Origin of the sequence: Aestuariivirga sp., from assembly GCF_047602625.1 — a bacterium.
Lineage (GTDB): Bacteria > Pseudomonadota > Alphaproteobacteria > Rhizobiales > Aestuariivirgaceae > Aestuariivirga.
The window spans coordinates 1,732,371-1,789,825 of sequence record NZ_JASGGV010000002.1 but is presented as its reverse complement, the minus strand read 5'-3'; the positions used below and the strand labels follow the sequence as shown (position 1 = coordinate 1,789,825).

General features: G+C 62.1%; 50 protein-coding genes, 1 pseudogene and 1 riboswitch (2 of these 52 cut by a window edge). Of the genes and pseudogenes, 14 read left to right on the top strand and 37 right to left on the bottom strand.

Annotation, left to right across the window (positions count from 1 at the left end; genetic code table 11):
* Window positions 1–1,802: the 3' portion of an NADP-dependent malic enzyme gene (locus tag QM694_RS13870; RefSeq protein ID WP_415007519.1), read on the top strand. The gene continues 478 nt to the left of window position 1, outside the view; 1,802 of the gene's 2,280 nt are visible here — the last part of the coding sequence; its start codon lies off the left edge, out of view; its stop codon occupies window positions 1,800–1,802.
* On the opposite strand, the gene QM694_RS13865 is transcribed toward QM694_RS13870, so the two are convergent.
* From QM694_RS13865 to QM694_RS13855, 3 genes and pseudogenes are all read right to left on the bottom strand, one after another.
* A complete protein-coding gene (locus QM694_RS13865) occupies window positions 1,792–2,619 on the bottom strand; it encodes a GNAT family N-acetyltransferase (RefSeq protein WP_415007518.1) in 828 nt (275 codons plus the stop codon). The genes QM694_RS13870 and QM694_RS13865 overlap by 11 nt on opposite strands.
* A 113-nt stretch (window positions 2,620–2,732) precedes the next feature.
* The gene (locus tag QM694_RS13860; protein WP_415007517.1) at window positions 2,733–4,589 is read right to left on the bottom strand and encodes an ATP-binding protein; all 1,857 of its coding nucleotides are present in this window, start codon (window positions 4,587–4,589) and stop codon (window positions 2,733–2,735) included.
* 95 nt (window positions 4,590–4,684) lie between these two features.
* Window positions 4,685–5,611: pseudogene (locus QM694_RS13855) on the bottom strand (YifB family Mg chelatase-like AAA ATPase); the annotation flags it as partial.
* Window positions 5,612–5,621: 10 nt separating this feature from the next.
* Here QM694_RS13855 and QM694_RS13850 point away from each other — a divergent pair.
* On the top strand, window positions 5,622–7,232 hold the full coding sequence (locus QM694_RS13850; RefSeq protein WP_415007516.1) for a recombinase family protein: 1,611 nt from the start codon (window positions 5,622–5,624) through the stop codon (window positions 7,230–7,232).
* Between the two features lie 389 nt (window positions 7,233–7,621).
* Window positions 7,622–7,846: a hypothetical protein gene (locus QM694_RS13845; RefSeq protein WP_415007515.1), complete on the top strand. Its 225-nt coding sequence runs from the start codon at window positions 7,622–7,624 to the stop codon at window positions 7,844–7,846.
* A 431-nt stretch (window positions 7,847–8,277) separates the two neighbouring features.
* Here QM694_RS13845 and QM694_RS13840 read toward each other — a convergent pair whose 3' ends face one another.
* Window positions 8,278–8,727 (bottom strand): hypothetical protein, encoded by a 450-nt coding sequence (locus QM694_RS13840; RefSeq protein ID WP_415008672.1) that lies wholly within the window; start codon window positions 8,725–8,727, stop codon window positions 8,278–8,280.
* Here QM694_RS13840 and QM694_RS13835 point away from each other — a divergent pair.
* Both QM694_RS13835 and QM694_RS13830 read left to right on the top strand, forming a co-directional pair.
* A complete protein-coding gene (locus QM694_RS13835; RefSeq protein ID WP_415008634.1) occupies window positions 8,612–8,902 on the top strand; it encodes a TIR domain-containing protein in 291 nt (96 codons plus the stop codon). The genes QM694_RS13840 and QM694_RS13835 overlap by 116 nt on opposite strands.
* 417 nt (window positions 8,903–9,319) lie before the next feature.
* A complete protein-coding gene (locus tag QM694_RS13830; protein WP_415007514.1) occupies window positions 9,320–9,829 on the top strand; it encodes a TIR domain-containing protein in 510 nt (169 codons plus the stop codon).
* A 307-nt stretch (window positions 9,830–10,136) separates the two neighbouring features.
* Here the strand turns inward: QM694_RS13830 and QM694_RS13825 are convergent, their stop codons facing one another.
* From QM694_RS13825 to QM694_RS13755, 15 genes are all read right to left on the bottom strand, one after another.
* Window positions 10,137–10,826: a magnesium chelatase domain-containing protein gene (locus QM694_RS13825; protein WP_415007513.1), complete on the bottom strand. Its 690-nt coding sequence runs from the start codon at window positions 10,824–10,826 to the stop codon at window positions 10,137–10,139.
* A gap of 117 nt (window positions 10,827–10,943) precedes the next feature.
* Window positions 10,944–11,264: a thioredoxin gene (gene trxA / locus QM694_RS13820; RefSeq protein ID WP_415007512.1), complete on the bottom strand. Its 321-nt coding sequence runs from the start codon at window positions 11,262–11,264 to the stop codon at window positions 10,944–10,946.
* Window positions 11,265–11,329: 65 nt separating this feature from the next.
* Window positions 11,330–14,686, bottom strand: coding sequence for a double-strand break repair helicase AddA (addA, locus tag QM694_RS13815; protein WP_415007511.1), 3,357 nt, complete (start codon window positions 14,684–14,686; stop codon window positions 11,330–11,332).
* Window positions 14,683–17,700, bottom strand: coding sequence for a double-strand break repair protein AddB (addB, locus tag QM694_RS13810; RefSeq protein WP_415007510.1), 3,018 nt, complete (start codon window positions 17,698–17,700; stop codon window positions 14,683–14,685). Before addB ends, addA begins: the two co-directional genes overlap by 4 nt.
* Window positions 17,697–18,407, bottom strand: coding sequence for a nucleotidyltransferase family protein (locus tag QM694_RS13805; protein WP_415007509.1), 711 nt, complete (start codon window positions 18,405–18,407; stop codon window positions 17,697–17,699). Before QM694_RS13805 ends, addB begins: the two co-directional genes overlap by 4 nt.
* Complete coding sequence (tsaE, locus tag QM694_RS13800; RefSeq protein ID WP_415007508.1) at window positions 18,404–19,936, bottom strand: tRNA (adenosine(37)-N6)-threonylcarbamoyltransferase complex ATPase subunit type 1 TsaE; 1,533 nt, start codon at window positions 19,934–19,936, stop codon at window positions 18,404–18,406. Before tsaE ends, QM694_RS13805 begins: the two co-directional genes overlap by 4 nt.
* A complete protein-coding gene (locus QM694_RS13795) occupies window positions 19,917–22,295 on the bottom strand; it encodes an ATP-binding protein (protein ID WP_415007507.1) in 2,379 nt (792 codons plus the stop codon). Before QM694_RS13795 ends, tsaE begins: the two co-directional genes overlap by 20 nt.
* Window positions 22,296–22,389: 94 nt before the next feature.
* Window positions 22,390–23,796 carry an adenosylhomocysteinase gene (ahcY, locus tag QM694_RS13790; RefSeq protein ID WP_415007506.1) on the bottom strand — a complete coding sequence of 469 codons (1,407 nt, stop codon included), beginning with the start codon at window positions 23,794–23,796 and terminating at the stop codon, window positions 22,390–22,392.
* A 108-nt stretch (window positions 23,797–23,904) separates the two neighbouring features.
* Entirely contained in the window at window positions 23,905–24,447 is a 543-nt protein-coding gene (locus QM694_RS13785; RefSeq protein WP_415007505.1) for a L,D-transpeptidase, read from the bottom strand.
* Window positions 24,448–24,523: 76 nt separating this feature from the next.
* The gene (locus tag QM694_RS13780) at window positions 24,524–24,796 is read right to left on the bottom strand and encodes an HPr family phosphocarrier protein (protein WP_415007504.1); all 273 of its coding nucleotides are present in this window, start codon (window positions 24,794–24,796) and stop codon (window positions 24,524–24,526) included.
* Window positions 24,797–24,799: 3 nt separating this feature from the next.
* On the bottom strand, window positions 24,800–25,198 hold the full coding sequence (locus QM694_RS13775) for a PTS sugar transporter subunit IIA (RefSeq protein ID WP_415007503.1): 399 nt from the start codon (window positions 25,196–25,198) through the stop codon (window positions 24,800–24,802).
* Between the two features lie 109 nt (window positions 25,199–25,307).
* Window positions 25,308–25,766: an HPr kinase/phosphorylase gene (locus QM694_RS13770; protein WP_415007502.1), complete on the bottom strand. Its 459-nt coding sequence runs from the start codon at window positions 25,764–25,766 to the stop codon at window positions 25,308–25,310.
* Window positions 25,759–27,351, bottom strand: coding sequence for a stimulus-sensing domain-containing protein (locus tag QM694_RS13765; RefSeq protein WP_415007501.1), 1,593 nt, complete (start codon window positions 27,349–27,351; stop codon window positions 25,759–25,761). Before QM694_RS13765 ends, QM694_RS13770 begins: the two co-directional genes overlap by 8 nt.
* Complete coding sequence (locus QM694_RS13760; RefSeq protein WP_415007500.1) at window positions 27,248–27,580, bottom strand: sensor N-terminal transmembrane domain-containing protein; 333 nt, start codon at window positions 27,578–27,580, stop codon at window positions 27,248–27,250. Before QM694_RS13760 ends, QM694_RS13765 begins: the two co-directional genes overlap by 104 nt.
* A gap of 20 nt (window positions 27,581–27,600) precedes the next feature.
* The gene (locus QM694_RS13755; protein ID WP_415007499.1) at window positions 27,601–28,299 is read right to left on the bottom strand and encodes a response regulator transcription factor; all 699 of its coding nucleotides are present in this window, start codon (window positions 28,297–28,299) and stop codon (window positions 27,601–27,603) included.
* Between the two features lie 109 nt (window positions 28,300–28,408).
* Here QM694_RS13755 and QM694_RS13750 point away from each other — a divergent pair, with 109 nt between their 5' ends.
* A complete protein-coding gene (locus QM694_RS13750) occupies window positions 28,409–29,110 on the top strand; it encodes a HugZ family protein (RefSeq protein ID WP_415007498.1) in 702 nt (233 codons plus the stop codon).
* Between the two features lie 118 nt (window positions 29,111–29,228).
* Window positions 29,229–30,836, top strand: a complete 1,608-nt coding sequence (locus QM694_RS13745; RefSeq protein WP_415007497.1) for a phosphoenolpyruvate carboxykinase — start codon at window positions 29,229–29,231, stop codon at window positions 30,834–30,836.
* Window positions 30,837–30,839: 3 nt separating this feature from the next.
* Here the strand turns inward: QM694_RS13745 and QM694_RS13740 are convergent, their stop codons facing one another.
* Genes QM694_RS13740 through QM694_RS13725 form a run of 4 tightly spaced genes read right to left on the bottom strand, consistent with a single transcriptional unit; the run spans window position 30,840 to window position 33,834 of the window.
* Window positions 30,840–31,433, bottom strand: coding sequence for a MarR family winged helix-turn-helix transcriptional regulator (locus QM694_RS13740; protein ID WP_415007496.1), 594 nt, complete (start codon window positions 31,431–31,433; stop codon window positions 30,840–30,842).
* Between the two features lie 9 nt (window positions 31,434–31,442).
* Window positions 31,443–32,333 carry an NAD(P)-dependent oxidoreductase gene (locus QM694_RS13735; RefSeq protein ID WP_415007495.1) on the bottom strand — a complete coding sequence of 297 codons (891 nt, stop codon included), beginning with the start codon at window positions 32,331–32,333 and terminating at the stop codon, window positions 31,443–31,445.
* A complete protein-coding gene (locus QM694_RS13730; protein WP_415007494.1) occupies window positions 32,330–32,806 on the bottom strand; it encodes a GNAT family N-acetyltransferase in 477 nt (158 codons plus the stop codon). The genes QM694_RS13735 and QM694_RS13730 overlap by 4 nt, the downstream gene beginning before the upstream one ends.
* Window positions 32,803–33,834 carry a histone deacetylase family protein gene (locus tag QM694_RS13725; RefSeq protein ID WP_415007493.1) on the bottom strand — a complete coding sequence of 344 codons (1,032 nt, stop codon included), beginning with the start codon at window positions 33,832–33,834 and terminating at the stop codon, window positions 32,803–32,805. The genes QM694_RS13730 and QM694_RS13725 overlap by 4 nt, the downstream gene beginning before the upstream one ends.
* 75 nt (window positions 33,835–33,909) lie before the next feature.
* Between QM694_RS13725 and QM694_RS13720 the strand changes: the two genes are divergently transcribed.
* Window positions 33,910–35,256, top strand: a complete 1,347-nt coding sequence (locus QM694_RS13720; protein WP_415007492.1) for an aspartate aminotransferase family protein — start codon at window positions 33,910–33,912, stop codon at window positions 35,254–35,256.
* 3 nt (window positions 35,257–35,259) lie between these two features.
* Here QM694_RS13720 and QM694_RS13715 read toward each other — a convergent pair whose 3' ends face one another.
* The 5 genes from QM694_RS13715 to QM694_RS13695 are packed head-to-tail and all read right to left on the bottom strand — an operon-like array spanning window position 35,260 to window position 41,565.
* Window positions 35,260–36,051, bottom strand: coding sequence for a phosphodiesterase (locus QM694_RS13715; RefSeq protein WP_415007491.1), 792 nt, complete (start codon window positions 36,049–36,051; stop codon window positions 35,260–35,262).
* Window positions 36,048–37,730 carry a Na/Pi cotransporter family protein gene (locus QM694_RS13710; protein WP_415007490.1) on the bottom strand — a complete coding sequence of 561 codons (1,683 nt, stop codon included), beginning with the start codon at window positions 37,728–37,730 and terminating at the stop codon, window positions 36,048–36,050. Before QM694_RS13710 ends, QM694_RS13715 begins: the two co-directional genes overlap by 4 nt.
* A gap of 13 nt (window positions 37,731–37,743) precedes the next feature.
* On the bottom strand, window positions 37,744–39,204 hold the full coding sequence (gene phnY, locus QM694_RS13705; RefSeq protein WP_415007489.1) for a phosphonoacetaldehyde dehydrogenase: 1,461 nt from the start codon (window positions 39,202–39,204) through the stop codon (window positions 37,744–37,746).
* 1 nt (window position 39,205) lies between these two features.
* Window positions 39,206–40,444, bottom strand: a complete 1,239-nt coding sequence (phnA, locus tag QM694_RS13700) for a phosphonoacetate hydrolase (protein ID WP_415007488.1) — start codon at window positions 40,442–40,444, stop codon at window positions 39,206–39,208.
* Window positions 40,445–40,449: 5 nt separating this feature from the next.
* Window positions 40,450–41,565, bottom strand: a complete 1,116-nt coding sequence (locus tag QM694_RS13695) for a 2-aminoethylphosphonate--pyruvate transaminase (protein WP_415008633.1) — start codon at window positions 41,563–41,565, stop codon at window positions 40,450–40,452.
* Window positions 41,566–41,715: 150 nt separating this feature from the next.
* On the opposite strand from QM694_RS13695, the gene QM694_RS13690 reads away from it, so the two are divergent.
* A complete protein-coding gene (locus QM694_RS13690; protein ID WP_415007487.1) occupies window positions 41,716–42,591 on the top strand; it encodes a LysR substrate-binding domain-containing protein in 876 nt (291 codons plus the stop codon).
* Here QM694_RS13690 and epmA read toward each other — a convergent pair.
* Window positions 42,564–43,598, bottom strand: coding sequence for an EF-P lysine aminoacylase EpmA (gene epmA, locus QM694_RS13685; protein WP_415007486.1), 1,035 nt, complete (start codon window positions 43,596–43,598; stop codon window positions 42,564–42,566). The genes QM694_RS13690 and epmA overlap by 28 nt on opposite strands.
* Window positions 43,599–43,687: 89 nt before the next feature.
* Between epmA and efp the strand changes: the two genes are divergently transcribed.
* Complete coding sequence (gene efp, locus QM694_RS13680; RefSeq protein WP_415007485.1) at window positions 43,688–44,260, top strand: elongation factor P; 573 nt, start codon at window positions 43,688–43,690, stop codon at window positions 44,258–44,260.
* Here efp and QM694_RS13675 read toward each other — a convergent pair.
* Together QM694_RS13675 and QM694_RS13670 are read right to left on the bottom strand one after the other, a co-directional pair.
* The gene (locus QM694_RS13675) at window positions 44,257–45,471 is read right to left on the bottom strand and encodes a class I SAM-dependent RNA methyltransferase (protein WP_415007484.1); all 1,215 of its coding nucleotides are present in this window, start codon (window positions 45,469–45,471) and stop codon (window positions 44,257–44,259) included. The genes efp and QM694_RS13675 overlap by 4 nt on opposite strands.
* Window positions 45,464–46,102 carry a thiamine diphosphokinase gene (locus tag QM694_RS13670; protein WP_415007483.1) on the bottom strand — a complete coding sequence of 213 codons (639 nt, stop codon included), beginning with the start codon at window positions 46,100–46,102 and terminating at the stop codon, window positions 45,464–45,466. The genes QM694_RS13675 and QM694_RS13670 overlap by 8 nt, the downstream gene beginning before the upstream one ends.
* Before the next feature lie 57 nt (window positions 46,103–46,159).
* Window positions 46,160–46,264, top strand: a riboswitch (TPP riboswitch).
* 40 nt (window positions 46,265–46,304) lie between these two features.
* Between QM694_RS13670 and thiB the strand changes: the two genes are divergently transcribed.
* Genes thiB through QM694_RS13650 form a run of 4 tightly spaced genes read left to right on the top strand, consistent with a single transcriptional unit; the run spans window position 46,305 to window position 51,347 of the window.
* Complete coding sequence (thiB, locus tag QM694_RS13665) at window positions 46,305–47,300, top strand: thiamine ABC transporter substrate binding subunit (RefSeq protein WP_415007482.1); 996 nt, start codon at window positions 46,305–46,307, stop codon at window positions 47,298–47,300.
* The gene (locus QM694_RS13660; protein WP_415007481.1) at window positions 47,276–48,811 is read left to right on the top strand and encodes a thiamine/thiamine pyrophosphate ABC transporter permease ThiP; all 1,536 of its coding nucleotides are present in this window, start codon (window positions 47,276–47,278) and stop codon (window positions 48,809–48,811) included. Before thiB ends, QM694_RS13660 begins: the two co-directional genes overlap by 25 nt.
* Before the next feature lie 31 nt (window positions 48,812–48,842).
* Window positions 48,843–49,520, top strand: coding sequence for an ATP-binding cassette domain-containing protein (locus QM694_RS13655; protein ID WP_415008632.1), 678 nt, complete (start codon window positions 48,843–48,845; stop codon window positions 49,518–49,520).
* Window positions 49,521–49,565: 45 nt separating this feature from the next.
* Window positions 49,566–51,347, top strand: coding sequence for an ATP-binding cassette domain-containing protein (locus QM694_RS13650; RefSeq protein WP_415008631.1), 1,782 nt, complete (start codon window positions 49,566–49,568; stop codon window positions 51,345–51,347).
* Window position 51,348: 1 nt separating this feature from the next.
* Here QM694_RS13650 and QM694_RS13645 read toward each other — a convergent pair whose 3' ends face one another.
* From QM694_RS13645 to QM694_RS13620, 6 genes are all read right to left on the bottom strand, one after another.
* Window positions 51,349–53,247: a DUF2207 domain-containing protein gene (locus QM694_RS13645; RefSeq protein ID WP_415007480.1), complete on the bottom strand. Its 1,899-nt coding sequence runs from the start codon at window positions 53,245–53,247 to the stop codon at window positions 51,349–51,351.
* Window positions 53,248–53,252: 5 nt separating this feature from the next.
* The gene (locus QM694_RS13640) at window positions 53,253–53,819 is read right to left on the bottom strand and encodes a LemA family protein (protein ID WP_415007479.1); all 567 of its coding nucleotides are present in this window, start codon (window positions 53,817–53,819) and stop codon (window positions 53,253–53,255) included.
* A gap of 63 nt (window positions 53,820–53,882) precedes the next feature.
* Entirely contained in the window at window positions 53,883–54,764 is an 882-nt protein-coding gene (locus tag QM694_RS13635) for an ABC transporter permease (RefSeq protein WP_415007478.1), read from the bottom strand.
* On the bottom strand, window positions 54,761–55,765 hold the full coding sequence (locus QM694_RS13630) for an ABC transporter permease (RefSeq protein ID WP_415007477.1): 1,005 nt from the start codon (window positions 55,763–55,765) through the stop codon (window positions 54,761–54,763). Before QM694_RS13630 ends, QM694_RS13635 begins: the two co-directional genes overlap by 4 nt.
* Window positions 55,758–56,843, bottom strand: coding sequence for an ABC transporter ATP-binding protein (locus QM694_RS13625; RefSeq protein WP_415007476.1), 1,086 nt, complete (start codon window positions 56,841–56,843; stop codon window positions 55,758–55,760). The genes QM694_RS13630 and QM694_RS13625 overlap by 8 nt, the downstream gene beginning before the upstream one ends.
* Before the next feature lie 157 nt (window positions 56,844–57,000).
* Window positions 57,001–57,455, bottom strand: the 3' end of a protein-coding gene (locus tag QM694_RS13620; RefSeq protein ID WP_415007475.1) for an extracellular solute-binding protein. 715 nt of this gene lie beyond the right edge of the window; 455 of the gene's 1,170 nt are visible here — the last part of the coding sequence; its start codon lies off the right edge, out of view — the gene reads right to left on this strand; its stop codon occupies window positions 57,001–57,003.

Sequence of the window (57,455 nt, the reverse complement as noted above, 5' to 3'; positions counted from 1 at the left end):
GCGAACTGATGGATATTCCGGTGTTCCATGATGACCAGCATGGCACCGCCATCATCGCCACCGCCGGACTCATCAACGCGCTGCACCTGACGGGGCGCGATTTCAAGACGGTGAAGATCGTCTGCAATGGCGCGGGTGCTGCCGCCATCGCCTGCATCGAACTCATCAAATCTCTCGGCGTTCCCAACCAGAATGTGACGCTCGCCGACAGCAAGGGCGTTGTCTACAAGGGCCGCACCGACGGCATGAACCAGTGGAAATCCGCCCATGCGGTGGAAACCAAGGCGAGGAGCCTGGCCGACGCGCTGGTGGGCGCGGATGTGTTCTTCGGCCTTTCGGTGGCAGGCGCGCTGACGCCAGACATGGTGAAGAGCATGGCGGCCAATCCCATCATCTTCGCCATGGCCAATCCCGATCCAGAGATCAATCCGGAAGAGGTGGCGAAGGTCAGGTCCGATGCCATCATGGCCACCGGGCGCTCCGACTATGCCAACCAGGTGAACAATGTTCTGGGCTTCCCCTATATTTTCCGGGGAGCGCTGGATGTGCGTGCGCGCACCATCAATGACGAGATGAAGCTTGCCGCCGCCAATGCGCTGGCAGGCCTTGCACGCGAGGATGTGCCCGATGAGGTGGCCGCCGCCTATCACGGGTCGCGGCTGACTTTCGGGCGTGAATATCTGATCCCGGTGCCCTTCGATCCGCGGCTGATCTCCACCATTCCCGTTGCGGTGGCGAAGGCCGCGATGGACTCCGGCGTGGCGCGCCGCCATATCGCCGATCTCGATGCCTACCGGCACGAGCTCTCGGCCAGGCTCGATCCGATTGCCGGCACCTTGCAGAGCGTGTTCGGCAAGGTGCGCGTATCGCCGAAGCGCGTGGTTTTCGCGGAAGGCGAGGAAGACCGCATGATCCGCGCCGCCAATGCCTTTGCCGCCGCAGGGCTTGGCAAGGCGGTTCTGGTGGGGCGCGAAAGCAAGATCGAGGAAACGCTGGCGGCCAGCGGGCTTGAACTGAACGAGGCGGTGGAAGTGCACAATGCCAGGCTTTCCGAGCGCAACACAGACTACGCCAATTATCTCTACGAGCGCCTGCAGCGCGACGGATTCCTGTTCCGCGACTGCCAGCGCATGGCAAACCAGGACCGCAACATCTTCGCCGCCTGCATGGTGGCGCTGGGCGATGCCGACGCCGTGGTGACGGGGCTGACGCGCAATTTCTCGGTGGCGCTGGACAATGTGCGCCGCGCCATCGACCACCGCCCCGGCCACCGGCCGATCGGGGTTTCCATGGCGCTCGTCCGTGGACGGACGGTTTTCATCGCCGACACGTCGATCCACGAATTGCCTTCGCCCGAGGAACTGGCCGACATCGCGCAGGAAGCGGCAGGCGTGGCGCGGCGCTTCGGCTATGAGCCGCGGGTGGCGTTTCTTTCCTATTCCACCTTCGGTTACCCAAGGGGCGAACGGGCGGAATATGTGCGCAATGCCGTTGCGGTGCTGGACAAGCGGAATGTGGATTTCGAATATGATGGCGAGATGGCGGCTGACGTGGCGCTGTCACGCGAGGCGATGGCGCTTTATCCCTTCTGCCGCCTGACCGGCCCCGCCAATGTGCTGGTGATGCCCGCCGCGCATTCAGCCTCGATCTCCACCAAGATGCTACAGCAACTGGGCGGCGTGACTGTCGTCGGGCCTCTGCTCACCGGCCTCGACAAGCCGGTGCAGATCGCCTCGATGTCGGCCACGACGAGCGACATCGTGAATCTGGCGGTGATCGCGGCCTATGACATCAACCGCTGAGCGGCTGTCCGAAATGCGCGAAGTAGCGCGGATCGATGGCTGAGACCGGCAGGACGATCAGGATATCCGTCGTGTTGAACTGGTGATCGACCACGGCGCCCTGACCGAAATAGCAGCCGAGTCGCATATAGCCCTTCACCAGCGGCGGCAGGGACCGGAGCGCGGCCTTTGTGTCCAGCTTCCCACGCGGCGCCATGGTAACGGCATGGGCGGGCTGCGCCTTCACACGCCATTCGTCAGGCACGGGGATCGAGGCCAGAAAGCTCAACGCATCGGCATGCTGCGCCGGATCGGTACCTTCGAGGCTGGCGCAGCCGAACATCACGTCCAGCCCATGGGCGCGGACATAATTCCAGATGCCCTGCCACAAGAGTTCAACCACCGGCTTGGTGCGGTAGGGGCTGAGGACGCAGGAACGGCCAAGCTCGAGAAAATTCAACTCAGGGTGCGCGGCGATCATCGGCGCCACGTCGAATTCGTTCTGCGTATAGAAGCCGCCGTTGCGCTCCGCCACGCTCTGGCGGAGCAGGCGGTAGGTGCCGACCAGTTCACCATCTTCGAGCAGGATCGGCTCATCGCCGGTGGGTGTGCCCTGGCGCACCACAACGAGATGATCGCAGATCGCATCGAAACGGTCACTATCGCGGCGGGACGCGCGCGCCGCCGCATCGGGCTTCGCCGCCAGTTCCTCGTAGAAGACCCGGTAGCGTAGCCGCTGGCAGGCTTCGATCTCGTCCGGGCCTGACGCCAGCCTGAGCGTCAGGTCGGCCCTGTCGACGCGCAGTGCCGAAGGAGCAGGCGCAAAATGTTGTTCCATACGCATATCTTTGTCACAGACCGGAGAATTGCGAAAGTTATGTGACTCCCGGAGCCCTTTAATTCTGGCGCATCTTTTCGCTCGCAAGCGGAATCGCTTGCTCGCCCGATGCGCTATGCCGCAGGGCGCCGTTCAACAAGGCGGGCAATGGCCTCATCGAGATCGAGCCGGTCAAAAGGCTTGGACAGGTGCCAATCCATGCCTGCGCCCAAGCATTCCTGATAATCCTCGCGGCGCGAATTGGCGGTGAGCGCCAGGATCGGCACATGCTGTCCCAGCCCTGCTTCCTCTTCCGAGGCCCGGATGTGGCGGGTGGTGGCCAGCCCGTCGAGCTCCGGCATTTCGACATCCATGATGATCAGGGCGGGGCGCAGGCCTTCGGCGAGCAACTCCAGAGCCTTGCGCCCATTCACGGCATGTGTGACCCGGCAGCCCGCCTTCTCCAGCATGGTGCGGGCGAGCAGTGCGTTGACGGGATTGTCCTCGGCGAGGAGCACGTCGAGATGACGGCGGCGGCGGGCCTTGCGCACGATGCCGCGGAGATCGGAAATGGCGCGGTCGAGGTCCGGCGTTTCCATTCCACCCAACTGGCGCACCAGCGTGGCCTGCCGGAAGGGCTTGAGCAGATAGCCCGCGAATGGATGCGAAAGGAGATCCTTGTTCTGGCGGCGGTCTTCGGCGCGCAGCATCACGAACACGGCGTTGCGGGTCCCTGATTGCCGCCGCCTGCTCCACACGCGAAGCAGCGGGGCATGGCTGGTGTCGGCGATGATCGCCGTCAGCGGCCCGCCTGCGCGGTCCTTGAGCGCCTTGCGCAGGGCGTCTTCATCCGGCAGGCGCTCGACAGCGGCGCCCAGATCGGACAGGGTTGCCGCGAGATGCCGCAGCACCGGGCCTTCCTGCATGGCAAGGCGGAAGGTGCGCCCGGACAATGGAAGTTCACGATCCCGCGGCTCATCGGCCTGGAGCGGCAGTGTTACGGTAAACAGCGTTCCTTCGCCGGGGGAGCTCGTGACCGTGATATCACCGCCCATGGCCATCGCCAGTTTCCGCGCGATGGACAATCCCAGTCCGGTGCCGCCGAACAGGCGGCGCGTCTCGGCATTGGCCTGCACATATTCGTCAAAGACGCGCGATGCCTCTTCGGCTGTCATGCCGATGCCGGTGTCGCTCACTTCGATGCGCAGGGTCTTTTCGCCATCGCGCGTGAAGGCCAGCGCGACACCGCCGCTCGGCGTGAACTTGATGGCGTTGCCGCAGAGATTGAACAGGATCTGGCGCAGGCGCTGTTCGTCAAGCCGGATGCCGGTTGGCAGATCGGCGGCGACATAGCAGGAGAGCTCGATGTTCTTGGCATGGGCGCGCGGCGCCAGCAGCTCGGCCACGCTCTCGGCCAGCGACACCAGATCAACCGGAGTTTCGCGGATATCGAGATGGCCGTCCTCGATCTTCGTCACGTCAAGCAGTTCATCGACGATGGAGAGCAGCGAGCGCCCCGATGCTTCAACAGTCTGGGCGTAATTGCGCTGTTCCGGCGTGAGATCGGTTTCAAGGAGAAGGCCGACCATGCCGAGCACGCCGTTCATGGGCGTCCTGATTTCGTGGCTGGTGGTGGCAAGAAAGCGCGACTTGGCGCGGTTCGAGGCTTCGGCCTCCTGGCGGGCGTTTTGAAGCGCCGCGATTGCGGTGGAGAGCGCCTGCAATCGCCGCCGCGCGCCGCGCTGCCACAGGATTTGGCCCGTCAGCACGCCGATGGTGAGGATGAGGCCCGCCAGCGTGAGCGTGAACATCGGCTGCGAGGTGCGGGGATCAAGGGAAAGAAACACGCAGATGCCGGCCAGCACCAGCACCACGGCCCCACCCAGCACGACTGTGCCGTAGCCCAGTTCGGGGCGCGCCAGATCGCGCAGCGCGCCATCCAGCGTCTGGCTGTCATCCTTGCCGTGGCGCATCTTGGTCTCATCGAACATGGCGCAACGGTTGCCATGGAGTGCTTGCAAAAGCCTTACGCGCCTTGAACAGGATGAACCGAGGGTTACGGCAATCGTTCAAATTTTAACGAGGTTCAGGCGGCAATACGGAAGGAGGCAAGACGCTGGCGATAGCTCAAGGCCTCGGCCACGTGGATGCGCGCAACATGCTCGGCGTGATCCAGATCAGCCAGCGTGCGGGCCACACGGAGGACGCGGTGATAGCCGCGCGCCGAAAGGTTCATGGCATCCGCCGCCTCGCGCAGCAATTTGAGGCCGGAGGCTTCCGGTGTGGCGATTTCTTCCAGCAGCGCGCCATCGGCTTCGGCGTTGGTGCGGAGATTGGGCTTGCCCAGCGCGGCAAAACGCTTGGCCTGAATGGCGCGGGCGGCGGCGACACGGAGCGCTACATCGGCGCTCGATTCCTTGGGCGGCGGAAGGGCGAGATCGGATGCCTTGACGGCGGGCAGTTCAATCTGGATGTCCATGCGATCAAGCAGAGGCCCCGAGATGCGCGCCTGATAGTCGGCGGCGCAGCGGGGGCCGGTGCGGCAGACATGGCCGGGTTCACCCGCACTGCCGCATTTGCAGGGGTTCATAGCTGAGACGAGCTGAAAGCGGGCGGGATAGGTGATGTGATAGTTGACGCGCGCCACCACCGTCTCGCCCGTTTCGAGCGGCTGGCGCAGGCTCTCCAGCACACGCGGCTGAAACTCCGGCAATTCATCGAGAAACAGAACACCGTGATGGGCCAGCGCCATTTCACCGGGCCTGGCCTTGAGGCCGCCGCCGACCAGAGCCGCCATGCTGGCGGAATGATGTGGCGCGCGGAATGGCCTGCGGCGCGACAGCTTGCCGCCCGCCAGTTCACCCGCCACCGAGGCGATCATGCTGACGTCCAGCATTTCGCGCGCATCCATGGGCGGCAGCACCGACGGCAGGCGCTGGGCCAGCATGGACTTGCCCGCACCCGGGGGGCCAACCATCAACCTATGCTGTACATTGGACCCTACATAGGATAGAGGGAACCCGATGACCAAGGCTTATAGCTACCTCCGTTTCTCCACCCCCGAGCAAATCAAGGGTGACTCGCATCGCCGCCAAGCACAGATGGCAAACGACTATGCGGACAGGCATGGGCTTGAGCTTCAGGACGCGAGCTATGAGGACCTGGGGGTCTCAGCCTACCGGAGCGCCAACGCGGAGACGGGACGCCTTGGCGAGTTCATGGAAGCGGTGAAGATTGGTGCGGTCCCGCAAGGCTCGTGGCTCCTCATCGAAAGCATGGACCGGCTCTCCCGCGCCAAGCCCCGGAAGGCGGTGCGGCTCCTAGAGCAAATATGCGAGGCGGGCATTGTGGTGGTGACGCTCGCGGATGGGCGCGTTTATGATGAGAGGACGCTGGACGATGACCCGATGGCCTTCATGTATGCCTTCATGGTGGCCATCCGCGCAAACGAGGAGAGCGCCACAAAGGCCCGCCGTCTCCGCGCGGTGTGGCAGCAGAAGCGCATCAATGCTCCCAAGCGCATCCTCACGAAGCGGGCTCCAAGCTGGCTCCGCGTGATGGGCGATGGCCCGGAGCGCCGCTTTGAGGTCATCGAAGAGAAGGCCGCGATTGTGCGCCGCGTGTTTGCCATGGCAGCGGGTGGCATCGGGCAGCACAAGATTGCGGAGACGCTCAACCGTGAGGGACTGCCCACCGCCGATGGCGCGAAGCATTGGCACAAGAGCATCATCGCCAAGTGGCTCCGCTCGCCGTCCGTCATAGGCACCTATGTCCCGCACACGATAGACCCGACTGCTAAGCACAAGCTCAGGCATCCCGAGAGCCCGGTGGACAATTACTATCCCGCCATCGTCTCCCGAGAGCTCTATGAGGCGGTCAATGCGCTGCATGGTGGCGAGCGCAAGAGCCGTTCCGTGCATGATGGACGGCGCGGAGTTGTCAGCCTGCTTGCCGGGCTCGCGCGGTGTGCATCATGCGGGGGCACCATGACCCGCGTTAACAAGGCGAGCCCTAAGAAGGGTGGCCGAGCCTATCTCGTGTGCGCTGCCGCCAAGGTGGGAGCAGGGTGCGAATACCGCGCGGTGGACCAAGAGGCCATTGAGAAGGCGCTCCGGGGCTTGAGCTCCACAATCCGCGCCAAGGCGTCTAAAACGATTGCCATTGATGAGGACCTGAAGCAGCAGGCGGCCAAGCTCCGGGCTCAAGTGGATGAGGCCACCTTGCACCTATCCCGCGTCACGGATGAGATGCTCCGCCAGCCATCACCGCAAATCCGCGCGGAGTTCGATAATCAGGCAGCGGTGAAGGAACACTCGGAGCACCGGCTCATTGAGATTAACCGGCAGCTTGCATCAGGCGGCGCGTCAATCGTGATGGGCAACGCGGGTGCTGCCGCCGATGCGCTTGAAGCGGAGCCTCTCGACATCGCTAAAGCCAATGCGGGATTGCGCCGCGCCTTTGACAAGGCGGTCATTAGCTGGCGCATGGGCCAGGTGGAGTTGCACTGGCGGCACACGGGTGACTGGGGCCTGAAGGCGAGCTTCGACATGGCCGCGAGAAGGCGCGCTCCCACTAAGGCCAAGGCACCGCTTCCCTCTTCATCCACTACCGAGAGCGCGGAGCCCGTAGCATGAGCTCTTTGCTGGCCGCCTTGCGGGCTCTTCGCCGCGCGATCTTCCCAAAGCCCCTCACTGAGTGGGAACGCTTTGAGCGCCTGCCTATCGTGAAGTCTCGGGGGTGGATGGATGATGACTGCATTTTCTTCAAGCAAGAGACGCGATACGCCCGCGATGAGGGCTGCTTCTATGAGGGCGTGTTCCCGTGCGCTCCCTCAATGTTACCGGCGTTTGGCTACAGCATCCGCAAGGGCAAGACGAAGCGGGGCGATTGGCCGGTGCGCCTGAAGGCAGGCCCTAGGCCGGTCTATAGGACTGGCGAGCGCCTCTGACATAGGGCCTTGACTCTCCGGGTACGCGGTGAGAACATTTAGAGAACGTTCATTGCGCCGCAGTAAGCCACAGTCATGCCCGCCAATCTCCCCATGTCGTTTTCTGATCGGCAGTATTTCGTGGATGAGCTGGCCACGGTGCGGAACCTCGCCTCCGAGTGTGGCAGGGGCGAGCATCCCAAAGGCTCACCGCTTCAGGACCGCTGCTTCGCCCTGATCACCGCCGTTGATGGCGTGATGGCCGAGCTTTTGGGCGACCACAGTTTTTCAAACGTGCGCACCGCCAATCCCCAGCAGTAAGGAGTAACCCGGCAATGACTTAGCCCGCCGCCCCGTCTTTCCTGAGCAAGCTCTCCACCCTTGAGGAAACCGATGAGAAGTTCGCAAGGGCAGCGCGACTGCTGGAACCCCATGCTTGGAGCGAGCCCGTTGCAGAGCTTCGGGAACGGGCGCTCAGCCATCGCTTTGCGAATTTCAGGTGGAAGTGTGACACGAGGCTGAGCGTTGACAAGGTGGCCGCCGAGCTGGGCGCGGACCATCCAGCCCTTGTTATCATCAAGGCACTCCTGAATGAGCCTTGGCCAATCTTCATGGACGAAAGCCCAGATGATCCCGAGGACGATGAGCTTGAGGACGACAATCAGCACGAAGAAAGCGAGAAGTCGGAAGAGCCGGTTTATGGAATGGATGACCTCTTCGGCAAGCACTAGCCTTGCGCATCTACCGAGAGCTCACCCGTGCCAGAGGATCGCCCCATTGCCGTCCCGAGAGGCAGCATCAAGATACATTGCTTCACCTGTCACCGTGTTGATAGCGTTCTGCCGCAGCACTTCAACACCGGCAAGAAAGGCAAGTTCGTCTTTTGGCATGTCGGCAGCGACAGGGCCGACCGGCACTTCTGCCGCCACCAATGCTGGGCAGGCCACGAGGAACACAAGCGCATCCGCGATCCACTCGCCATCGCCACGCCGCTCCGGGGGAACTATGCCTTCAAGCTGGGGTTCTGGGCGGCAGTGCAGGGATATGACATGCTCAACCGCTATGACAGCGACTATCAGCGCGGCTATGCCGAAGCGATGGAGTTGCGGTACCGATATTACACGCGGCGAGACCAAGGCCGGGCAGTCGGAACCCAGGTCACGAGCGAGGCAAAATGTCGTTTTCGAGTTGGGCTTTTTCATCGGGGCATTAGGCCCGTCTCATGTTGCCGCGCTTGTGAAGGGAGACATTGAAAAGCCTTCCGACTATGACGGTGTAGCCTATATCGCTCTTGGGGATGGCGCTTGGAGGATTCTTCTTGCAAAGGAACTTAAGGCCGCAGGTTACGTAATTGACTTGAACGACGCACTTGCTTGAATGTGGGCGCTCAACAGGCTTTCATTTGTTCAAGGATCAAGATGGCAAAACGACCTCACGCTAGCCTTCCTACAAGGTCATCCAATTTGTCAGTGCCTGAGATACTTTCAGGAATAGAGCGCCTTGAACGGCGGCGAAATGAGGTAGAGCAGTTTGATCCTACCACTGTAACTGACCAACATTCCGCACCGGCCCTGGAAGCCCTTCAAGCGGCTATAGAGGAGAGTTCTCATCAGGACGTTTGGTGCCGATACCTACGATTACGGACTGTATAGGACCGCTGCCATAATTGATCGGGGGCCATATTTCTATAATCGGGACGTACACCCGCATGAGTTCCAACCGACAGTCGCCCGCGATCTGAAGCGGTCTCACGCTTTGCTTTCCCAAGCAATTAGAGGTCTTCAAGAGCAATTGGTGGAGAAGCAAGCCGAACAGGCAGAAGAGGGAGCGGTGCGCCCAGCGGCCAACACTCGCTCAAATAGCCGCAAAGTATTCATCGTGCACGGCCATGACGATGGGGCCAAGGAGTCTGTCGCACGGTTTATTGAGAACTTGGGGTTTGAAGCAATTGTCTTACACGAGCGTCCTAATAAAGGGCGAACAATCATCACCAAATTCCGGGAGGAAGCAGCGGACGTAGGCTTTGCCGTTGTCTTGATGACCCCTGATGACCATGGAGCCCGCTTTGGGCTAGTTGAGACTAAACCTCGTGCGAGGCAGAACGTGGTTTTTGAGCTAGGGTTCTTTATAGGTGAGCTGGGGCCTGCACATGTTGCAGCACTCGTTAAGGGAGATATAGAAGCGCCTTCGGACTTTGACGGAGTGGTTTACATACGCCTTGACGGCGCGGACTGGAAAACAAGCTTGGCACGCGAGTTACAGTCGGCGGGCTACGTGATTGATTGGAACATAGTGATGCGTTGATTCACTCCTCCTGCCTAAGGGCCGTAGTGGGAATGCACCGGAAGGTCCCCCGCGCATCGAAAACGCGAGAGGCCACCCTTACGTGGCAACGGCGGCGCTTCCCCCCGTGCCCCTTATCGCTCCCGCATTTCACCGGCCATGAGGCCCGGCCTACCAGAGCCCGAAGCCCCGCCCTATGCCCGCCACGCTAAGCGCCATGATGACCGCCGATGCTACCAGTGCAAAGGCGGTCATAGGCTTGTCCATCCAGTCCACCCGCGCTAGGTGGCGCTTGGCTCGCCGCCATCTCCCCATCCTCGCCGCCACGCTATGCCGCCTCCAAGAGGCCCGCTTTGGGGTCTAGGGTTGACAACAGGAACAGGTGATGGCCGCCAGCGGCTGCCACCTCCAGCGCCCGCTTGCCCGATTCCTGGCCTTTGATATCCCGCAGGTCTGGCATGGCCTGCGGTTCATCGGCAATGGCCGGTTTGGGGGCGCGTATGACCTGCGCGCCCTTCACGTGATTGATGAGCTGGATGAGATTTTCGGGCGCCAGGATATCCACATCCTCACCCGCCCATGCGGCCTCGGCGCCCGAGGCCTTCGGGCAGATCAGCCCCATGCCGCGGGCATTGGCAGCCATGGCGGCGGGGAGTGCCCCGGCCACACCCAGAATGCCGCTATCGAGCGACAGTTCACCCATCACCACATAGCGCTGCAGGAAATCGGGCGGGATGACCCCCAGCGCGGCCAGCAGCGCCAGGGCGATGGGGAGATCGAAATGGCTGCCTTCCTTCGGCAGGTCGGCGGGCGAGAGATTGACGATGAGCCGTTTGCCTGGAAGGGCCAGGCCAATGGCATGGAGGGCCGCGCGCACCCGTTCGCGGCTTTCGGCCACCGCCTTGTCGGGAAGGCCCACGACATGAAACAGAACCTGCCCCGACACAAACTGCGCCTGCACATCGACGGGGACAGCCTCAATGCCCTGAAACGCAACCGTTGATACCCGAGACGTCATCGCCAGCCCCATTACCGTAACGCAACGGTATCAGAGCTTTCCGGAATCAACAAGAACATTTATGGAACAAAGGCCGCCCGGAGAGCGGCCTTCATTGGTGCGGGATGTGCGGGGGCGTCAGATCGACTGTTCGATCCAGGACTGAAGCTGGTTCTTGGGGGCGGCGCCGACCTTGGTGGCGGCAACCTTGCCGCCCTTGAACACCATGAGGGTGGGAATGCCGCGCACGCCATATTTGGACGGGGTGGAGGGATTTTCGTCAATGTTGATCTTGACGATCTTGGCCTTGGGGCCAAGCGTGGCGGCGATTTCTTCCAGCGCCGGACCGATCATCTTGCAGGGGCCGCACCATTCGGCCCAGAAATCGACGATGACCGGCGTTTCGGACTTCAGGACATCGGCGTCGAAGGACTGATCGGAAACCTTGTGGGTGGACATGCTGAACCTCTTGGGGGGAATCGAAAGTCTGCTGGATTGAAAGGTAGGAGCCGGTCCGGGGTGGGTCAAGGCCGGTTGCCGGGAATGTGAAGCAGCGCATCGGCCAGCACGGAGCCGGGAAGTTCCATGAGGCCGAGGGTTTCCGTCCACAGGATGAAGCAGCGCACCGCCTGGCCGGGATGGATGGCCTGAAGCGCCTCCCGATAGGCGGCCATTTGCAGCCGGTAGGCAGGGCTTACGGCATCGGGCCGGGCGGGTGGCGCGCGGTCGGTCTTGTAATCGAAGGCAAGCACCTCGCCATCACGGAACAGCAGGCGGTCGAGACGGCCGGAGATGGGCTGATCGAGGGCTGCGATTTTCACGCGGATCGGGACTTCCGACATTCCTCCGGGCGCAAGAATGGCGCGCACATCTTCCCGCTGCACAAGATCGGAAAGCTGAACGGCGTCATTTTCATCCAGCCCGGATTTGATGAGCGTGCGGCGGATGAAGGCGGGCCAGTTTTCCGCTTTCACATCCGGCAGAAGCTGCAGGACGCGGTGGATGATGAGGCCGCGTGCGACAGCAGGCCGATTAACAGCGCCGGATTTTCCCAGTGACGAGGGCGTGGCATGAGCTTCGGTTTCAGGTTCAGGCGGCGGTGGCGTGTTGAGCCATGCGGGGAGTTCTGTGACTTGTGTGGCGGCGACAGGTTTTGCTGCCGCAAGAACCGGATCATCCCCCATGCGTCGCACGCCATCGCCCGCCTCGCGCATGAGAGGCTGAAGCGCATCTTCTACCATGCTGTACCAGCATTTGTCCGATGCCTCATGCTGGCCGCGATAGCCGCAGACATATAATTCGTCGCGCGCCCGCGTCATCGCCACATACAGCAGGCGGCGGTATTCATGCGCGCGGTCTTCCTCGCCCGCCAGCTTGTGGCGGGTGAGCGCCTGCGAAACATATCGCCCTGGCAACCGCCAGAACGGCAAGTCCTGCCCGCCATTGTCCGTCTCCAGCATCATCAGCGGGCTGGCCGTCTTGTGATCGGGCATGCTCACGGTATCCGGCAGAATGACGATGGGCGCTTCGAGGCCCTTGGCGCCATGGACGGTCATGATGCGGACTTCATCGGCGCCCTGCTCCATGTTGCGCTTGATCTCGACATCGCCGCTGGTGAACCACTGCACAAAGCCCTGCAGCGACGCACCATGGTCGCGCTCATGCGCCAGTGTTGCGTCGAGGAAGGCGTCCAGCGCATCGCGGGCCTCGCTGCCCAGGCGCGCATAAATGGCAGCGCGCGTTTCGGTGAGCACGGCGCCGAAAAATTCAAACGGCCTGAGACTATGCGCTAGGCCGCGCCAGCGCATCAGGCGGGCGGCGATTAGCTGGCAATCATTATCCGCGCTGTCCTGCAGGCGCTGCCACAGAGACTGCCCCCCCCGCTCCGCCGCCAGATCGAAAATCTGGGCTTCAGACAGGGGACGCGGCGCCAGCGGGCTTTTGAGCAGGCAGGCCAGCGCATAATCATCGCCCGGCATCAAGCAGAAGCGCGCCAGCGCCATGAGATCGAGGACGGCCAGGTTTTCACCCAGCTTCAAACGGTCAGCGCCGGCGACGGGAATGCCCGCCAGACGCAATTCGCGGATCAGCGCATCGAAAAAGGCATTCCGTACACGGACGAGAATGAGAATGTCGGAGGCCGTGACCGCCCGCCCGGCGGCCAGCAGCTGCCGATGGCCGATCCATGATTTGACCCTGGCTGCAACAGCGCGCGCCAGACGCCTGGCGGGCGAATTGGCGGGTTCCTGATCCACCGGAGCCTGCCAGGGCTGGTCTTCGCCACGATCCTCCGGCTCCACCAAAGGCCAGAGTTCGACAAGGCCCCGCTGTCCGACGCGTTGCGCCTGATGCAGGAAATCGCGGGGCATTGGCCCTTCGAGGCCTTGCCTGGCTAGGCGGCCGGGCGCGAACACCGCATCCACAGCCTGCAACACCGCTGGCAGCGAGCGGTAGGAAACCGTGAAATCCAAGGGATAGAAATTCTCCCCGGCGGCACGGATGCGCTCCCCGAAACCGGCGAAAACCTCCTCGAACACATCGGGATCGGCGCCCTGAAAGGAATAGATCGACTGCTTGCGGTCTCCCACCACGAACAAGGTGCGGGGCTTCGGGCGCTCCACGCCAATTCCGGAAAAGAACTCCTCGGTGAGGGCACGGATGATGTTCCACTGCGCGGGGCTGGTGTCCTGCGCCTCGTCCACCAGCACATGGTCAATGCCGCCATCGAGCTTGAACAGCACCCAGGCCGCATCGGGCTGCGCCGCCAAAAGACCTGACGTGCGCAAGATCAGATCGTCGAAGTCATAAGCGCCGCCGCGGCGCTTCTCGCGCTCGAAGGCCAGCGTGATGGCGCTTGCAACGGTGAGCAGCGCCAGCGTGGCGCGCAGATGCTCGAGATCGGCCAGCTTGCCAAGGGCCGTTGCAAGGCGCGCCTGTTCGGCCGTTGCAAAACCAGCGGCATCCGGCCATGCGGCGAGAATTTGGGCAGATGCCATGGTGCGGAGGCTTCGCGGCTTCTTCTCGCCGGTCAAATACACATCTTGCAGATCAAACAGCGTTGCGTTGGCACGCAGCAGAACACCGGCGATCTGGGATGCGACCGCTTTCGCGGCGTCAGAGCCTGTATTCAGTGCCGCGATGAACCGCTGGCAGAGGGGGCGATCCAGACTCAATGTGGCATGAACTGCCGCTTCATCTTCTCCCGGCTGAAGATCAAGCGCGGTGCGAAGAAGGGAACTGGCTTCCGCCACTCCACCTGTATTTTCCAGAATATCTGCGAGATCGGCACGCTGGCGGAGGATCGCCGTCAGCAGTTCGTCAAACTGTTCCGCCTGCGCATGACGCACAACTTCCGCGAAGGCGGTGCTGATGGCGCTTTGCGGGTCCCGCTGTATGCCCTGCAGCACATGGCGGCGCGCGGCGGACAAGGCTTCCGCCGAGGCCCTGTCGTCCATGACGGTGAAATCGGGAACAATTCCCGCTTCGACGGGAAAAAGCTGCAGCAGGCGTTCGCAGAAGGCATGGATGGTTTGGATCTTGAGGCCGCCCGGCGTTTCCAGCGCGGCGGTGAAAAGCTGCCGGGCGCGGCGCAGACGCTCTGGCGAGACATCCTCAGCGCCAAGCTCACGCAATTTACCCTGCAGATCCTCGTCCCCGAGCGTGATCCAGCCGCCCACGCGATCATAGAGCCGGGACGCCATTTCAGACGCGGCGGCGCGGGTGAAGGTGAGGCAGAGAATTTTCGACGGCTCGGTGCCGTCGAGCATCAAGCGGATCAGCCGGTTGATCAACACATGCGTCTTGCCGGAGCCCGCATTGGCATTAACCCAGGCGGAGGCTTTGGGATCGGATGCCTTGCCCTGCTGCGCATTGCCGCTCATGCCTTGCCACCTGACAAGGCCCATTCGCGGTAGCGCGAGAAATGATCATAGGGGAGCGCGTCGTCTTCCTTTTCCGCCATAACGCGTGGCAGGTAGGGCCGGGCCGGATCGGCATACACAGCAAGAAGATTTAGGAGCCCGGACAAATCGCGGTTGGCCGTGGCTTCAACCGTGTCATCGAGCCTGATCGGATTTTCCTTCACCGGCGGATCGCCCGCGCCCAATTTTACATAAGCGAGGTGACCCGCAAGCGCAGCACCAATGGCCGCGAAGGCGCCGCGCTTCAGCATGGCGGCTTCCAACGTCAACTGCGGCGCCAGGCCCGCATTGACCTGTTTGCTGCTTTTCACGCTGCCGGTCTTGTAATCGATGATGCGCGCCGTGCCATTGTTCAGAAGGTCAATACGGTCGGCGCGGCAGGTGAGCCTGAATTGCCCGGCGGCCGTCTCAAGGATCAGCTTGCCATCGATCTCGGCAAAGACCTGCCTGGCATCGGCGCGCAGCTTTTCTTCCTCAAGCAGAAAGGCCCTGGCAATGCGTTCGAACTGCGGCCACCAGAAAGGCCCGGTTTCAGGGTCTGTCAGGACCTCACCAAAGCTTGCACGCCCGAAGCGCAGCAATTCCCGCTCACCGTCCGGCGGAAGCGCCTGGGGATAGAGTTTCAGGAAATTTCCGATGGCTTCATGGAAGATCATGCCGCGGCGCGAGAAGGCGGCGGCGTCTCCCATCTCTTCGAGCGGTTTCAGATTCAAGACGCGCTCGGCATAGATCGCATAGGGATCGCGGATCAGCACCTCGACGCGGGTGACGCCCAGGCTCTTCGGGCGCGCGGCCACGGGAGGGGATGGCTTAGGCTTGCCGCAGGGCGTTACGGTTGCGGGCTCCTGGATCGCGGCAGAGAGCGCCTGCCATGGGGCTTCGGGAATGATGACGGACGCCGCCTTGAGGAGCATGCGAAGGCGGAGAATCCAGCGGGAGGGAATGACCGGCGCATCGCCAACACGGCGCGACCAGGTGAGCAGCACCTCCCGGCACCCGAAGGCCTGCGCGAAATCATGCGCGGTCTGGCCGATGGCGCGTTCCGGCTGCTGCATGTTGAGGCGTTCACGCATCGGGCGGTTGAGCCAGGGACCGCTGCTGGCCAAGGCCGGCCAGCGGCCCTCATTGAGGCCACCCAGAATCATCAGGTCAGGCTGTACAAGGCGCGCCTCAAGCAGGCCCAGAATGGCAAGACGGGCATGCGCAGCGCGCCTCGGACGAAGCGCCGTGACCGCCAGCACATGGCGGAGGTACAGCGCCGACTCGACAAAACCCGCCTCCGGGAGGGAAGACGCATCGCGCAGAAGATCGTCAATCAGCGTACGGAGCGCCTCGCCGCTTTCGCCGGGCCAATCCGCGCCCGCAATCACCGCGACGGCGTCCAGCACCGACATGACATGGCCGCCGAATGCGCCGGGCGGCCGGGATGACAGGGGACAAAGCGTATCGGCAAGCTTTTGCGCCACGGCGACGGCATCGGCCCACGTTCTATCATCGTGGCGCGCCAAAGCGGCTGGAACATGCGAATCCCTTCGCATCGACTCATGGCGGCGCAGAAGCTCTTTTGAAAGACCGGCCAAGGCAGGCGGCGTTGACCCGGCGCGGTAAGCTGCGAGTTCAATGACGTCTGCTGCTGCGTCGAGATTGGTTTTCTCCAGGCCGAAGCGCGCCTCGCCATGACGCAGCAACGCCATGACGCTCTCCGGCGCCAACCCGCCCAGCACGGCATCGATCGCCGCCGCCATGAGCGAGGCGATGCCAAAGCCGATCAGCGGCTCGCCCGCCGAGTCATCGATGGCGATGCCTAAGCCTTGCAGCTCCAGCTTCACGCGGCGCGCCAGTTCGCGGTCAGGCGTAACGAGGCAGGCAGTGCGCTCGGGCGCTTCCAATGCCTCACGGAGCGCCAGCGCGATGGCATGGGCTTCCTCCGGCACATGGCGGGTTTCCAGTGTTGACACGCCGGATACGCCGGCAGCGATTTTAGCCCGGCAATCAGCGGCAGTTTTCTGCCAGTCCTCCGAAGTCTCCGTGGGCCGCATGATTTCACTGACAAGCCATGCGCGCGGCGTTTCGGTGGTGCCGGGCAATGGCGCGACATCGCTGCGGCTGATGCCCAGATGCGCCACAAGGGATTTCAGAAGATATTGCGGATGCTGCGGCCCGGCTGCGGCCCAGCTTGCCTCATCCATCGCCATATCGAGGCCGGGAAGAACAATCGCCCCCTTGGGCAGGCGGGCGATGACACCCAAGAGATCGCGGGTTGCCGGAATTGAGCCGGTAGACCCTGCGGCAATGACGGGGCCATCGGGGGGATCGTCAGCCAGCCGCCGGGCCTCCCGGCGGAGCAGCGCGGCGCGGCGCTGCATGGGGCCGAGCAATCCCAGCGCGATGAGCCGGGCAGGCAGCTGCACCTGCACCAGAGCGAGGAAACCCAGAATGGCTTCACGGTGGCGGGCCGCTTCGACACCAAACAAATCACCCATCTGCCGGGCATCGATCTCTTCCGTCTCAAGCGTATCGAGGAATTCGCCCAGCGATACGGCAAGAGCGACGGACTGTTGCGGCGCGGCGGCCAATTCCTGGGCCAGCCGCTGCTGCGGATTGTCCCGCGCCCAAGCGGCAATGAGATCCATGAGGATCAGCTCACGCGCCTGCTGCGTCACGGCTTCGGGCAGGACTCCCTCATGATCGATCAGGCTGGCCGGGTCATCGAAAAGCTCTTCGTCGATATCACCGATGGGTCGGATGCGCGGCAGCAGCAGGCCAGCGCCGCCATTCCGCTCATAGAGGCGCTGCTCCAGGTCGCGGGCGGCGCGGCGGTTGGGCACCAGAATGGTGGTGCGGGCAAGTTCAAGGGCTGAGGGTGCGCGCGGGCCGGGAAATCCTGCCAGAACGGCCGCAGCCAGCGCATCGAGAAAGGGCTGGCCCACGGCCACATTGAAAACGCGCGGGCTGCGCAGGGGCGCCCCGCTCATGCGCGTAACGCCGCTTCGGCAAGGCCGATGGCATCCGGCGTTCCCACATGCAGCCAAAGACCGTCATGGATGATGCCATGCAGCCGCCCCCCGGCAATGGCGCGGTTCCACAAGAGGTTCATCGAAAACGGCCCCTGCGGCGCTTGCGCGAACAGGCGCGGATGAACGAGATAGACGCCCATATAGGCAAGCGCTGAGTGTTCATCAGCCGGCCTGCGCCTGAGTCTGCCTGTCTGTTCGCGGATAAAATCACCCTGTCCGTCATAGCCCACGGCGGCGTCACGACGTGACAGCAGTAGCAGGCAATCCATCGCATCGGCATTCCACGCCGTGCGCAGGCGCTCAAGCGCGGGCCGTCCCCGGTCACGCCAGAAACTGTCACTGTTGAGAACGAAGAATGGTTCGCCTCCCAGCAACGGCAGCGCATGCACGATGCCGCCGCCGGTATCGAGGATTTCCGCGCGTTCATCAGAGACGATCACCGGCGGGTCCGTCTTTTGCGCCGCCCATGTTTCGATCTGGCCCGCGAGATAATGCGCGTTCACCACGATGCAGGTCACATTTGCCGCGCGGAGTGCGTCATAGTCATGATCGATGATCGGTTTGCCGGCCACCTCGATCAGTGGCTTGGGCCTTGTATCGGTGAGCGGGCGCATGCGGGTGCCGAAGCCTGCCGCGAGGATCATGGCCGCCTGCCCCACGCTCATCCCCCGAGGCTCCCGTCCAGCACCTGCGGCAAATGGGTTTCAAACCATGCCCGGAGCGGCTTAAGCACGGGATGTTCGAGATTGCGCGCGAGGTAACGCGCCACACGCGGCATGTGGCGGAGATAGCCAGGCTTGCCGTCGCGCTTTGCGAGCCTTGCAAAAATGCCAAGAATCTTGGTGGCGCGCTGGGCCCCGAGCACGGCATAGGCGGTGGCGAAATTTTCGTGGTCAAAGTTAGCGCCGCGCAGGCGGCAATACTGCGCGAACAATGCGTCCGCCATCGCAAAATCAATATCGACACGCGCATCCTCCAGCAGGGAAGCGAGATCATAGGCAGGGTGGCCCAGAACGCAGTCCTGCGTGTCGATCAAGCCAACGCGCTTTATGCCATGGCGCTCCGGCAGCCAGAGCAGGTTTGGCGAATGGTAGTCACGCAGCGTCCATACGGGATGCTGGGGCGCTGCATGCGGAAGAATGGCGCGCCACAGCGCCGTAAATTCATGATGCAGCGCCGCCGGAATGTGTTCGTTGCGCAGGAAGGGCCAGAACCATGAGGGGAGCAGATCAACCTCGATCAGCTGGGCGCGCAAATCATAAGGCGGAACATCGTGCAGCAGAGACCCTGTGACGGGAACCCGCGACGGCCATTCCTGACCGGCGATCTCCGCCAGAACGCCCACCGCAGCGCGCAAAGGTTCGTCCATGCCATCGCCTGCCAGCATCATGCGGCCATAGACGTTGCGGCCAAGGTCTTCGATAATCGCAAGGCCTTTATCAACGTCGCAGGCAAGAATGTGCGGGGCGGAAAATTCGCGCTTGGCCAGTTCCGTGTTGATGGCGATGACGGCGCGGATATCCTCGGCCAGATGGGCGATGGCGCTGTATGGCAAGCCATCCTGCACCGGCGGGCCGTCGGGCCTGGCCTGCATGTCCATCAAAATCGCGTGCGTGCCATCCTGCTGCACCGTTTCATAGCGGCGGAAGGAGGCATCTCCTTCGAGGAAGCGGCGCTTTGCCTTGCCCCAGCCGTTTTGCAGCAGAAACGCTCCGATGACGTTATGCCGCTTCAGCGCCGCGGCGCACCGGCCCCATGCCGTGATGCTGAGTGTGCGTGTGGCGCCCGATCCTGAAATGACAATCCGCGCCCTGTCCTCCCAACCCACCGCGCCGAGGCGGTCCGGCCATTCAATCAGGAGAACATGGCGCGCCAGAAGATCGTCGAGCCCCAGTTCCATGCATTCCTGTTGCGAGGCGGTGCGGTAGAGATCGGCGTGAGCCACAGGCACGCGCGTTTCATCGTAGGATTGCACGAGCGTGAAAGTGGGGCTTGGAATGTCAAACTCCGCACCCTCCGCCAATGCACGGATGAAGGCGCGGGCAAAGGTTGATTTTCCCGCACCCAGATCGCCCTCCAGCAGCAGCGCCATGCCGGGACTGGCGAACAGCGACAGATCGGCGGCCAGCCGCTCCATCCGGTCGAGGGTGAGTTCGGGAAACTCCGCCGAAGCGTCAGGCAATCTTGCGGGCATGGCCTGCCATCTGGCCCAGCAGGCGCGGACCTTCAAGGGGGAAGGAACACAGCACGGTGGTGCCCTGGTTCACCTTCGACAGCAAGGACACCTGGCCCTCGTGGAGATCGACAAAGCTCTTGACGATCGCCAGGCCCAACCCGGGCCCACGATGGCCGCCAGGCACATGGCGGGCCTGGAACCGGTCAAAGGCGCGTTTCTGGAAATCCGGATCGATGCCGCGCCCCATGTCGGAAACCCAGAGCTGCATCATGCCGCCGGTCTTTCGCGCGCCCATGCGAATGGCGCCGCCATTTTGCGAAAAGCCCACGGCGTTCGACAGAAGATTGATAAGCACCTGCTCGATGCGCTTGGCATCGGCGATGAACGTGCCGGCATCTTCTGCGACTTCAATGTTGAGCGTGAGATCGCGCTGCTCGATGGCAGGCGCCAGGCGCGAGGCTGCCGCCTGAAGCACCTCCGTAACCTCGACAGGCTCCAACTTCAGCTCCATCGCGCCCGCATCGATGGCGGAAAGGTCGATGATGGCGTCGATGATGTTTTTGAGCTCTTCCGAGGATCTGCGGATGTCGAGCACATATTCCCGTTGCTTCGGGGAGAGCGGCCCGGCGATGCCGAGCTGCAGGCTTTCGGCAAAGCCCAGCACGCTGGTGAGGGGCGTGCGGATTTCATAGGAGACGTTGGACAAGAACATGTTCTTGAGCCGGTCGGCCGCTTCCAGCGCCTCGGCGCGGTCACGCAGTACGCGCTCCATGCGGGCCGAGTCGGAAATATCGGAAAAGGTCAGCAGTGAATTGCCATCGGGCAGCGGCACGGTTGCATAGTGCAGAACGCGGTCATGGATGGTCAGCTTGCCGTTGACAGGCTCGCGCGCCGTTTCAAGCCGGGTGATGCCCAACTTCACCTCATCCCATGCCGCCGCTGCCGCTTCATTCTGACCGCCGCGCGCCGCTAGGTCATCGATATGCGGTTCCTTTGACAGCATGTCGGCATGGAAACCCCAATACTGGCCGAAGGCGGGATTGAACAGCTTGAGGCGTCCGTCCGAACCGAACAGCGCCACGCCTTCCTCCAGATTGTCCAGCGTTTCGCGCTGCACGGTGATCAGTTCATTGTAACGGCTTTCGAGGCGGATTTCGTCGGTGGCATTCTCGTAGAGATAGGTGACGCCGCCAAAGGGGTGCTGCTCGCACACCACATGAAGCGAGCGGCCATCCGGCAGGTACCACCAGCTTTCGCGCATCTCGAGCGTGGTATAGGCCTGCAATTGCCTGGCCCGCCATTCGCGGTAATTGGCCTGCTCGGGGATAGAACGGAGCGAGCGCAGGCGGTCAAGAATCTCGCCGTCTGTCGGATGGCTGTCTAGCCATTTCGGGTCCAATGGCCAGAGCGCCGCATAGGCAGCATTGTGAAAGCGCAGCCTCTGGTCCGGGCCGAAAATGGCAATCGCCGTATCCAGCTTGTCGAGGGTGGAGGCATGGGCGCGGATGTGGCGGTCCAGTTCCTTCTCCGCCTCTTCCAGCGCCGTCATGTCAACGGCAAATCCGGCGCGGCCATCGGCCAGGGCAATTTCGTAAATGCTCAAGGCGCGCATGGCGCCAGCGATCACGGCATGGACACGGCCGGCATAGCCGGTTGCCGCGTTGGCGCCGCTGCGGTCCATCTTCGCATCGCTGGCAAGCTCGATTGCCGCCGTGATGACGGCCCCGCTGTCCGGCGCTTCGACAGCCTTCACATAGGCCTGATTGACCCAGGCCAGCCTGCCATTGCCGTCCCTGAGCCAAACCGGCAGAGGAGATGCGTCGAGGACGGCGGAGAGGCGCTCCACCTGCTTGCCGAGCTTTCGCGCATCATAAGCCAGTTCGTTGATCTGGCGGCGCTCGCCCGCCAGCGGGCGGAACCGCAAGGTGGCAAAGCCGCCGGCCGTTCGGCCATCTGCTTCCAGCAATTCATGCGAGCCGGTGCGGACGGCAAGATTGAAGGGCGTGCCGGTTTCGCGCATCTGCGCCACGGCATTTGCGAGGGCATCGGCTGAGTCATGTTCAAGCCAGGCAGGAAAATCGAGGAGCGTGGGCAGGTCTTCCGGAACCCGCGCCGCGCTATGCATGGAGCCCAGCATGCGCTCGGGCGCATCGTCCCTGCCGCGCCAGATCACCAGCACATGGGCTTCGGCGGCAATCGCCGATTCCGCTTCGTTGAGGCTCAATTCAAGCTCTGCAATGCGGCGGCGGGCCTGCGCGTCGTCCCGGGTCAGCCTGCGCACCACCGCGAGCGCCCAAAGGAACACGGCGACCGCGGCAAACACCGCGGCCAGCACGATCGGATCGCTGCCGATGATCTTGCCGAAGCCGGCGTTCATTCTGTCTCCGGTCATATTACCGGATGCGCCCGAATCAGCACGCACCCGCCCCGGCCAAGCTATAGCCAGAAAGGGTGCGCGCCGGAATCCTCGATCAGTAGCGGTAGTAATCCGGCTTGAACGGCCCCTGGGCGGGAACGCCGATATAGGCCGCCTGATCGTCCTTGAGGGTGGTGAGCTTCACGCCGAGCTTGGCCAAGTGGAGCATCGCCACCTTCTCATCGAGATGCTTGGGCAGCACATAGACCTGGTTCTTGTATTTGCCGGTGCCGGCATTGGTGAAGAGTTCGATCTGCGCCAGCGTCTGGTTGGTGAAAGACGCGGACATCACGAAACTTGGATGGCCGGTGGCGTTGCCCAGGTTCACGAGGCGGCCCTGCGACAGCAGGATGACGCGCGCCCCCGAGGGCATGTGGATCATGTCCACCTGCGGCTTGATGTTGGTGGACTTGAAGTTGCGCAGTTCCGCCACCTGGATCTCATTGTCGAAATGGCCGATGTTGCAGACGATGGCCATGTCCTTCATCTGCTTCATGTGGTCGACGGTGATCACGTCCTTGTTGCCGGTGGCCGTCACGAAGATATCCGCCGTCGCCACCGCATCTTCCAGCGTCTGCACAGCAAAGCCGTCCATCGCCGCCTGAAGGGCGCAGATCGGATCAATCTCGGTGACGACAACGCGGGCGCCCGAGCCTTTCAGCGACTGCGCCGAGCCCTTGCCCACATCGCCATAGCCGCAGACGACGGCCACCTTGCCAGCCATCATCACGTCAGTGCCGCGGCGGATGGCGTCCACCAGCGATTCCCGGCAACCGTATTTGTTGTCGAACTTGGATTTGGTGACGCTGTCGTTGACGTTGATGGCCGGGAAAGGAAGTTCGCCCTTCTTCTGCATTTCGTAAAGACGGTGAACGCCGGTGGTCGTTTCTTCCGACACGCCGATGATCGAAGCCTTCACCTTGTCGAACCAGCCGGGGCTGGACTTGATGCGCTTCTTGATTTCGGCGAACAGGCATTCTTCCTCCTCGCTCTTGGGATGGGCGATGAGGGAAGGGTCCTTCTCGGCCTTTGAACCCAGCAGGATATAGAGCGTGGCGTCGCCGCCGTCGTCGAGGATCATGTTGGTGAGCTGGCCGTTGGGCCATTCGAAAATCTTTGCCGTATATTCCCAGTATTCCTTGAGCGATTCACCCTTGAAGGCGAAGACAGGGATACCGGCGGCGGCAATGGCGGCGGCGGCGTGATCCTGGGTCGAATAGATGTTGCAGGAGGCCCAGCGCACATCGGCCCCCAGGGCGGCCAGCGTTTCGATCAGCACCGCCGTCTGGATGGTCATGTGGAGGGAGCCGGAAATGCGGGCGCCACGCAGGGGCTGCAGCGCCTTGAATTCCTGCCGGGTTGACATGAGGCCAGGCATTTCCACCTCGGCCATGTCGATCTCCTTGCGGCCCCAACCGGCCAGCTTGATGTCGGCTACGTGATAATCATGGGCGTGTGCCATGGAGAACCCTCTGTCCTGCGGAAATGAAATCGCCGCCGCCTATAGCAGGCAGCGGCGAGAGCGGCAATGGATATATAAGGACTTCTTTATGTCTCCTGAAAGCCCGGATCAGTCATTGCGAAGCTGCCAGACTGGGATCTTCTTGCCGTTCCCCGACGGCTTCTTGCCGAAAAACGAGAGTCCGGGTGCGCTCGGCGAATAGAAACCGTCCAGAAAACCACCCGAGATGGTGATGGTGGTGTTCTTCATGCCCGCCTTCTGGACCATGGCGAAAAGCTTGGCGGCGTTATCGGGAGCCAGACGCACGCAGCCATGCGAGGCGCGGCGGCCAAGGCTCTTGATGTGATAGCTGCCATGGATGGCATGGCCGGCACCCGTGAAAAACATCGAGAACGGCATCGGCGCATCATCCCATTCCTTGGAGAAATGGTCCTTTTCCATGCGGAAGGGGTGAAAGGTGCCACTCGGCGTGTCATAGCCGGGGGCGCCCGTCGACACCGGCCATACATATTCCTGATCGCCATCGACGGTCACGGTCATCTTCTGGCTGACCTTGCTGATGGTAATGTCGATCTTGCTGGCGATCGCACCGGTTGCGCCTGAAAACGCGACCATCGCGCATGCCAGTGCGGCGAGAATGAAACGCTTCATATCTACCTCTGAACGAATCTGAGCCCCTTTGCCCTCTTAGGACATCAACAGGCAGTGGTCGAGATGCAGGGATGCATCACTCCTCATCGAATTTGCTGGCCACCAGCTGTTCCAAGGCAACGATTGCCGCTTCCGCCTGAGGCCCTGAGGCTTCGACGGTGATTGAGGTTCCCATGGCGGCGGCCAGCATCATCAGGCCCATAATGGAGGTGGCGGGTACGCTCTGGCCATCGCGGCTGACCGAAATATCGGCGTCAAAGCCTTCAGCGCATTTGACGAATTTGGCCGAAGCGCGCGCGTGCAAGCCGCGCTGGTTGATGATGGCCATTTCCCGGGTGACCGCACTCATGGGTCAATCCCCCAAAATCTGGCTGGCGATGTTGATGTATTTCCGGCCGGCATCCTGCGCCGTGATGGCCGCCTTTTCGAGATTGGCGTCCTTGCGGATGCGCGCCAGCTTGACGAGCATTGGAAGATTAAGACCTGCGACGACTTCCACCCGGCCCAGTTCCATCAGTGAAATGGCAAGGTTGGACGGAGTACCGCCAAACATGTCGGTGAGAATGATGACGCCCGCGCCACGATCAACCCTGGATATGGCATTGGCGATGTCAACCCGGCGCGCATCCATCTTGTCGTCGGCGCCGATGCAGACAGACTCGATATGCTCCTGCGGCCCGACGATATGGACGAGGGCGTGCACGAATTCCTCGGCGAGCCTTCCATGGGTGACCAGAACGAGACCGATCATCGCAACATTCCGGCTGCCGGCAAAGGCAAGCTCCCTCGGTTTTTTAACGGCCGCTCAGGCCAATGGGAGGCGCACAATGCCCCGATCATTGTGCGGTTGCAATATTGATTCATAGGCCGGAATTGACGCGAAGCGCCGCGCGGACGCGGGCAGGAGCCGAGAGGGCCCACGGGTCGATCTCATGCACTGGCAGGTGCTGGCCCAGGATTTCTGTCTGCTGCGGCACCGGCAGGCGCTCGATCTCCGCCGCCGGTTTGAGGCGCACCACCATCCGCAACACCGCGTCGAGTTTGCACGGCACGCGCACCACGCCAAGACCGCGAATTTCGAGAAGCCCCGCAATCGCCTGCGGCGCCTGGGCGCGGAGGCTTTCCTCTTCAACAGTGATGGTGACCTGATCGTCCGACACCAGCATCGCGCGCATGTCATCCAATCCGGTACCCAGACCCGGTTGATCGATCAGCCTGAGCGCCAGATCGGACTTGCCGCTGCCCGGAGGGCCGAGCAGCAGTACGCCCTGCCCTTCAATCGACACGCATGTGCCGTGCAGCGTAATGCGCTCAGGCATCCGGCGGTGTCCAGTCGTCCGGCACGGCGGGAATGCGAACAATGAAGCGCGCGCCCAGCACCGGACGCTCCCCGTCGGCAGCGATCTTACCCAGGCGGTTTTCGGCCCAGATGCGACCCTTGTGGGCCTCGACGATCTGCTTGGAGATCGACAGGCCAAGCCCCGAGTTGGAGCCGAAACTATATTCGGGCCGGTCGGTATAAAAACGCTCGAAGATGCGCTCGAGATTATCCGGCCTGATACCCGGCCCCTGATCATCGACCCTTACTTCGACATCGCCGCCAACCCGCCGGATGCGGACGGTGATCTTCGTGCCGGGGGACGTGAAAGACCGCGCATTGTCGATGAGATTGCGGATGACCTGTCCTAGGCGTGAATCATGGCCGAGCACGATATAGCCGCGCACCGGATCAACACCTGTAGGCAGGCGCGCTGTTTCGAAACTGATCTCGGCCTGTCCGTCTTTCCGCGTTTCATTGGCGAGCGAAACGATGGCCTGCAGCAGCTTCACCATATCGACGGGGCGCTGTTCGCTGCGCGCCAGTTCGGCATCAAGGCGCGAGGCATCGGAAATATCGGTGATGAGCCGGTCGAGCCGTTTCACATCATGCTTCACGATGTCGATGAGGCGGGTGCGCTGCTCATCGGTCTTGACATAGGCCAGGGTCTCGACGGCGCTCCGGAGCGAGGTGAGCGGATTCTTGAGCTCATGGCTCACATCGGCGGCAAAAGCCTCTATGGCATCGATGCGATTGTAGAGCGCGTTGGTCATGTCGCGGATGGCGCCGGACAAATGGCCGATCTCGTCGCGCCGGGCGGTGAAATCGGGAATTTCCACCCGGCGATTGATGCCGCGCCTCACTTGTTCAGCCGCAGCCGCGAGACGGCGAATGGGTTCGGCGATGGTGCCGGCGAGAAACACGGACAGAAGTGCTGTCACCAGCGCCACGAAGCCGAACGTGAACAGCACCACGCGGCGTTCGGCCTTAAGCACGTCATCGATTTCGCCACCAGTGGTGGAAAGAACAAGCGCGCCCAGCACGGCCTTGAAACGCTGCACCGGCACCGACACCAGCACGATGATCTGGCGCTTGTCATTCAGCCGCACGAGGCTGACGGATGCACCATTCAAGGCCGCAGCGACTTCGGGAAAATTCTTGCCATTGTCGAGGCCATATTCCTTCTGCACGGGATAATCATAGGCGAGCAGCCAGTTCACGAAACGGTTCCACTGGCGCGTAACCATGTTCGGTTCGGCGTCTCCGCCGATGGGCGGCAGATCGCTTTGCACGATGTCGCTGCGGCCATAGAGAAAGCGGCTGTCCACCACCATGTTGCCGTCGGGATCGATGATACGGGCGCGCACCGTGGTGTTGGTGAGCAGGCGCTTGAGGATGGGGGCGGCGGTTTCCGGATTGATGGGAAAATCGAGCGAGCTCAACTGGCTTGAATCGGACGCGCTGTCATCGGTGGTCGTATCATCAAGCGAATCGGGATCGATAACGATCGATCCGGTGTCGATGGTGGCCGAGCCTGCCACGGCGGCCGAAATGATGTGCGCCTGCGTCGTGAGAACTCTGCACACGGGCATCGATCAGGCCCTGGCGGAACTGGTTGAAATAGAGAATGCCCGCCACGAGAATGGCAAGGCCCAGCAGGTTGAGGAGAACGATGCGGCTGGTGAGGCGCTGCGGCGCCAGACGCTGGATGAGGCTGATATGCTCCGTATGCGGAACGGCCGGTTCAGACTGTTCGCCAGCCTCCTCGGCATCGTTCCGCTCGGCCGCTTCAACAGCCTTCACCTTGTCCAGCATCAGGCGCGCCCGTTCAGGCTCTATTGCTCCTTGAAGCGGTAGCCCACGCCATAGAGCGTTTCAATGGCGTCGAAGTCCGCATCGACCTGGTTGAACTTCTTGCGCAGGCGCTTGATGTGACTGTCGATGGTGCGGTCATCGACATAGACCTGGTCATCATAGGCGGCGTCCATCAGCGCGTCGCGGCTTTTGACGATGCCGGGCCGCTGGGCCAGCGACTGCAGGATCAGAAATTCGGTGACCGTCAGCGTCACGGGCTTGCCGTCCCACGTACAGGAATGGCGATCCGGGTCCATGGCCAGCTTGCCACGCTCGATCACCTTGGCGGCTTCCGTGGGGGCTGCCGCTGCATCGCGCGTGCCGGCACGGCGCATCACGGCCTTCACACGCTCGACCAGCAGGCGCTGGGAGAACGGTTTCTTGATGAAATCATCAGCACCCATCTTGAGGCCGAAGAGCTCATCGATCTCGTCGTCCTTGGAGGTCAGGAAGATGACGGGAAGATCGGTCTTCTGGCGAATGCGGCGCAACAGCTCCATGCCATCCATGCGCGGCATCTTGATATCGAAGATGGCCATATCGGGCGGCGTATCCTGCAGACCCTGGAGGGCGGCGGCGCCATCATTGTATTTCTGCACGCTGTAGCCTTCGGCTTCGAGGGTCATGCCCACGGAGGTCAGGATGTTACGGTCGTCGTCGACAAGTGCGATCGTCGGCATTGCTTGGTTCCTTGACTGGGCCCCCAATGGGGCTGGCTGTAGGGGCGGAACTGGAACAAAATGTGGCAGGCATGATAAAGCCTCTGCCCGGATATAGCGAGGACTGATCATGGTAAACCCCAGAACTTTCACCGGAACAGAGGCCCGTCAGCTTCTGCGGCGGGCCCGCACCGGCACGCTGGCGACGCTGAACAGGGAGGGTGGTATTCCCTATGCGTCGCTTGCCAATGTTGCAACAGACTTGGCGGGCTGGCCAATCCTGCTGATTTCGACCCTTGCCTGGCACACGCAAAACCTTCTCGCCGATCCCCGCGCCAGCCTGATGGTGGCGGAGCTTCCGGCGCAAGGCGATGCGCTGACTGGGGCACGGATGACAGTGATGGGACGATTCGAGAAGGTGGACGATCAGGCCCTCAAGCGGCGTTATCTGGCCCGCCACCCCACCGCCGGGTTCTATGCGGAGTTCAAGGATTTCGCCTTCTGGCGCATGCAGCCCGAACTTGTTCACGCTGTCGCTGGGTTTGGGCGGATTGAAACCCTTCAGGCCGATGAGGTGTTTCCGCAGGCCAGGGAGATGGCGGAACTGGAAGCGGGCGCCATTGCCCACATGGCTGAGGACCATGCCAATGCCGCCGGCCGCTATGCGGTGGAGTTGCTGGGCGCTGAGCCCGGGCCGTGGAAAATCCTCGGGATTGACCCTGATGGCTGCGATCTGGGGCATGGAGAATTGAGTCTGCGGCTGCCGTTTGAAGAGCCGGTTTTCACAGGCGGCGCGTTACGAGCCAAGCTGGCCAAGATGCTGAAGAATTGATTGTTTCAAATCATTTTTCTGATGTTCGTTACCGCATATTATTGATTTTAAACCATCTTTTTTCTTGAGCAGGATGGTTCCCGCAGCTAGTGTCCGGCCTTCCCAAGGAGGGCCGGGCATGGATACCGCTGTCGACAGTCTCATTCGTTCGCAATTGAGCACGCTGGGTCTGCGCTGGATCGGTCCGGTGTCCTGGAATGCCTCTGCCCCTGCACTTTATCAGGAGGCGCTGGCGCGCGGCGAGGCGCAGGTGGCGGATGGCGGGGCGCTGGTTGTTTCAACCGGAACCCACACAGGCCGCAGCCCCCAGGACAAATACATCGTCCGTGATGCCGAAACCGAAAATACCATCTGGTGGGACAACAACCGGGCGATGAGCCCGGCGCAGTTCGAAACCCTAAAACAGGACTTCATGGCGCATGCGCGGCTGAAAGCCCTGAGCGTGCAAGACCTCGTGGCGGGGGCCGATGCCGCACATGCGCTGCCGGTGCGCGTCATCTCGGAATATGCCTGGCACGCGCTGTTCATCCAGCATCTGCTGATCGTTCCGCCATCACGCGACGGCTTCGCGCCGAAGCTGACGATCATCGACCTTCCGAGCTTCAAGGCCGACTCGAAGCGCCACGGCACGCGCAGCGAAACGGTGATCGCCCTCGATCTCGCCCATGGGCTCGTCCTGATCGGCGGCACGCAATATGCGGGTGAGATCAAGAAGGCAGTGTTCACGGTGCTGAACTACCTGCTGCCGGCTGAAGGTGTGATGCCTATGCACTGTTCCGCCAATGTGGGACAGGCAGGCGATGCCGCCGTGTTCTTCGGTCTCTCAGGCACCGGTAAGACGACCCTCTCCGCCGACCCCCGACGCATGCTGATCGGTGACGACGAGCATGGCTGGTCAGAAGACGGCGTGTTCAATTTCGAAGGCGGCTGCTACGCGAAGGTCATCAACCTCTCCTATGAGGCAGAACCTTCGATCTTCGCCGCCACCAAAAGCTGGGGCACGGTTCTCGAAAACGTCGCCATCGATCCGGTGACGCGGCAGATCAATCTCGAAGACGGCAGCAAGACGGAGAATACGCGCGCCGCCTATCCGCTCTCCGCCATTCCCGGCGCCAGCGCCACGGGACGCGCGCCCATCCCCAGGACCATCGTGATGCTGACCGCCGATGCCTTCGGCGTGCTGCCGCCAATCGCCAGGCTCACGCCGCAGCAGGCGATGTATCATTTCCTGTCCGGCTACACGGCCAAGGTGGCGGGCACCGAACGCGGGGTGACGGAACCTCAAGCCACCTTCTCGACCTGTTTCGGCGCGCCCTTCATTCCGCGCCACCCCGGCGTTTACGGCAATCTGCTGCGCGGCCTGATCGCCCGGCACAATGTCTCCTGCTATCTCGTGAACACCGGATGGACCGGCGGCGCCTATGGAACCGGACGGCGCATGCCCATCGCGGTGACGCGCGCGCTTCTCGATGCAGCGCTGGACGGGCGGCTCGAATCCGGCGAATGGCGCACCGATCCGCATTTCGGATTTGCCGTGCCCACCGCGATTGACGGTGTCGACTCTTCGCTGCTCGATCCCCGGTCCACATGGGCAGACCCCACAGCTTACGATGCGCAGGCGCGCAAGCTGGTCGGCATGTTCGTGGAGAATTTCATGCGCTTCGAGGATCAGGTTTCGGCTGATGTCAAAGCCGCAAGCCCTTGCGTGCAACTGGCAGCGGAATAGTTTTCAATTCCGTGGTTCGTGGAAGGCGCAGAGAAGCGCCGTTTCACGTTTTGCCAATGGCGCATTGAACTGCATGCAGAGATGCGGGCCTTTGGGATCGCCGTCACGGCCTTTCTCACGGAAGAAGCGGCAATCCACGCAGGTTCCGAAAGCGGGATGGCCGCCATGCTTCAATTCGGCCTCCAGAAGCTCGCTGACTCCCCTCGCAAAACGACGCCGCGTCTTGCCGCCAAGATCATCCGCTTCCGCCGCCAGCCTTGCCCACGGATCATGTTCAAGGACAGCACGCCCCTGATCGGTGAGCGCCAGCGCCACGGACCGCTTTTCGCCGTCGCGCTGCTGCTTCGAAATGCACCCCTTGCGCTCCAGCGCCATCACGGTTTGCGAAATCGTGCCCTTGGTGGCGCCGAGATAGCGGGTGAGGGAGCCAGGGGCATTTGAAAAGCGGTTGGCGCGGGCGAGATAGCGCAGCGCCTCCCATTGCGCGGGATTGAGGCCGTGGCTGTGTTCCGCCGTGCGCATGAGGCGGGCAAGGCGCTCAAGCGGATGGGCAATGTCCACGCCTGACACATCATCCTCTTCGTCATCGCGCGCCATGGGCCTTCCTCATGCGATGCCGTTGATCTTCTTCAGGACATCGATCAGGCGCGGCACATAGCGTTCGCCGTAGCCCAGATTATCGGCCATCACCAGAAGCTGGTGCGTGCTCTCGGCCATGAAGGAGGCGACTGGCATGGTCTCGGTCATGTTGGTGTAATAGCGGAGATCCTTCCTGGCGTTGCGAATGGCGAATTTGGCGTGGCTGTCGTCATTGCTCAACGGCACATTGATCAGCCTGCTGAACATCAGCGATGCAGCGCCGCCCGACATCACGATATCGCGAAGGGCTTCCATGTCGATGCCTGCCTTGCTGGCGACGGCAATCGCCTCGGACGCCACCGCGGCATTGGCGATGGCGATAAAATTATTGAGGAGCTTGAGGCGGTGCGCCGCGCCCACGTCTCCCGCATAGACGATGGTATCTGCGAAAGTATCCAGAATGGGACGGATTTTCGCGAGAACGTCCTTCGGGCCGCCCACCATGAGGCCAAGTTTGCCGGCTTCGGCTTCCTTGGGCGTGCGCACCATGGGCGTATCCACGAAGTGACCGCCGTTGGCCGCCACATCGGCAGCGATCTTGACCGTTGAATCCGGCTCTGCAGTGGAGCAATCGGCAATGATGAGACCCTTCGGCATCGCAGAGAGAAGGCCGCTTTCACCATAAACAGCCTGTTCCACCTCCGGCGTGCCGGTGACGCAGAGGATCACCAGATCGGACTGCTTTGCCAATTCCGCCGGAGTCTTCGCCTCTTTCGCGCCCTTGGCGAGCAGGTCCTCGACGGGCGCGCGGTTGCGGTGGCCCATCACCGTAAGATCGAAGCCCTTTTCGACAATGTTCTTGGCGATGCCATGGCCCATGAGGCCGACACCGATCATTCCAACGCGCTTGATGCTCATGTCCTGCCCTTTCGTGTGATGAAACCCTGCAGCTGGTTCGCCTCAAGGATGAAAAGCCTGTCGCTGTCTTTGCGCACGAAGCCGTGACGCTCATAAAAGCGCGCAGCGCCTTCATTGAGATAATCGACTTCCAGCTTGATGAATTCCGCGCCCTTGCCGCGCGCGCGTTCCGCAGAGCGGACGAGGAGATCGAGGCCGACATTCCTGCCCCGCGCATCTTCGGCGACGAAGAGATCGACGACATAAAGGCCCTTCGCGCCGCGCCATGTCGAATAGGTCATGAGGCCGAGGCAGGCGCCGATGATGCGGTTCTCTTCTTCGGCCACCACAACATCGATCAGATCACGGCTTGAAATGAGGCCTTCAGGCGTCAGCTTCGGCACGGATTGACCGACATGACCCGCTAGGCCCCGCACCATTTCAACCACCGCTGGCGCATCGGCATCCGCCATCGACCTGATGGTCACGCTCATGCGCCAAGACCTTTGAGAAGAGACGCAAGATTGAGGCCGAGGTTGGGAGAGGGATATCCGCCTTCCTGCACCACCAGAGTGGGCCAGCCTGCCGAGGCGATCATGCGGCCGATGTCGCTGAACTCCGGCGTCCGGATGGCGAAGCCCTGAAAAGGATCGTCCTCCGCAATATCAAGACCGGTTGCCAGCACCAGCACATCAGGCGCAAAGGCTGCAATACGCTTCAGCGCAGTTTCGAGTGCCGCAAGATATTCCCCGATCCCGATGCCGCGTTCCAGCGGCAGATTGAGATTGAAGCCCTCGCCTTCGCCCCGCCCCCGCTCTTCGGCAAACCCCCAGAAATAGGGATAGAAGCGTTTGGGGTGTGCATGGATCGACACGGTGAGGACGTCCGCACGGTCATAGAATATCGCTTCCGTGCCATTGCCGTGATGCACGTCGATATCGAGAATGGCGGTGCGCTTTCCGGCGCGGTTGAGCTTTTCGGCGGCGATCGCCGTGTTGTTGAAATAGCAGAAGCCTGCCGCCATGTCGGCGGAGGCATGGTGTCCCGGCGGGCGGCACAACGCATAGACGAGCTTTTCGCCTTCGAGCATGCGCGTTGCGCCGTGTGCTGCCGTTGCGGCACTGGCGCAGGAAGAGGCCCAGGTTTCGGCGAGGATCGGACAGGAGCCGTCACCCAGATGATAGCCGCACTGGCCCACGACACTGTCGGGATAGCCGGTGGGTGGAAGATTATTGCGCCCCAAGGCAAAGCAGTTGGACATCGGATAGGCGCCTGCCTCCGGAAGCCTTGACCAGCGCGTCCAGACATTCTCGAGGAATGTGAGGTAGCGGGGCTCATGCACGAGTTCCAGCACTTCGCGCGTGATGGCGGGCGGCCTTTCCAGCATGAGGCCCACCCGGCGGACGCCTTCCAGCAGCATGTCGATGCGGGCCGGGATTTCGGGGCTCGGCTGCGCCTTGCCGGCGGCGATATATTCCGCAGGCGCATGGGCGCGCTGCGCGTCGTCAAAAATGGTGATCATCGGTTTGCTTAGCCCCAATCCGCTCTGCTAATAGCTTGCCAACAGTGGTTTTTCAAAACAAGGCGAGTTTTTCCCATGCTGGCACGCGCAGAAGCCTCTTCCCACATTCACTCCACCGGCGGCCTCCCGAAGGTCGTCTGGGCCAAGGGCAGCTATCTGCATGATGCCGAGGGCAAGCAGTATATCGACGGGTCCGGCGGCCCTGCCGTTTATTGCATCGGCCATGGCAATGCGGAAGTGAATGACGCCATCAAGACGCAGCTTGACCGCATTGCCCATGGCTACCGCTACAATTTCACCACCGATGCGCTGGAAGAACTGACCGAGATCATCCGTGGGCGCTGCGGCGGCACGCTCAACCACATGGTGTATGTGACGGGCGGATCGGAAGCGGTCGAATCCTGTCTCAAGCTGGCGCTGCAATATCATTCGGCACGGGGCGACATGAGCCGCAGGCGTTTCATCGCCCGCGAACGTTCGTGGCACGGCAATACGCTGGGCGCGCTCTCCGTCTCGGGCTTCCTCGAGCGCAAGAAGCCGTTCGAGGGGTCGCTGCTCGATGTCTCGCGCCTCTCGCCCGTCAATGCCTATCGCCCGGTGGCGGGCGCCACGCCCGAAACGCTGGCCGAGGTGTGCGCCAAGGAACTGGAAGACGAAATCCTGCGCGTGGGGCCGGACAAGGTGTGCGCCTTTATCTTCGAGCCCGTCGTGGGTGCGGCGGGCGGTTGCGTGCCCGCGCCTCAAGGCTATGCCAAGCGTATCCGCGCGATCTGCGACCGCTATGGCGTGATCATGATTTCCGACGAGGTGATGTCGGGCGCCGGGCGCTGCGGCCATTGGCGGGCGCTGGAGCGCGATGGCGTCGAGCCCGATATCATGTCCGTCGCCAAGGGGCTTGCCGCAGGTTACCTGCCGCTGGGCGCCGCCATCTATAATGACAAGGTGGCAGATGCGATCCACAGCGTTTACGGCACGCCGATGACCGGCCACACCTTCACCGGACACACCGCCTGCTGTGCGGCGGGCGTGGCGGTGCAGAAGATCGTCCAGCGCGAGAAGCTCGTCGAGCGCGTGCTGGCGAACGAATCCAAATTTATCGCCATGATCAAGGAGGCGACGCGCGATATCGAGGCGGTGGGCGACGTGCGCGGGCGCGGCTATTTCATCGCCGCAGAGCTTGTGAAAAACCGCAAGACGAAGGAACCCTTCGCCGCCGAGCACAAGCTGTTCATGCATATCCGCCAGAAGGCGCTGGACAATGGGCTGATCTGCTATCCCGTGGGCGGCAATGCCGATGGCATCAATGGCGATGTGGTGATCCTGGCGCCGCCCTATAATTCAACCGATGCAGAACTCGACGAGATCGTTACCAAGACGGCGAAATCCATCCGCGAGGTGCTGGCGGACAAGAGACTGGGATAGCGCTCAATACCAGTCGCTGCGCTCTGCATCGGGCGGCATCTGGGCAGGCGTGCGATTGAGGAACGCATCGGAATGAACGATGGTGCGATCCTGTTCCAGCAACACCACGGCATACATCGGCGGTTCGTTACTGTAGACGGTGTCCACAGCGCCTGGCACCAGCGGCAATTGGTGGTTGAGGCTCGGCAAGGCCGAGAACGGAATGCCGCGCCATTGTCCGCTGATGGTGCGGTGGGCGTGGCCGAAGAACATATGGCGGATGTCATGCCCTTTAAGGAGGGTGGCGAACGCCTCCGGCTCTTCCAGTGCGATCAGATCCATCAGCGGATGGCCAATGGCGAAAGGCGGATGGTGCAGGAAAAGATAGACGGGCGCGCCATCTGCCTTTTTCAGTTCCCCCTTAAGCCAGGTGCGGCGCTCTTCATCATAAAGCCCTGCCGAAGAGGGCGGCCCTTTGAGCGTATCGAGAAACAGGAAGCCGTTGCCGCCGCGCGTGACCGCAGACTGGACCATGCCGTCGCCGCCAAACACGCTGCGGAATTTTTTCCGGTCATCGTGGTTGCCGAGCATGAGATGGGTTTCGAGCGGAAAATCCACGAGCCTTTTCTTGAGTGCGTCATAGGCTGAAACTTCGCCGCGCTCCGTGAGATCCCCGGTGATGGCGACGAAGGCGGCATCGGCATGATGGCGCGCGATATCGGCGAGGCAGGCATCCAGCTGCGCCCAAGGGTCTAGCCCCCATAGCAGCGCTCCCGGCACGGTGAGATGGAGGTCGGTGAGGTGGATAAATTTCACAAGGGCTGCCCTTCTTCGAGGCGGAGCCGTGAACCGCGCAACAGCCCCGCCGCCTCGACAATCGGATAGCCCGCCGAGACGATGTGGGAGTTGATGCGGTGCAGGTCGCGGATCATGTCGACATAGAGCGCGCTTCTCCTGAGTGCCTTGCCCGAGCCACGGCTGCCGGTGCGGAAATGGCCATCGAGCACGGAATTCTCCAGCGCGCGGAAGGCATCCTTCTGGGCGATGAGGCGCTTCGCCCCTTCGACATCGCCGGACGACAGCACGCCGGTGGCGATCCTCAGGTTCTCATGGATGATAAGACAGAGATCATCGAGCGAGGCCTGTTCCTCGACGCTGAAGGCCACGCTTTCTTTCGCCTTGGTCTTGATGCGGTCGGCGAGGTTCAGGTGGATGACGTCGCCCGCATGTTCGAGGTTGCTGGTATAGAGCGTGATCTCCAATGCACGGCGGCTTTCCTCGGGCGACAATTCGCGCTGCGCAAGGTCGGAAATATAGGACTGGACGGCGGTGTGATAGGCGTTGAGGCGTTCATCCAGGCCTTTAAGAAGTTTAAGCGTTTCAAGGCTGCCGGTACGCAGCGCCTTGAGGGCCGTTTCGAACATGCGATCCAGCACTTCGCTCATGCGCACGGTTTCAAGAACGGCGTTGGAAAGCGCTACGGTGGGCGTTCCCAGTGCCACGGCATCGAGATAGCGCGGCTTTGCCAGCGTATCGGCATCAAGCTCGGCATCGGGGATGATGCGCTTCATGAGCCGCTCGACGAGGCCGGTGAGCGGCAGGAAGAGCAGTCCGGTTACGGTATTGAAGATCGTGTGGAAGGCGACCGTCATCTCCACCGGGCGGAACGGCATCTTCATCACGAAGGGCGTCAGATGCGGCAGGAAGGCGAGCGCCAGAATGGCCATGAAGCCCCGGCACAGGAGATTGCCGAGCGGCAGCCGCCGCGCCGCGGGCGGCAGGGAAAAGGTCGAAGAAACCGCGGGCAGCCCACCGCCGAAATTAATGCCGAGAATGAAACTCAGCGCGCCCGCCACTTCGAGGCTGCCATTGGAGAGGAAGGATGCAACCAGCAGAATGGCGGCAAGGGTGGAATGGAACATCCACGCCATCAGCGCGCCGAGCAGGAAGGCCAGCACCGGTTCATTGCCCACCGACGCCAGCACGTCATGGAACAGGCTGGCATCTTTCAAGGGCGCGGTTGCGGTTGAAATCAGCTGCAGCGACAGCAGCATGAGGCCGAAGCCAATGAGGATGCGGCCGACATTGTGGGGGCGGAACTCGGATGAGGCGTTGAAGGTGACATAGCCCGCAAAGAGCAGGATGGGCGAGGCCCACAGGGCAAAGCTGCTGCCCGAGGCAAAGACGCTCGACACCACCGCCGAGCCGATATCAGCGCCAAGAAGAACCGCCAAACCCAGCGCCGTGCCAATGGCGCCTGAGGCCGCGAGGCCAGTGAGGATCAGCCGCATCGCCGTGCTGCTGCCCAGAATGGCCGTCGCCACGCCGCCCGCCACGAAGGCCGACAGGCGATTGCCGAGTCTCAATTCGATGAAGGACCGGAGGCGGTCGCCCCAGGCGCGCATGACGCCGGTGCGCACCATGCGCACGCCCCAGAGCAGCAGGGCCACCCCGCCCAGCAAATTGACGATGACGAGGGTGCCCTGGTCGTTCAATCCCGCTTCAACCCTATGCCGGCCACGGCAAAGACCATGTCTTCACATTGGTGAAAAACTTCATGGCCTCCATGACGCCTTCCTTGATGCCGTTGCCGCTGTCCTTGATCCCGCCGAAGGGCGACATTTCGATGCGGTAACCCGGCACTTCCCAGATATTGACGGTGCCAACGTTCAGCCCTTCGACAAAGCGCGTCATGCGCGGCAGGCTGTTGGTGCAGACACCGGAGGAGAGGCCGAAGGGTGTGGAGTTGGAAATCCTCATCACCTCGGCATCATCATTGGGAACCCGCACGATGGGGATGACGGGGCCGAAGGTTTCCTCGAACACCAGTTCCGACTGGTGCGGCACGAAATCAACCGTGATGGGCGGCAGAACGGCACCCTTGCGGCCCGGATCATAAAGCACCTTGGCGCCCTGTTCCGCTGCCTTATAGACGCGCTCCTCGAACACTTTGGCCGCCGCCTCATGAACCACGCAGCCCAGATCGGTTTCGGGATTCATCGGATCGCCGAACTTGATCTTCTTCGCCTTGGCGAGGGTGAGCTCCACGAATTTGTCGGCCACTTTCTCCTGCACGAGAATGCGCTTCACCGCCGTGCAGCGTTGGCCGGAATTTTTCGTGGCACCGGCAACCGCGAGCTCCGCCGCCTTGTCGAGATCACTGCCGGAAAGATCATCAAGGATGATCAGCGGATCATTGCCGCCGAGTTCCAGTGCGGCGCGCTTGTAGGCGGCCTTGGCAGCGATGATCTTGCCGACGCGCACGCCGCCCGTGAAGGTGATGACGCTGATGTCAGGGTTGGTCACCATCTCATCGCCGATGGCGTCCGGCCAGCCGGTGACGACCTGGAACATCTCCGGCGGCAGGCCCGCTTCATAAAGAATATCGGCCAGCGCAATGGCGGTGAGCGGCGTCAGTTCCGTGGGCTTGCACACCACGCAATTGTTGGTGGCGATGGCGGGCGCCACCTTGTGCGAGACCATATTGAGGGGATGATTGAAGGGGGTGATGGCGGAGATCACGCCCACCGGCTCGCGCTTGGTGAATATCTTGCGCGCCTTGCCCTGGGGCGTCAGATCGCAGGAAAAGATCTGGCCATCGTCAAGGATCGCCAGTTGGCCAGCGAGGGAATAGACGTCATAGGCGCGCCCACATTCATAGAGCGAATCCTTCTTGGACAAGCCCAGTTCCAGGGTGATGAGGTCGGAAAGCTGGTCCTTGCGGTCGCGGATCAGCTCCGCGGTGCGGAAGAGGATCTGCTGGCGTTCATAGCGCGTGAGCTTCGGCTTATAGGCCGCCGCGATGGCGAAGGCCTTTGCCGCATGTTCGGCGCGGCCTGCGGGCACTGTGCCGATGACTTCATTCGTATAGGGATAGTGAACCGGCACGACATCATCGGCATCGACCTTGCGGCCGCCGATGCGCATCGATTCCCGGATGACCGGGTGGGTGGATACGGGCGCGTTCATCTCAAGCCTCCGCCAGATTGTTGCAGCCGATGAAGAAGGCATCGAAATTGCGCAAGGTCTTGGGCAGATGCGCCAGCTTGCGGTTGGAGATCACCGGGATTTCCTGTTCCGTCAGCCCGCCGTGGGAGCGCAGCGGCTCCTTGAGGCCGGACAGATCATGCTTCTCGCGGCTGGTGCCGATGACCTTGGAAGCCGCAGGGCCGCCGGAAATCACGATCACATCGCCGGTGCGGTCTTCCGGCAATTCAAAGCGCGCGCAGCCGTCCGCCCTGTTCACGACCACATCGATGCCGGGTTGCGATTTTATCTCCGCCATCACATCGGCGACGGCGGGGCCATAGACATAAACGGTAGCGAAAGAACCCAGTGCGCCGTGATGCACGACGTAAGGGTCGGTGATCGGCAGGATCACCTTGGTCTTGCCCGATCCGAATTTCCTGTCGAGCACGTCCTGCAGGTAGATCACATCGGGTTCGCCATTGGGAAGATGCTTGTCCTTCATGCCATGGTCGGCGACGATGACGATGGTGGCGCCACCTGCATCGAGCTGGCCCAGATATTTGTCCATCATCGCATAGAAGGCGTTGGCGCCCCTGGAGCCTGGCGCGTATTTGTGCTGCACGTAATCGGTGGTCGAGAGATACATGAGATCGGGCTTCATGGAAGCAAGCAGTTTGACGCCCGCCGCGAAGACGAATTCCGACAGTTCAGCCGAATAGACTTCCGGCACGTCCATCCCCACCATGGCGCAGACATTCTCGATGCCATTGTCCTTGAGCGTCGCCTTGTCAGCCTTCTCGGAGGAAAAGGCCACCGCCGTGCCATCGAACACCAAGCCCTTGCCGAGCAGCAGGCGCAGCTTGTCCTTGGCGGTGATGACAGCGACCTTGGCGCCCTGCTGCTGGAAGGCGGCAAAGATGGTGGGGGCGCGCAGCCATTTGGGATCGTTCATCATGGTCTCCTGCCCGGTGGCAGGATCGATCAGATAATTGCCGCAGATGCCATGCACGGCGGGCGGACGCCCGGTGACGATCGACAGGTTGTTGGGATTGGTAAAACTCGGCATGGCGGAGAGGCCGCGCAGGTTTTCGCCCTTGGCGATCATCTTCTTGAGATTGGGCATCAAGCCCTGCTGCATGGCAATTTCCATATAGGCAGGTTCGCTGCCATCGCAGCAAATCACCACCAGCGGTGCCTTGGGCCAATGATAGTCACGGCCATTCACGGAAACGGTTTTCATTCTCTTCAGGCCTCAAGCGGGGTGAGATCGGTGACGTTCATTTCGGCAAGCGTTTCGCGGATGGCGGCGAGTACGCCCTGTATCACTTTTTCGTCCACCTGGCCGATGGAACCGATGCGGAAGCTCGGGCGCTTCGTCAGCTTGCCGGGATAGATGGCAAAGCCACGGGCGCGCAAAGCCTCATAGAAATGCTCGAAATCGAAGTTGGGGTCACGCGGCGTGAGAAACGTCTGGATGATGGGGCCTGCTTCATTGTCGTTGAGCAGCGTCGAGAAGCCCATGTCGCGCATGCCCTTGATCAGAACCTGAGCGTTCCTGGCGTAGCGCGCGCCACGGGCGGCGACACCGCCCTGCTGCTCGAATTCCTTGAGCGCCTGATGAAAGGCGACCAGCGCGTGGGTGGGCGGAGTGAAGCGGAATTGCCCGTTGGCCTCGAGGCCTTTCCACTGTTCATAAAGATCGAGCACGACGGAGTGGCATTTGCCTTTCGAGGCTTCCAGCAGATCACGCTTCACCAGAACGTAGGAGAAGCCCGGCACGCCTTCGATGCATTTGTTGGAGGACGACACCATGACATCAATCTGCGACGCCTCCATGTCGAGGGGCAAAGCACCGAAGGATGACATGGCGTCGACAAGATAGGTTTTGCCTTTCGCCTTCACGGCGCGGCCAATGTCATGGATGGGGTTCACGATGCCGGAGGTGGTTTCGCAATGGATCACCCACACATGCGAGATGGCTTCATCCGCCTCGAGGGCTGACGTTACATCCTCCGCCGTGGGTGCGGCGCTGTCGCCCTTGTCGATCTTGACCACCGGGCGGCCAATGCGTTCGAGGATTTTGGCGGCGCGGTCGCCGTAGGCTCCGTTTGCCACCACCAGCGTCTTGGCCTCGCCCGAGGGGCAGAAGCAGCCCAGTGCCGCTTCGATGGCGAAAGTGCCGGAGCCCTGCATGATCACGCATTCATAGTCGGCACCACAGGACGCAGCCTTGAGAAGGCCCTTGCGGATATCCTTCACCACCTGGCGGAATTCGATGTCGCGAGAGCCCCAGTCGGCCAGCATGGCCAGCTTCACGGTGCGTGACGTGGTGAGAGGGCCGGGCGTCAAGAGATAAGGCATGTCTTCCTGGCCGGCGGGGCCGTGGAAGCGGGGAACGATGCGGGGGGCTGGCGAAACCATTGGGGCAAACTCCTGTTCCGCCTCCTGATCGGCTCTTGACGGCTATCAGTCAAATCGTATGTTCTTATATTCCTCATTGGTTTCACTGATATGCGCCATGCCCAGCTCAAGGCCTTCCATGCCGTCGCCGTCCATTGCGGGTTTTCCCGCGCCGCGGAGCGGCTGGCGCTGACCCAGCCTGCCGTCTCGGATCATGTGAGGAAGCTGGAAGAAATGTATGGCGTACAACTTTTCAACCGCACGCCCAAGGGCGTGGAACTGACGGAGATCGGACGCAAGCTGTTCACCATCAGCGAGCGGCAGTTCGAGGCAGAGTCAGAAGCGCTGGAACTGCTGTCGCGCGCGCGGACGCTGGAGGAAGGGCAGCTCACCATCGGCGCTGATGCGGCCTCGCATGTGCTGCCGCAGGTCGCCCGCTACCGCGCCCGCCATCCCGGCATTGCCATCCGCATGGTGTCGGGCAATTCGGCTGATTTGCTGGACCAGCTCGACGCCTTCACCATCGACATCGCTGTGACAGCAGAGCGGCCATCATCGGAGGCGATCCAGTCGCGGCTTCTCCGGCGGGACAGGCTGGTGGCAGTGACGCGGCGCGAAGAAAAATTGCCCCGCGCGCTCACGCTGGAAAAACTTTCCAATTTGCCGCTGGTGCTTCGCGAAGACGGGTCGGTGACGCGCCGCCTGCTGCTGGATGAATTTCGCGCCCGCGGCCTCAAGGCGCAATCCGCCATCGAGATCGAAAGCCGGGAAGCCGTGCGCGAGGCGGTGGCGCAGGGCCTAGGCGTGGCTGTCATGTCGGAAGGAGAACTCGCTCCCGACGCGCGGCTTAACACCGTCAAGATTGCGGACTGGGAGGCTGAGATGGCGGAATGGCTGCTGTGCCTCAAGGCGCGCGCCGGGTTGCATGTGATCCGCTCGTTTTTTGACGAAAGTCCCGCTCAGGCAAGCGGCGTCCATAACACCTGATCGATCCGCGTGGCGCCGGTTGCGAGCATGATCAGACGGTCAAGCCCCAGCGCCACGCCCGAAGCCTCGGGCATCATCGTCAGGGCTTCGAGAAACTCTTCATCGATGGGATAACGCTCGCCATAGATCGCCTGTTTCAGGTCCATCTCGGCAACGAAGCGGCGGCGCTGCTCCTGGGCATCCGTCAATTCACCGAAGCCGTTGGCCAGCTCAACGCCGCAGGCATAAAGCTCGAAGCGTTCAGACACGCGGGGGTCATACGGGCTGGTGCGGGCCAGTGCGGCTTCTACAGCCGGATATTCATAGAGCACTGTCGGCGCATGACTGCCCAAATGCGGCTCGACCCGTTCCACCAGAATGCGGCTGAAAATATCGGACCAGGTATCATCCTCGGCGACGCGGATTGACGATTGCACGGCTAAGGCATCACGGTCGGCATTGCCGTCCCGATCAAGGGTCTGCAGAAGGTCGACGCCCGCATGACGCGCAAAGGCATCAGCCACCGTCAGCCATTCAGCTTCGGCCAAAGGATCGATGGCATGGCCCCGCCAGCGGAAGCGCCGCGCTCCCGCCGTTTCCGCCGCAAGCCGGAGCAGCGCCAGGCTGTCGTCCACGATCTGCCGGTAAGGCTCTTCCACGCGATACCATTCGAGCATGGTGAATTCGGGGGAATGGGTGAGGGTGCGCTCACGGTTGCGGAAGACATGGCCGACGTTGAAAATCCGGCGCTCGCCCGCCGCCAGCAGTTTCTTGCAGGAAAATTCCGGCGAGGTGTGGAGATAGCGGGCTTCCCGGCTGGCATCTGGCTGGATCAGGCTGGTTTCAAAGGCGTGGAGATGCGCCTCGTTTCCGGGCGAGACCTGCAGCGCCGCGCAATCCACCTCGATGAAATCCCTGTCCGCGAACCAGCCGCGGATGGCCGCCACGATGCGGTTGCGGGCCAGGAGAAACGGCCTCCGGTCGGCGTGGCGATCCGGCGAAAACCATGGCGAAAGGCGTGGCGGCACGGGTTTCTCCGGGGGGTTGGCTTCACGGAATGCGGCTGCTATTACCCCGCGCGGCTTATCTCCGCAATTCCAGGAAAGAACAGGCAACAGTGGTCAAGATCATTGCAAGCGGCGTTCGCAAGGGCAACGTCATCGAACATGAAGACGGCAAGCTTTACGTGGTGCTGAAGGCCGAAAGCATGCACCCGGGCAAGGGCACGCCCACCACCACCATCGACATGCGCCGCATCTCGGACGGCATCAAGACGGTGGTTCGCTACAAGACGGTCGACACGCTGGAACGCGCCTTCGTCGAAACCATCATGCACACCTATCTCTACCAGGATGGCGAGCAATATGTGTTCATGAACCCCGAAAGCTTCGAGCAGATCAGCCTGTCTTCGGACATGGTGGGCGATTTCGCGCCCTATCTGCAGGAAGGCATGGAATGCCAGATCGCCCTGTTCAACGGATCGCCGATCTCAATCGAAATTCCGCAGCGCATCGTGCTTGAGATCGTCGAAACCGAGCCGGCGATCAAGAACCAGACGGCTTCTTCATCCTTCAAGCCGGCGCTGCTGTCCAATGGCGTGCGTACCATGGTGCCGCCCCACATCGTGTCTGGCACCCGCATCGTGGTGGCGACAGAAGACGGCTCCTACGTGGAACGCGCCAAGGACTAACGGCGGACAAACACCGCCACAGTTTCTACATGCGATGACCATTTGAACTGGTCGACGGGGGTCACGCGTTTCAGCGTGTAGCCGCCGCCGATCAGGATTTCCGCATCGCGCGCCAGCGTCTGTGGATCGCAGGAAACGGCGACTGCCGTCTTGACCTTTGATCTCGCAAGCTGGCGCGCCTGCGCTTCCGCCCCGGCGCGCGGCGGATCGAAGACCACGGCGTCAAACTCCTTCAGTTCATTCGCCACCAACGGCGCCTTGAAGAGATCGCGCACCTCGGTGGTGAGGGGCTTCAGGCCGCTCGTCTCGCGATGGGCGCGGATGAGCGCGGCGATGGCGGCCTTGTCGCTATCAGCGGCAAACACCTTGGCGCGCACGGCGATGCGGAGTGCAAAAGGCCCGCAGCCGCAGAAAAGATCAGCCACCACCTTCGACTTGCCAAGGCCTTCCAACACAAGCGCAGCAAGAACGGATTCCCCTTCCGCCGTGGCTTGCAAAAAACCGCCCGGCGGAATGACAACCGGCGCGCCGCCCATGGTGATGACGGGCGGGCGGCGCGTGACGATTGTTTCGCCATTCACGGAGAGACGCGCCAGATCATGCGTCTCGGCAAAGCGCGCCAGTTTTGGCGCTTCGCGTTCCACCACCTTGCGCTCCGCCTTCACAGCAGCATCAACGCCAGTCTCCGTTGCGGTGAGAACGGCATCGCCATCACCCAGCACCGCGGCGAGGCTGCGCGCGATATCCGGCCCGCGCGAAAGAGCAGGCACCAGAATGGGGCAGGCGGCAATATCGCAAAGATCGTGGCTGCGCAGCGCCATGAAACCGGCACGCGGCTCTCCGTCGCGATAACGGAAATGCAGGCTGACACGGCGGCGGCCCGCACCATGGGTATCGACGAGATCATCCACCTCAGCCTTGATACTGCGCTGGGCGAAAGATTGAATCACCAGATCGCGCTTCCAAGCCCCATAGGCCTGCTCCGCCATGTGCTGCAGCTGGCAGCCGCCGCATTCTCCATAATAGGCGCAGAAGGGATCAACGCGATCCGGCGAGGGCCTGTCAATACGGAGAAGTTTTCCTGTCTCCGCATCCACCGTCACATCCTCGCCTGCCAGAGTGCGCGCGACGAAGACCGTTTGACCATCGTGCGTGGCTATGCCTTCGGCGCGGCGGCCCAACGCCTCAATGTGAAGATGCTGTTCAATCATCGGAAGACAAGGGATAGGCCAACACGATGCCGAAGCCGGAGACAAGACCGATCCGCACCGGCCCCAGCGCAACGTTGGAAAGCGTGAGCGTGGAGCCCAGCGGCACGTCACGCTTCTCCAGTGGCCATTTCACGCCATCGAGATCGAGGCCTAGCAGGTCACTAAACGGCGCAATGCTAAGACGGCTTCCCGTAGGGATGTCCAGCGGGATAGAACCCGGCAGAAGCGGCCGCGCCTCTTCATGCCCGCTGGTGGTAAAACAGGCGATGCCCGTTTTCGCTAGATGCAGAAGCTGGCCGAGGTGCCCCAGCACGTGATCGGCCTGGCCGCCCATTCCGCCGACGAGAACGATGCTTTTTGCGCCGCGCTTCAAGGCTTCGGCAATGGCCAGCCCGCCATCGGTGGTATCCTTTTCAGCCGGGAACACCTGGCGGGGAATGTCGCGGTACTGGATCGCCAGTTCAGATCCAGCGGAATCGAAATCGCCCACCCAGAGTTCCGGCATGAGGTTGAGGGCCGCCGCATGCATCATGCCACTGTCTGCGGCGATGACGCGGGCGCCCCTGATCTGGGCGCGGAGCCTTGGCGTAACCGTGACCTCACCCCCCAAGAGAATGGCAAAACTGCTCATGCCAGCCCTCTAGCAGAAGAAGCTTGCCTGCGCACGGCCCAAGCTTTACATGTGGCCTTGCTCTCAACGGGGTGCCACGCCAGTGGCTGAGAGGGGCTAACGCCTCAACCCGCTGAACCTGATCCGGATCATGCCGGCGGAGGGATTGCGGGCGGAACGGGTCACCTGTTCCAAACCTCCATCCACGGCGCATGGAGGTGTTATGAAAAGAATAGTCCCCGCCCTCGTCGCCTTGCTCTGCCTTGCTGCGCCCGCCGCCGCCAAGGATGTGCTGACAATCTACACCTATGACAGTTTCGTGGCCGATTGGGGCCCGGGCCCCAAGATCAAGGCGGCCTTCGAGAAGACATGCGATTGCACCATCGCATGGGTGGCGCCCGGCGATGGTGTGGCGCTGCTCAACCGCCTGAAGCTTGAAGGCAAGAGCAACAAGGCCGATGTGGTGCTGGGTCTCGACACCAACCTGACGGCCGAGGCGGCCAAGACCGGGCTTTTCCGCAAGCACGGGCTGGATCTTGCTCTCGCCAAAACACCGGTGCCATGGACAGATGAGTTTTTCATGCCGTTCGACTACGCGCATTTCGCGGTGGTCTACGACAGTGAAAAGATCAAGACGCCGCCCGCAAGTCTTGATGAGCTTGTGCATGGCGATCCCCAGCAGAAAATCGTTCTGGAAGATCCGCGCTCTTCAACGCCCGGGCTCGGCTTCCTGCTGTGGATGAAAAAGGTCTATGGCGACAAGGTGCCTGAGGCCTGGGCCAGCCTCAAGCCGCGTATTCTCACCACCGCACCGGGATGGACGGAAGCCTATGCGCTGTTCACCAAGGGAGAAGCGCCAATGGTTCTCTCCTATACCACGTCGCCAGCCTATCATGTGATTGCCGAGAACACGGCGCGCTACAAGGCGGCGGCGTTTTCGGAAGGGCACTACCTGCAGATCGAGGTGGCGGGCGTCACCGCAACATCGCAGCATCAGAAGCTGGCCGATGATTTCCTTCGCTTCATGATGGGGCCGGGGTTTCAGGATGAAATCCCCACCAACAACTGGATGTTCCCGGCAGGCACAACCTCGGCTCCGCTGCCGGCCGCTTTCAATGATCTGGTGAAACCCGCCAAATCGCTGCTCTATGCGCCGGATGAGGTGGACCAGAACCGCCGCGCGTGGATCGATGAATGGCTGAACGTCATGGCGAAGTAATGGGGCGACACGGCGCGGCGGCCATCGCGCTGGCGCTGATCCTCGCTTTGATTCTGGCGGGATTTCTGCCTGTCGTCATGCTGGGTATGGGCGCGCCTGTGAGCGGCGATCCCTATCTTCTGCGGGTGACGCTGTTCACGCTGTTGCAAGCCGGGCTTTCGACGCTGCTCGCTATCGCTCTCGCCCTGCCTGTGGCGCGGGCATTGGCGCGGCAGGGTTTTCCTGGGCGCGGGCTGATCGTGAAGCTCTTCGGCCTGCCGCTGGCGCTTCCGGCCATCGTTGTGGTGCTGGGCATCACCGACATTTACGGCGCGCATGGATTTCTGGGTGGCAGTATTCCCATTTACGGGCTTACCGGCATTCTGCTCGCGCATGTGTTTTTCAATTTCCCGATGGCGGTACGGATGATGCTCACTGCCTATGACGCCATTCCCCCGGAGCATTTCCGCTTGGCCACGCAGCTTGGATTTCGCGGCGGTGCGATCTGGCGGCAGGTGGAATGGCCACAGCTCCGCACCGTGCTGCCGGGCATCGCCATTCTCATCTTCCTGCTGTGTACGGCGAGCTTTACCGTTGTCCTCACGCTTGGCGGCGGGCCACAGGCAACGACGCTGGAAGTGGCGATCTATCAGGCACTGCGGTTTGATTTCGACCCGCAGCGCGCCGTGGCACTGGCTCTCGTCCAGCTCGCGCTCTGCACCAGTCTTGCATTGCTGGCGCAGAGGTATGGAGCAGCGTTTGCTGCCTCAGGCTCCGTCAGGCTGGGCATCATTCGCTATGATGGAAAAACCTTCCGCTCACGGATGGCCGATTTTCTGGCCATCATCATTTCGCTCCTGATCTTCCTGCCGCCGCTTGCCGCCGTCGTAGCGGATGGGCTGATGACATTTCATGTATCGGCTCTGCTGCTGCAGGCCGTGGCGACCAGTCTTGCGCTCGGTGTCTCCTCCGCCCTCATCGCCACGCTGCTTGGCTGGCCGCTGGCGCAGGCCGCGGCGCGCGGCGTCTGGTGGCCGCGCCTGTCTTCAGCGGCGAGCCTTGGCGCTCTGATGCTTCCGCCCGCGGTGCTGGCGACAGGCTGGTTCGTGCTGCTGGTGCGCGGTGGAATTGCCATCCCGGCGGTCCTGCTGGTGGTGGCGATGAGCAGCCTCGCGGCTTTGCCTTTCGTCTACACAACGCTTGCGCCCGCCATTGCCGCCGAAGCTGCGCGGCATGACCGGCTGTGTGCGAGTTTGGGTATCTCCGGTTTCGCGCGCTTCCGGCTCATTGATGTGCCGGCGTTAAAGAGGCCGCTCGGATTGGCCTTCATCATGGCGGCCGTGGTGTCGCTCGGTGACCTCACGGCCATTCTCCTCCTGGGATCGCAGGACATGGTGACGCTGCCCGCGCTGATCTACCGCCAGATGGGAAGCTATCGCAGCACCGATGCGGCGGGCACGGCCCTTGTGCTGGCGGTTTTTGTGCTTGCCCTCGTTGCACTGGCCGACCGGTGGAGGACTGCGCGTGATTGATCTTCAGGACGTCAGCTTCCGCTATGAAGACATGACGATGTCCTTCACGCTGGCTGTGCCGAAAGGCGTGTTCGCGGCGGTGATCGGGCCAAGCGGCAGCGGCAAGTCTACTCTTCTGTCGCTGATCGCCGGATTTGAACGGCCTCTCTCGGGCCATGTGAGTCTAGACGGAGAGGACATGACGGATGTTCCACCGGACAAGCGGCCGGTGAACATGATCTTCCAGGACAACAATGTGTTCCCGCATCTCGACCTTTGGCAAAACGTCGCCATTGGCGTTGCGCCATCGCTTCGGCTGACGGCGCAGCAGACACTTGCCGTCGATGCCGCTCTCAAGCGCGTGGGGCTGTTCGATCTGAAACACCGCAAGCCCGGTGACGTGTCGGGCGGCGAGCGGCAGCGCGTCGCCATCGCCCGCGCGCTGGTGCGGGACAGGCCCATCCTTCTGCTGGATGAGCCCTTTGCGGCGCTGGGCCCAGGCCTTCGCGCTGACATGCTCGGCCTTCTTTCCGATGTACAAAAAGAACGCGGCCTCACCGTTCTGATGGTGACGCACCAGCCGGAAGACGCGCTCGCGGCGGCGAGCCTGACGATTTTCATCGCCGATGGCCGGGTGCGCGCCGCGCGGCCGACGCAGGAACTCTTCGAGGCAACCGATCTTCCGGACCTCAGGGCCTATCTCGGGGACTGGAGAAGTGAGCGGCGATAGGCTAGGTCCCCGCCATGGCTCGAACTCCTTCTCAATCTCCGCGACATTCACCTGACGTTCGGCGGCGCGCCTTGCCTTGACGGGGCGGAGCTGACATTGGCCGATGACGAGCGGGTGGCGCTGGTGGGGCGCAATGGTTCCGGCAAATCAACACTGCTCAAGATCGCCGCCGGGCTGATCGAACAGGACGGCGGCGAGCGCTGGGTGCAGCCCGGCACCACCATGCGTTACCTGCCGCAGGAACCCGATCTCTCTGGCTTCAAAAGCGTGCTCGACTATGTGCTGGCCGGGCTTGGGCCGACGGACGATCCGCACCGCGCCACCTATCTGTTGGAGCGGCTGGGGCTTGATGGCGGGGCCCTCCCTTCGCATCTCTCCGGCGGTGAAATCCGCCGCGCCGCCATCGCCCGTACGCTGGCGCCCGAGCCCGACATTCTGTTTCTCGACGAGCCAACCAACCATCTCGATCTCCCCGCCATCGAGTGGCTGGAAGAAGAGCTTCTCGGCATGCGCTCCGCCTTCGTCATCATCAGCCATGACCGGCGTTTTCTCGAAAAACTCTCCAACCGCACGGTGTGGCTCGATCGCGGCACGACACGGCGGATGGAGCGCGGCTTCGCGCAATTCGAACAGTGGCGCGACCAGGTGCTGGAGGAAGAGGAAACCGCGCAGGCGAAGCTGGCGCAGCGCATCGCCGCCGAAGAACACTGGATGCGCTATGGCGTGACGGCGCGGCGCAAGCGCAACATGCGGCGTGTCGGGCTTCTCGCCTCGATGCGAAAGGAGCGGCGGGAGCATGTGGGCGCTTTGGGCAGCGTGCGGTTGACGGCATCCACTGGCGATCTGTCGGGGCGGCTGGTGGTGGAGGTGAAGAAGGTCTCCAAATCCTTTGGGGACCGTCCTATCGTGTCCGCCCTCGATCTTGTCGTCATGCGCGGCGACCGGCTGGCGATCGTCGGCCCCAATGGCGCAGGCAAGACGACGCTCATCAAGCTGTTGACCGGGCAGATGGAACCGGACAGCGGCAGCATCCGGCTGGGCACCAATCTCCAGACCGTGACACTGGACCAGAGCCGGCAAAGCCTTGATCCCGATGCACTGCTGGCAGACGTCATCACCGCCGGGCGGGGGCAAAGCGTCACCATCAATGGCGAGACGCGCCATGTGGTGAGCTACATGAAGGATTTCCTGTTCCGGCCGGAACAGGCGCGGACACCGGTTTCCGTTCTCTCCGGCGGCGAGCGCGCGCGGTTGATCCTGGCGCGCGAGATGGCGAAGCCTTCCAACCTTCTGGTGCTGGACGAACCGACAAATGACCTCGATCTCGAGACACTCGATCTCCTGCAGGACATGCTGGGGGACTACACCGGCACCGTTCTGCTGGTGAGCCATGACCGCGATTTCCTCGACCGTGTGGCGACCTCGGTGCTGATGTCGGAAGGCGAGGGCCGGTGGACCGAATATGCGGGCGGCTACTCCGACATGGTGGCGCAGCGCGGGTCTGGGGTTGAGGCGCGGAAGGTAAAAACAACTACCGTTCCCGAAAAGCCCGAAGCCTCGGCACCCCCCGTCAAATCCGCGTCACAACGAAAACTGTCCTTCAACGAAAAGCACGCTCTCGAGACACTGCCGCGCCGCATGGAAGAGCTTCAGGCGGAGATTCTCAAACTGGAAGCCGATATGGCCGATCCGGCCCTGTTCGCCCGCGATGCCAAAGCGTTCAACAGCATCGCATCCAGCCTCGCGGCGGCGCGCGAGGAACTTTCATGCTCCGAGGAGCGCTGGCTGGAACTGGAACTGAAACGCGAGGCGCTGGAAAACGGCTGAGCTACCAGCCGCCACCGCCGCCGCCCCCACCGCCGCCGCCCGAAGAGCCGCCACCGCCCGACCCCGAACTGCTGCCCGGCGCCGTCGAAGCGGTCGACAATGTAGATGCAAGGCTTGATCCCAGGCTGTCGGTGAAGCCGCCGATATTGCCGGGGTTCCAATGGCTGCCGGAGTACCAGAGCGGTGCCGCAGCCCCCGCAACAGCCGCCGCCGCCAGAACGCTGGCGAATTTGGCGTTCCATTCATTCTCGCAATCCAGCGCCAGCGCATAGGGCAGGTAACGCTCGAAGAGTTCCGGCGTTTTCTCCGGCGGGTTCAGCATGTCCAGGCGCTTTTCTTCCGCCGTCTTCATATACATGCGAAAGCCTTCAAGCTGATCCAGCAGCGTGCGGCCCGAAACGGTTGGGGCGCGCAGAAGATGGAGGAACACCACGTTCATGACGGCGAGCAGCGCGGCGGCAGCGATGATCCAGAACACCCGCAGCGAACCGCCTGAGAAGAACATGCCCACCGGCACCGCGACACCCGCGATGATGAACGGCACGAAGAACAGCATGCCAAGCACAGAGCCAAGCTTCTTGAGAATGCCCTTGGCCTGCCATGCCGCCGCCACCGCACCCCACACCATTCCGATGATGACCGTCCACCACACGCCCATCCAGACGATGGAGAAAAAGGCGGTGCCTCGGTCCTCGCCCGGCAAAAGGAGAGCGGCCAGCGCAATGCCCGCCACGGAAATCAGCGCGCCCGTGATGAACCAGCTGATGTTGCGGACAAAGACGCTGCCGACATATTCATTTTCCAAAGCCTTCTGCAGCCCCGACCGGATGGGCCGTATGACGGCATTGTTCTTCTGCTTCAGCTGCGTGCGGCCAGCGGGCAAGAGGCTGTAAAGCGTTTTTTCAGCTGCCGTGAGCGGCTGTCCGCTGTCAGGTTTCTTTTCGATGGCATAGTCGCCATCGTCATCAAAAATCTTCAGGCGGCCTTTGACCGCAAGGCTCACCAGGGCGGCAGCGAACGTGCGATTGTCGAAATCCTGTTTCCACACGAAGCGGGCACCGGCGGGGCCCAACACCGGCGGCGGCGTGAAAAGCGGAACGATGGTGCCTTTCGGCGGATCGCGCCCCACGCGCGCCCAGGCATAGAGATAATAAAGACCGGCTCCCAGCAGCGTCAGAAGGCTCATGAAGATGCCGGCATTGTCACTCAGCCACCACCACCATTTCTGGCTATCGGTCGGCGGCTGCAGAATGCCCTTTTGCCAGCCAACTGCTACTGTAAACCCCTCTCCAGCCGCAAGCGGGCGGGTCGTTTCGGCGCGATAGATATTGCCGGAAGAGTCGAGAACCTGCGCGTCGTTGCCTCTTGATCCCGCGTATCCTGTATATTCCGCATGCTGAAGAATATTTGCGCCTTCCGGCAAATGGATCAGCACCGACGCCCTGTCGATGGGAAACTTCCAGCCATTGCCGGTGACGTTCCAGTAGAGTTCATCAAATTGATCGTAGAACCCGATCTGCCGCGTGGTTTTGTAGGTGATGACGTAGACATGCGGGCCGTAGGGGATCAGCGTATCGGCATCGCCGATCTTCACGCGCGTGCCGCGATCAATTGATTCCAGCGTGTAAGGCTCGCTTCGCCCGTCGCGCGTGACGCTGGCGACGTCAAAACCCACGCGCATGGTCTGGCCGTTGCGATTCGTATAGGTGGTCGGAAAATCGCGGAAAATGCCGTGGCGGATGTCATCGCCCTCGGCATTCGCGGCAATGGTTTCCTGAACGCTCAGCGATGCATCGGCGTTGACGGTGACATCGCTTTGAAAACTGGTGATGCGCTCATCAGCCCATACAGGTGCTGCGAGGCAGATCAGGCAGGCAAGAAGCGCGAAAAGCCGCCGCATGATGATCAGGGCTTGCTGAAATCAACCTTCGGCACTTCGCGGGCCGCCGCATCGCCGATCTCGAAGAACTCGGCTTTCTGGAAGTGGAAAAAATTGGCGACGATATTGGACGGGAAGCTCTCGATCATCGTATTGAGGTTGCGCACCGCGCCGTTGTAATAGCGCCGCGACATCTGGATTTCGTCCTCGATGCCTGCAAGCTTGTCCTGAAGGTCGCGGAAATTGGCGTCAGCTTTAAGTTCCGGATAGGCCTCGGCCACCGCGAAGAGCCGCCCCAGAGCCGCCGACATCGCCTGCCCCACCGCCGACTGCTCGGCCACGCTGCTGCTGCCGCTGATGCTTTTGGCGCGGAGATCGGCAATATCGCGGAAGAGCTTGTCTTCATGCGAGGCATAGCCCTTCACCGTTTCGATCAGATTGGGAATCAGATCGGCGCGGCGGCGCAGCTGGACATCGATGCCGCTCCAGCCTTCGGCGGCCAGGTTCTTGTTGGTGACCAGCGCATTATAGGCATAAGCAAGGTATCCGCCGATGATGACGATAAGGGCCAGAAGGCCAAGGCCGAACGACATGGGGGTTCTCCGCTCCAGACGAGGTTGCGGAGTATCGGGCTTCCCGCATCCGGAGGCAAGCGGTCAGGCGGCGGCGGGGGCCGTGACGGCGCGTTCCGCAATTTTGGCGGATTCCTTGGCCCGTTCGGCCTGACGTTCCTCCCGCCGCTTCAAGAGCTCAAAGACAATCGCGCCGGCCAAGGAAATGCCGATGATGATGACGGCAAGCGCCGAAAGGGCCGGCGTCGTGCCCTGGCGCACCTGACCGGCCAGCACCGTCACCAGCGTCTTGTCGGCAAGGATGGCGAAGGTCGTGGTGTTGTAGTTTTCGAACGAGGACAGGAAGCCGATCACCGCGGCGGAGATCAGCGCCGGTTTCAGGAAGGGCAGAAGGATGTGCCAGAACACCTGCGGATAGGATGCGCCGAGATCGAGCGCCGCTTCCTCCTGCGCGCGGTCAAAGCGCTGCAGGCGCGCCATGATGATGAGAAGCGCGTAGGCCGAGACAAAGCTCGCCTGGCCGAAGATGGCGAGAATGATGCCCTTGTAAAAGACAGCCTTGGTGACATCGGTGACCGACAGCACGTCCTTCCAGAAAATCACCGTCGAGATGCCGATGATGACGCCGGGCGTGAGCACGGGCGAAATGGTGATGAGATAAAACAGCCCGCGCGCCCGGTGATAGATCTGGCTCATGATGATCGAGGCGGCGAGGCCGACTGGCACCGACAGCGCCACCACACCCAGGCCGATGATGATGGAGTTCCACAGGCCTGCCATCATGGCGCGGTCGTTCCAGAGCTTCACGAACCAGTCGAGGGTGAAACCCTCGAAGGGCACGGCCTGCGGGTAGCTGGAGGTGTTGAAGGCGGTGACGCTCATCACCAGCAGGGGGCCGAAGAGATAGAGGAAGAAGAGGAAGATATAGAAGCCGATCATCCCCCGCATCACCAGTTTCGAGCTCATCGGATGGTCTCCCCGAGCGAAACCTTGAAGAGCCTTAGCATGAGCATCACGAAGGCGATGCAGGCGGCAAGCAGGATGAAGGCATAGGCGGCGCCGCGCGGCCAATTGAAGTTCTGGAAGAAGAAATCATAGATGATCGAGGTGAACCACAGGGTGCGTGGGCCACCGAGGAACTGCGGGGCGGCCAGCGAACCGGCGGACAGCATGAACACCATGGTGCAGCCCGATGCGATCCCGGGCTTTGCATAGGGCATCACCACATCCTTGTGGATGCGCCACCAGGGCGCTCCAAGGTCGCGCGCCGCTTCCACCTGATTCTTGTCGAGGCTTTCGATGGCATTATAGAGCGGGAAGATCATCACCAGCAGATAGGCATAGGAGAGGCCGACATAGAGGCCAGTATTGTTGCCGAGAAAATCGATGGGGGCATCGGTGAAGTGCAGGCCCATCAGCGCCTGGTTGATGAGGCCTTTGGAGGCGAGCAAAAGCCTCAACGCAAAGGCGCGGAGGATTTCATTCACCCAGTAGGGCACGATCAGGCCCAGCATCAGCAGGCGCACCTTCTGCGCCGTGCCGACCTGCGCCATGTAGAAGGCAAGCGGATAGCAGATAGCGAAATTCAGCGCGGTGACCGCCACCGAAACCAGAATGCTGGTGAGGAAGGCCCAGATGTGGATGGTGTTGAGCGTGCCATCGGTCGGCGTGATGATGAAGGACTTGTACTGCTCGATGGTCAGGAAATCATTGGGGCCGCCGCGCTGCATGGGTGGCAGGCGGGGATGGAAGCTCTCCACCACCATGTAAAGATAAGGCAGGCTGACGAGGAACAGCGTCCAGAAGGCCACGAGCGCGATGAAGGTGATCGACAGCGCGGTGCCATTGCGCTCGAAAAAACTGCGATGATTGGGGTCGTTGCTTTGCCGGCCTTCGCGTTTCGCCATCAGCCAGAACATGGCGATGACCGCGAAGGGAAGAATGAAGACGAAGGCGCGGCTACTCACGGGCCATCTTTCCTTCCGGCAGCACCACGCCCATGGCCGGATCATAGGACACGGTGGCTTTCTCGCCCTGATCGGGAATAGCCGCGCCGCCGCCGCGGCCCACCGTCATGGTGACGTCCTTCTTGCCAGCGCCTTTCAGGAAGACGTGGGTGGCGTTTCCTTCGAAGGCGGCGCTCAGCGTTTCGGAAGACAGCGTCGCATCCGCGGCACCCTTGCCGAGCTGCAACGATTCCGGCCTGACGAAAAGGATGGCGCTGTCGCCTGCCTTCAATCCCTTGGGGTTGCGGCCGCGCAATGCGCCGAACGGCGTATCAATGACCGCACCCGTCTTGTCGGCCTTTTTCACCTTGCCGGTGAAAGGATTGTTCTCGCCCACGAAGGAGGCAACGAAGGTGGTATCGGGCTGGTCATAGATGGTCTTGCCGTCCGCCACCTGCTGGATCACGCCATCGCTCATCACCGCGATGCGGTCCGACATGGTGAGCGCTTCGCCCTGGTCGTGGGTGATGTAAATGAAAGTGATGCCCACCTGCTTCTGGATGGCGCGAAGCTCATTCCGCATGTGCTGGCGCAACTTGAGGTCAAGCGCCGACAGGGGCTCGTCCAACAGCAGCACCTTGGGCTGCACCGCCAGCGCACGCGCAATGGCGACACGCTGTTTCTGGCCGCCCGACAATTCTCCTACCAGCTTGTCACCCTGGCCGGGCAGCGCGATCAGCTCCAGCAATTCGTCCGCTTTCTTGCGGCGCTCGGCCTTTCCCTGCCCACGCACGCGGAGTCCGTAGGAAATATTCTCGGCCACGCTCATCAGCGGAAACAGGGCGAGATTCTGGAAGATCAGCGCGGTTGGGCGCTTGTTGGGGCCAATGCCCGCCATGTCCTGCCCGCCGATGCGGACGGTGCCTGCGGAGGGATCAAGAAACCCGGACACGGTGCGCAGGATCGTTGTCTTGCCGCAGCCGGAGGGACCAAGAAACGAAAAGAACTCGCCGCCCTGAATGTCGAGCGTCGCATTGTCGACGGCGGTGAAATTTCCGAAGCGGACCGAAACGTGGTCCAGCTCAACGCCAGCACTCATCCTGAAACCACCCCTGTCCCCAGCGCCGGGTCTTTGCCCGTTTCGCCGATCATCATCCATCGAACCCGCGGCAAGCGCAAGCAGAACCTACCGCACTGCAAAACAAGCCAGCCCCGGAGTTGCTCCGGGGCTGCCACAGTCCTGTAACGTCAGACGATCAAGCCGCCTTGAACTTGTCCACATACTGGCTGCGGATTTCCGCATACCAGGAGGGTTCGGCCGGCCAGGGCCAGAGGTTCTTGAGGGCGTCGCCCGGATAGGCTTCCTGGAAGATCTTCTTGGCCTGATCCGACAGCTTGGCATCCGCGCCGGTGACGACGGGGTTATAGCCCGACCCTTCGGCGACGGCGGCGGAGGCTTCCGGCGTCTGCAGATATTCGAGGAAGGCGTAGACCTGATCGAGGTTCTGCGCCGGCTTCAGCAGCGAGAGGCCGTCAACCCAAGTGATGGCGCCTTCGAGCGGAGCCTGATACTTGACGGGCTTGCCGGCCTTCCAGAGCGAGATGGGGGGGCCATCCCAGGTCTGGCCGATCCACACGTCGTTCTCCATCAGGCCCGACTTGGTGTTGTCGGCGGAATCCCAGAACTGCTTCACCCAGGCCTTGTGATCAA

Bases quoted from the DNA above. Each gene is read 5' to 3' on its own strand.
- QM694_RS13865 (WP_415007518.1), bottom strand. From the start codon at position 2,619: ATGGAACAACATTTTGCGCCTGCTCCTTCGGCACTGCGCGTCGACAGG.
- QM694_RS13860 (WP_415007517.1), bottom strand. From the start codon at position 4,589: ATGTTCGATGAGACCAAGATGCGCCACGGCAAGGATGACAGCCAGACG.
- QM694_RS13850 (WP_415007516.1), top strand. From the start codon at position 5,622: ATGACCAAGGCTTATAGCTACCTCCGTTTCTCCACCCCCGAGCAAATC.
- QM694_RS13845 (WP_415007515.1), top strand. From the start codon at position 7,622: ATGCCCGCCAATCTCCCCATGTCGTTTTCTGATCGGCAGTATTTCGTG.
- QM694_RS13835 (WP_415008634.1), top strand. From the start codon at position 8,612: ATGCCGAAGCGATGGAGTTGCGGTACCGATATTACACGCGGCGAGACC.
- QM694_RS13840 (WP_415008672.1), bottom strand. From the start codon at position 8,727: ATGAAAAAGCCCAACTCGAAAACGACATTTTGCCTCGCTCGTGACCTG.
- QM694_RS13825 (WP_415007513.1), bottom strand. From the start codon at position 10,826: ATGACGTCTCGGGTATCAACGGTTGCGTTTCAGGGCATTGAGGCTGTC.
- trxA (WP_415007512.1), bottom strand. From the start codon at position 11,264: ATGTCCACCCACAAGGTTTCCGATCAGTCCTTCGACGCCGATGTCCTG.
- addA (WP_415007511.1), bottom strand. From the start codon at position 14,686: ATGAGCGGCAATGCGCAGCAGGGCAAGGCATCCGATCCCAAAGCCTCC.
- addB (WP_415007510.1), bottom strand. From the start codon at position 17,700: ATGAGCGGGGCGCCCCTGCGCAGCCCGCGCGTTTTCAATGTGGCCGTG.
- QM694_RS13805 (WP_415007509.1), bottom strand. From the start codon at position 18,407: ATGAGCGTGGGGCAGGCGGCCATGATCCTCGCGGCAGGCTTCGGCACC.
- tsaE (WP_415007508.1), bottom strand. From the start codon at position 19,936: ATGCCCGCAAGATTGCCTGACGCTTCGGCGGAGTTTCCCGAACTCACC.
- QM694_RS13795 (WP_415007507.1), bottom strand. From the start codon at position 22,295: ATGAACGCCGGCTTCGGCAAGATCATCGGCAGCGATCCGATCGTGCTG.
- ahcY (WP_415007506.1), bottom strand. From the start codon at position 23,796: ATGGCACACGCCCATGATTATCACGTAGCCGACATCAAGCTGGCCGGT.
- QM694_RS13785 (WP_415007505.1), bottom strand. From the start codon at position 24,447: ATGAAGCGTTTCATTCTCGCCGCACTGGCATGCGCGATGGTCGCGTTT.
- QM694_RS13780 (WP_415007504.1), bottom strand. From the start codon at position 24,796: ATGAGTGCGGTCACCCGGGAAATGGCCATCATCAACCAGCGCGGCTTG.
- QM694_RS13775 (WP_415007503.1), bottom strand. From the start codon at position 25,198: ATGATCGGTCTCGTTCTGGTCACCCATGGAAGGCTCGCCGAGGAATTC.
- QM694_RS13770 (WP_415007502.1), bottom strand. From the start codon at position 25,766: ATGCCTGAGCGCATTACGCTGCACGGCACATGCGTGTCGATTGAAGGG.
- QM694_RS13760 (WP_415007500.1), bottom strand. From the start codon at position 27,580: ATGCTGGACAAGGTGAAGGCTGTTGAAGCGGCCGAGCGGAACGATGCC.
- QM694_RS13755 (WP_415007499.1), bottom strand. From the start codon at position 28,299: ATGCCGACGATCGCACTTGTCGACGACGACCGTAACATCCTGACCTCC.
- QM694_RS13750 (WP_415007498.1), top strand. From the start codon at position 28,409: ATGGTAAACCCCAGAACTTTCACCGGAACAGAGGCCCGTCAGCTTCTG.
- QM694_RS13745 (WP_415007497.1), top strand. From the start codon at position 29,229: ATGGATACCGCTGTCGACAGTCTCATTCGTTCGCAATTGAGCACGCTG.
- QM694_RS13740 (WP_415007496.1), bottom strand. From the start codon at position 31,433: ATGGCGCGCGATGACGAAGAGGATGATGTGTCAGGCGTGGACATTGCC.
- QM694_RS13735 (WP_415007495.1), bottom strand. From the start codon at position 32,333: ATGAGCATCAAGCGCGTTGGAATGATCGGTGTCGGCCTCATGGGCCAT.
- QM694_RS13730 (WP_415007494.1), bottom strand. From the start codon at position 32,806: ATGAGCGTGACCATCAGGTCGATGGCGGATGCCGATGCGCCAGCGGTG.
- QM694_RS13725 (WP_415007493.1), bottom strand. From the start codon at position 33,834: ATGATCACCATTTTTGACGACGCGCAGCGCGCCCATGCGCCTGCGGAA.
- QM694_RS13720 (WP_415007492.1), top strand. From the start codon at position 33,910: ATGCTGGCACGCGCAGAAGCCTCTTCCCACATTCACTCCACCGGCGGC.
- phnY (WP_415007489.1), bottom strand. From the start codon at position 39,204: ATGAACGCGCCCGTATCCACCCACCCGGTCATCCGGGAATCGATGCGC.
- phnA (WP_415007488.1), bottom strand. From the start codon at position 40,444: ATGAAAACCGTTTCCGTGAATGGCCGTGACTATCATTGGCCCAAGGCA.
- QM694_RS13695 (WP_415008633.1), bottom strand. From the start codon at position 41,565: ATGCCTTATCTCTTGACGCCCGGCCCTCTCACCACGTCACGCACCGTG.
- QM694_RS13690 (WP_415007487.1), top strand. From the start codon at position 41,716: ATGCGCCATGCCCAGCTCAAGGCCTTCCATGCCGTCGCCGTCCATTGC.
- QM694_RS13675 (WP_415007484.1), bottom strand. From the start codon at position 45,471: ATGATTGAACAGCATCTTCACATTGAGGCGTTGGGCCGCCGCGCCGAA.
- QM694_RS13670 (WP_415007483.1), bottom strand. From the start codon at position 46,102: ATGAGCAGTTTTGCCATTCTCTTGGGGGGTGAGGTCACGGTTACGCCA.
- thiB (WP_415007482.1), top strand. From the start codon at position 46,305: ATGAAAAGAATAGTCCCCGCCCTCGTCGCCTTGCTCTGCCTTGCTGCG.
- QM694_RS13660 (WP_415007481.1), top strand. From the start codon at position 47,276: ATGGCTGAACGTCATGGCGAAGTAATGGGGCGACACGGCGCGGCGGCC.
- QM694_RS13655 (WP_415008632.1), top strand. From the start codon at position 48,843: ATGACGATGTCCTTCACGCTGGCTGTGCCGAAAGGCGTGTTCGCGGCG.
- QM694_RS13645 (WP_415007480.1), bottom strand. From the start codon at position 53,247: ATGCGGCGGCTTTTCGCGCTTCTTGCCTGCCTGATCTGCCTCGCAGCA.
- QM694_RS13640 (WP_415007479.1), bottom strand. From the start codon at position 53,819: ATGTCGTTCGGCCTTGGCCTTCTGGCCCTTATCGTCATCATCGGCGGA.
- QM694_RS13635 (WP_415007478.1), bottom strand. From the start codon at position 54,764: ATGAGCTCGAAACTGGTGATGCGGGGGATGATCGGCTTCTATATCTTC.
- QM694_RS13625 (WP_415007476.1), bottom strand. From the start codon at position 56,843: ATGAGTGCTGGCGTTGAGCTGGACCACGTTTCGGTCCGCTTCGGAAAT.